At 70.2% G+C, this 56,952-nt stretch carries 51 protein-coding genes (2 of these 51 only partly in view); 22 read left to right on the forward strand and 29 right to left on the reverse strand.

Annotation, left to right across the window (positions count from 1 at the left end; translation table 11 throughout):
* Positions 1-1,106, reverse strand: the 5' portion of a protein-coding gene (gene mtrB / locus ITJ57_RS13525; protein ID WP_194670629.1) for an MtrAB system histidine kinase MtrB. Its footprint begins 586 nt before the window's first position; only the first 1,106 of its 1,692 coding nucleotides appear in the window; the start codon lies at positions 1,104-1,106; its stop codon lies off the left edge, out of view.
* Between the two features lie 6 nt (positions 1,107-1,112).
* A complete protein-coding gene (gene mtrA / locus ITJ57_RS13530) occupies positions 1,113-1,796 on the reverse strand; it encodes an MtrAB system response regulator MtrA (protein ID WP_056012662.1) in 684 nt (227 codons plus the stop codon).
* A gap of 163 nt (positions 1,797-1,959) precedes the next feature.
* Between mtrA and ITJ57_RS13535 the strand changes: the two genes are divergently transcribed.
* Genes ITJ57_RS13535 through ITJ57_RS13555 form a run of 5 tightly spaced genes read left to right on the forward strand, consistent with a single transcriptional unit; the run spans position 1,960 to position 7,569 of the window.
* Positions 1,960-3,396: a hypothetical protein gene (locus ITJ57_RS13535; RefSeq protein ID WP_194670630.1), complete on the forward strand. Its 1,437-nt coding sequence runs from the start codon at positions 1,960-1,962 to the stop codon at positions 3,394-3,396.
* Positions 3,393-4,061 carry a DUF4129 domain-containing protein gene (locus ITJ57_RS13540; protein WP_194670631.1) on the forward strand — a complete coding sequence of 223 codons (669 nt, stop codon included), beginning with the start codon at positions 3,393-3,395 and terminating at the stop codon, positions 4,059-4,061. Before ITJ57_RS13535 ends, ITJ57_RS13540 begins: the two co-directional genes overlap by 4 nt.
* On the forward strand, positions 4,058-5,275 hold the full coding sequence (locus tag ITJ57_RS13545; protein ID WP_194670632.1) for a DUF4350 domain-containing protein: 1,218 nt from the start codon (positions 4,058-4,060) through the stop codon (positions 5,273-5,275). The genes ITJ57_RS13540 and ITJ57_RS13545 overlap by 4 nt, the downstream gene beginning before the upstream one ends.
* Positions 5,272-6,261, forward strand: coding sequence for a MoxR family ATPase (locus ITJ57_RS13550; protein ID WP_056781708.1), 990 nt, complete (start codon positions 5,272-5,274; stop codon positions 6,259-6,261). Before ITJ57_RS13545 ends, ITJ57_RS13550 begins: the two co-directional genes overlap by 4 nt.
* Positions 6,262-7,569: a DUF58 domain-containing protein gene (locus tag ITJ57_RS13555; RefSeq protein ID WP_194670633.1), complete on the forward strand. Its 1,308-nt coding sequence runs from the start codon at positions 6,262-6,264 to the stop codon at positions 7,567-7,569.
* A 48-nt stretch (positions 7,570-7,617) separates the two neighbouring features.
* Here the strand turns inward: ITJ57_RS13555 and ITJ57_RS13560 are convergent, their stop codons facing one another.
* Positions 7,618-8,484 (reverse strand): LysR family substrate-binding domain-containing protein, encoded by an 867-nt coding sequence (locus ITJ57_RS13560; RefSeq protein WP_194670634.1) that lies wholly within the window; start codon positions 8,482-8,484, stop codon positions 7,618-7,620.
* 99 nt (positions 8,485-8,583) lie between these two features.
* On the opposite strand from ITJ57_RS13560, the gene ITJ57_RS13565 reads away from it, so the two are divergent.
* The gene (locus tag ITJ57_RS13565) at positions 8,584-8,979 is read left to right on the forward strand and encodes a DUF5997 family protein (protein WP_056012681.1); all 396 of its coding nucleotides are present in this window, start codon (positions 8,584-8,586) and stop codon (positions 8,977-8,979) included.
* Positions 8,980-8,982: 3 nt separating this feature from the next.
* On the opposite strand, the gene ITJ57_RS13570 is transcribed toward ITJ57_RS13565, so the two are convergent.
* Positions 8,983-9,978, reverse strand: coding sequence for a stage II sporulation protein M (locus ITJ57_RS13570; RefSeq protein WP_194670635.1), 996 nt, complete (start codon positions 9,976-9,978; stop codon positions 8,983-8,985).
* Positions 9,979-10,045: 67 nt separating this feature from the next.
* Between ITJ57_RS13570 and ITJ57_RS13575 the strand changes: the two genes are divergently transcribed.
* On the forward strand, positions 10,046-10,906 hold the full coding sequence (locus tag ITJ57_RS13575; protein ID WP_194670636.1) for an RDD family protein: 861 nt from the start codon (positions 10,046-10,048) through the stop codon (positions 10,904-10,906).
* Positions 10,907-10,928: 22 nt separating this feature from the next.
* On the opposite strand, the gene ahcY is transcribed toward ITJ57_RS13575, so the two are convergent.
* Together ahcY and ITJ57_RS13585 are read right to left on the reverse strand one after the other, a co-directional pair.
* Positions 10,929-12,419 (reverse strand): adenosylhomocysteinase, encoded by a 1,491-nt coding sequence (gene ahcY, locus ITJ57_RS13580; RefSeq protein ID WP_194670637.1) that lies wholly within the window; start codon positions 12,417-12,419, stop codon positions 10,929-10,931.
* Positions 12,420-12,478: 59 nt separating this feature from the next.
* Positions 12,479-12,688: a DUF3499 family protein gene (locus tag ITJ57_RS13585; protein WP_369796492.1), complete on the reverse strand. Its 210-nt coding sequence runs from the start codon at positions 12,686-12,688 to the stop codon at positions 12,479-12,481.
* A gap of 107 nt (positions 12,689-12,795) precedes the next feature.
* Between ITJ57_RS13585 and ITJ57_RS13590 the strand changes: the two genes are divergently transcribed.
* Entirely contained in the window at positions 12,796-13,233 is a 438-nt protein-coding gene (locus ITJ57_RS13590) for a metallopeptidase family protein (protein ID WP_194670638.1), read from the forward strand.
* A gap of 14 nt (positions 13,234-13,247) precedes the next feature.
* On the opposite strand, the gene ITJ57_RS13595 is transcribed toward ITJ57_RS13590, so the two are convergent.
* The 5 genes from ITJ57_RS13595 to ITJ57_RS13615 all read right to left on the reverse strand — a co-directional run bounded on the left by ITJ57_RS13595 (position 13,248) and on the right by ITJ57_RS13615 (position 19,774).
* Positions 13,248-14,681 (reverse strand): DUF5719 family protein, encoded by a 1,434-nt coding sequence (locus ITJ57_RS13595; protein WP_194670639.1) that lies wholly within the window; start codon positions 14,679-14,681, stop codon positions 13,248-13,250.
* Positions 14,671-17,985, reverse strand: coding sequence for a glycosyltransferase (locus ITJ57_RS13600; RefSeq protein ID WP_194670640.1), 3,315 nt, complete (start codon positions 17,983-17,985; stop codon positions 14,671-14,673). The genes ITJ57_RS13595 and ITJ57_RS13600 overlap by 11 nt, the downstream gene beginning before the upstream one ends.
* 111 nt (positions 17,986-18,096) lie before the next feature.
* Entirely contained in the window at positions 18,097-18,426 is a 330-nt protein-coding gene (locus ITJ57_RS13605; RefSeq protein WP_082456139.1) for a WhiB family transcriptional regulator, read from the reverse strand.
* A 176-nt stretch (positions 18,427-18,602) separates the two neighbouring features.
* The gene (gene galE, locus ITJ57_RS13610) at positions 18,603-19,565 is read right to left on the reverse strand and encodes a UDP-glucose 4-epimerase GalE (RefSeq protein WP_056012705.1); all 963 of its coding nucleotides are present in this window, start codon (positions 19,563-19,565) and stop codon (positions 18,603-18,605) included.
* 65 nt (positions 19,566-19,630) lie between these two features.
* Positions 19,631-19,774 carry a hypothetical protein gene (locus ITJ57_RS13615; RefSeq protein ID WP_194670641.1) on the reverse strand — a complete coding sequence of 48 codons (144 nt, stop codon included), beginning with the start codon at positions 19,772-19,774 and terminating at the stop codon, positions 19,631-19,633.
* Between the two features lie 92 nt (positions 19,775-19,866).
* Here ITJ57_RS13615 and ITJ57_RS13620 point away from each other — a divergent pair, with 92 nt between their 5' ends.
* Positions 19,867-20,847: a GlxA family transcriptional regulator gene (locus ITJ57_RS13620; RefSeq protein WP_194670642.1), complete on the forward strand. Its 981-nt coding sequence runs from the start codon at positions 19,867-19,869 to the stop codon at positions 20,845-20,847.
* Positions 20,848-20,877: 30 nt separating this feature from the next.
* Here the strand turns inward: ITJ57_RS13620 and manA are convergent, their stop codons facing one another.
* The gene (manA, locus tag ITJ57_RS13625) at positions 20,878-22,077 is read right to left on the reverse strand and encodes a mannose-6-phosphate isomerase, class I (RefSeq protein ID WP_194670643.1); all 1,200 of its coding nucleotides are present in this window, start codon (positions 22,075-22,077) and stop codon (positions 20,878-20,880) included.
* A gap of 196 nt (positions 22,078-22,273) precedes the next feature.
* Here manA and ITJ57_RS13630 point away from each other — a divergent pair, with 196 nt between their 5' ends.
* Genes ITJ57_RS13630 through ITJ57_RS13640 form a run of 3 tightly spaced genes read left to right on the forward strand, consistent with a single transcriptional unit; the run spans position 22,274 to position 26,221 of the window.
* A complete protein-coding gene (locus ITJ57_RS13630) occupies positions 22,274-23,452 on the forward strand; it encodes an acyl-CoA dehydrogenase family protein (protein WP_194670644.1) in 1,179 nt (392 codons plus the stop codon).
* 56 nt (positions 23,453-23,508) lie between these two features.
* Positions 23,509-24,936, forward strand: a complete 1,428-nt coding sequence (locus tag ITJ57_RS13635) for an O-antigen ligase (protein ID WP_194670645.1) — start codon at positions 23,509-23,511, stop codon at positions 24,934-24,936.
* Between the two features lie 7 nt (positions 24,937-24,943).
* Complete coding sequence (locus ITJ57_RS13640; RefSeq protein WP_194670646.1) at positions 24,944-26,221, forward strand: O-antigen ligase family protein; 1,278 nt, start codon at positions 24,944-24,946, stop codon at positions 26,219-26,221.
* Between the two features lie 10 nt (positions 26,222-26,231).
* Here the strand turns inward: ITJ57_RS13640 and ITJ57_RS13645 are convergent, their stop codons facing one another.
* Positions 26,232-27,677, reverse strand: coding sequence for a sugar transferase (locus ITJ57_RS13645; RefSeq protein ID WP_194670647.1), 1,446 nt, complete (start codon positions 27,675-27,677; stop codon positions 26,232-26,234).
* Between the two features lie 191 nt (positions 27,678-27,868).
* On the opposite strand from ITJ57_RS13645, the gene ITJ57_RS13650 reads away from it, so the two are divergent.
* Positions 27,869-28,789 (forward strand): polysaccharide pyruvyl transferase family protein, encoded by a 921-nt coding sequence (locus ITJ57_RS13650; protein WP_194670648.1) that lies wholly within the window; start codon positions 27,869-27,871, stop codon positions 28,787-28,789.
* Positions 28,790-28,792: 3 nt separating this feature from the next.
* On the forward strand, positions 28,793-29,929 hold the full coding sequence (locus ITJ57_RS13655) for a hypothetical protein (protein WP_194670649.1): 1,137 nt from the start codon (positions 28,793-28,795) through the stop codon (positions 29,927-29,929).
* An 87-nt stretch (positions 29,930-30,016) separates the two neighbouring features.
* On the opposite strand, the gene ITJ57_RS13660 is transcribed toward ITJ57_RS13655, so the two are convergent.
* Positions 30,017-31,120 carry a glycosyltransferase family 4 protein gene (locus tag ITJ57_RS13660; protein ID WP_194670650.1) on the reverse strand — a complete coding sequence of 368 codons (1,104 nt, stop codon included), beginning with the start codon at positions 31,118-31,120 and terminating at the stop codon, positions 30,017-30,019.
* On the reverse strand, positions 31,120-32,187 hold the full coding sequence (locus tag ITJ57_RS13665; protein ID WP_194670651.1) for a glycosyltransferase family 4 protein: 1,068 nt from the start codon (positions 32,185-32,187) through the stop codon (positions 31,120-31,122). The genes ITJ57_RS13660 and ITJ57_RS13665 overlap by 1 nt, the downstream gene beginning before the upstream one ends.
* Positions 32,188-32,310: 123 nt before the next feature.
* On the opposite strand from ITJ57_RS13665, the gene ITJ57_RS13670 reads away from it, so the two are divergent.
* On the forward strand, positions 32,311-33,156 hold the full coding sequence (locus tag ITJ57_RS13670; protein WP_194670652.1) for a glycosyltransferase: 846 nt from the start codon (positions 32,311-32,313) through the stop codon (positions 33,154-33,156).
* Positions 33,157-33,197: 41 nt separating this feature from the next.
* On the opposite strand, the gene ITJ57_RS19685 is transcribed toward ITJ57_RS13670, so the two are convergent.
* Positions 33,198-33,749 carry a DapH/DapD/GlmU-related protein gene (locus tag ITJ57_RS19685; RefSeq protein WP_194670653.1) on the reverse strand — a complete coding sequence of 184 codons (552 nt, stop codon included), beginning with the start codon at positions 33,747-33,749 and terminating at the stop codon, positions 33,198-33,200.
* A 77-nt stretch (positions 33,750-33,826) separates the two neighbouring features.
* Here ITJ57_RS19685 and ITJ57_RS13680 point away from each other — a divergent pair, with 77 nt between their 5' ends.
* Entirely contained in the window at positions 33,827-34,672 is an 846-nt protein-coding gene (locus ITJ57_RS13680; RefSeq protein WP_194670654.1) for a glycosyltransferase, read from the forward strand.
* A gap of 7 nt (positions 34,673-34,679) precedes the next feature.
* On the forward strand, positions 34,680-35,960 hold the full coding sequence (locus tag ITJ57_RS13685) for a lipopolysaccharide biosynthesis protein (RefSeq protein ID WP_194670655.1): 1,281 nt from the start codon (positions 34,680-34,682) through the stop codon (positions 35,958-35,960).
* 49 nt (positions 35,961-36,009) lie between these two features.
* Here ITJ57_RS13685 and ITJ57_RS13690 read toward each other — a convergent pair whose 3' ends face one another.
* Positions 36,010-36,999, reverse strand: coding sequence for a glycosyltransferase family 2 protein (locus ITJ57_RS13690; protein ID WP_194670656.1), 990 nt, complete (start codon positions 36,997-36,999; stop codon positions 36,010-36,012).
* 73 nt (positions 37,000-37,072) lie between these two features.
* On the opposite strand from ITJ57_RS13690, the gene ITJ57_RS13695 reads away from it, so the two are divergent.
* Positions 37,073-38,167, forward strand: coding sequence for a glycosyltransferase family 1 protein (locus tag ITJ57_RS13695; protein WP_194670657.1), 1,095 nt, complete (start codon positions 37,073-37,075; stop codon positions 38,165-38,167).
* Between the two features lie 61 nt (positions 38,168-38,228).
* Here ITJ57_RS13695 and ITJ57_RS13700 read toward each other — a convergent pair whose 3' ends face one another.
* From ITJ57_RS13700 to gmd, 5 genes are all read right to left on the reverse strand, one after another.
* The gene (locus tag ITJ57_RS13700; RefSeq protein WP_194670658.1) at positions 38,229-40,748 is read right to left on the reverse strand and encodes a glycoside hydrolase family 65 protein; all 2,520 of its coding nucleotides are present in this window, start codon (positions 40,746-40,748) and stop codon (positions 38,229-38,231) included.
* Positions 40,745-41,584: an HAD family hydrolase gene (locus ITJ57_RS13705; protein WP_370582403.1), complete on the reverse strand. Its 840-nt coding sequence runs from the start codon at positions 41,582-41,584 to the stop codon at positions 40,745-40,747. The genes ITJ57_RS13700 and ITJ57_RS13705 overlap by 4 nt, the downstream gene beginning before the upstream one ends.
* An 87-nt stretch (positions 41,585-41,671) precedes the next feature.
* Complete coding sequence (locus ITJ57_RS13710; RefSeq protein ID WP_194670659.1) at positions 41,672-42,859, reverse strand: DegT/DnrJ/EryC1/StrS aminotransferase family protein; 1,188 nt, start codon at positions 42,857-42,859, stop codon at positions 41,672-41,674.
* Positions 42,856-43,791, reverse strand: coding sequence for an NAD-dependent epimerase/dehydratase family protein (locus tag ITJ57_RS13715; RefSeq protein WP_194670660.1), 936 nt, complete (start codon positions 43,789-43,791; stop codon positions 42,856-42,858). The genes ITJ57_RS13710 and ITJ57_RS13715 overlap by 4 nt, the downstream gene beginning before the upstream one ends.
* A 5-nt stretch (positions 43,792-43,796) precedes the next feature.
* A complete protein-coding gene (gmd, locus tag ITJ57_RS13720; RefSeq protein WP_194670661.1) occupies positions 43,797-44,828 on the reverse strand; it encodes a GDP-mannose 4,6-dehydratase in 1,032 nt (343 codons plus the stop codon).
* 90 nt (positions 44,829-44,918) lie between these two features.
* Here gmd and ITJ57_RS13725 point away from each other — a divergent pair, with 90 nt between their 5' ends.
* The 3 genes from ITJ57_RS13725 to ITJ57_RS13735 are packed head-to-tail and all read left to right on the forward strand — an operon-like array spanning position 44,919 to position 46,990.
* A complete protein-coding gene (locus tag ITJ57_RS13725; RefSeq protein WP_194670662.1) occupies positions 44,919-45,806 on the forward strand; it encodes a glycosyltransferase in 888 nt (295 codons plus the stop codon).
* 51 nt (positions 45,807-45,857) lie between these two features.
* Positions 45,858-46,595 carry a glycosyltransferase family 2 protein gene (locus ITJ57_RS13730; RefSeq protein ID WP_194670663.1) on the forward strand — a complete coding sequence of 246 codons (738 nt, stop codon included), beginning with the start codon at positions 45,858-45,860 and terminating at the stop codon, positions 46,593-46,595.
* Positions 46,592-46,990, forward strand: a complete 399-nt coding sequence (locus ITJ57_RS13735; RefSeq protein ID WP_370582405.1) for a DUF2304 domain-containing protein — start codon at positions 46,592-46,594, stop codon at positions 46,988-46,990. The genes ITJ57_RS13730 and ITJ57_RS13735 overlap by 4 nt, the downstream gene beginning before the upstream one ends.
* A 24-nt stretch (positions 46,991-47,014) precedes the next feature.
* Here ITJ57_RS13735 and ITJ57_RS13740 read toward each other — a convergent pair whose 3' ends face one another.
* Genes ITJ57_RS13740 through ITJ57_RS13750 form a run of 3 tightly spaced genes read right to left on the reverse strand, consistent with a single transcriptional unit; the run spans position 47,015 to position 50,650 of the window.
* Complete coding sequence (locus tag ITJ57_RS13740; protein WP_194670664.1) at positions 47,015-48,280, reverse strand: hypothetical protein; 1,266 nt, start codon at positions 48,278-48,280, stop codon at positions 47,015-47,017.
* Between the two features lie 19 nt (positions 48,281-48,299).
* Positions 48,300-49,385 (reverse strand): NAD(P)-dependent oxidoreductase, encoded by a 1,086-nt coding sequence (locus tag ITJ57_RS13745; RefSeq protein ID WP_194670665.1) that lies wholly within the window; start codon positions 49,383-49,385, stop codon positions 48,300-48,302.
* Positions 49,382-50,650, reverse strand: coding sequence for an acyltransferase (locus ITJ57_RS13750; RefSeq protein ID WP_194670666.1), 1,269 nt, complete (start codon positions 50,648-50,650; stop codon positions 49,382-49,384). Before ITJ57_RS13750 ends, ITJ57_RS13745 begins: the two co-directional genes overlap by 4 nt.
* A gap of 208 nt (positions 50,651-50,858) precedes the next feature.
* On the opposite strand from ITJ57_RS13750, the gene ITJ57_RS13755 reads away from it, so the two are divergent.
* Entirely contained in the window at positions 50,859-52,520 is a 1,662-nt protein-coding gene (locus ITJ57_RS13755; protein ID WP_194670667.1) for a DUF2142 domain-containing protein, read from the forward strand.
* Between the two features lie 23 nt (positions 52,521-52,543).
* Here ITJ57_RS13755 and ITJ57_RS13760 read toward each other — a convergent pair whose 3' ends face one another.
* The 4 genes from ITJ57_RS13760 to ITJ57_RS13775 all read right to left on the reverse strand — a co-directional run.
* Positions 52,544-53,899, reverse strand: a complete 1,356-nt coding sequence (locus ITJ57_RS13760) for a hypothetical protein (protein ID WP_194670668.1) — start codon at positions 53,897-53,899, stop codon at positions 52,544-52,546.
* Positions 53,900-54,031: 132 nt separating this feature from the next.
* Positions 54,032-56,224 carry a hypothetical protein gene (locus ITJ57_RS13765; protein WP_194670669.1) on the reverse strand — a complete coding sequence of 731 codons (2,193 nt, stop codon included), beginning with the start codon at positions 56,222-56,224 and terminating at the stop codon, positions 54,032-54,034.
* Positions 56,221-56,694, reverse strand: a complete 474-nt coding sequence (locus ITJ57_RS13770) for a hypothetical protein (RefSeq protein ID WP_056781652.1) — start codon at positions 56,692-56,694, stop codon at positions 56,221-56,223. Before ITJ57_RS13770 ends, ITJ57_RS13765 begins: the two co-directional genes overlap by 4 nt.
* A 95-nt stretch (positions 56,695-56,789) precedes the next feature.
* A protein-coding gene (locus tag ITJ57_RS13775; protein ID WP_194670670.1) for an NAD-dependent epimerase/dehydratase family protein crosses the window boundary here: on the reverse strand, positions 56,790-56,952 show its final stretch. It continues 773 nt past the right edge of the window; 163 of the gene's 936 nt are visible here — the last part of the coding sequence; its start codon lies off the right edge, out of view; the stop codon is at positions 56,790-56,792.

A 56,952-nucleotide genomic window follows, 5' to 3' on the forward strand; every position in this document is an offset into this window, starting at 1 on the left:
CTCGTCGGCTCGAGATCGAGCTCGATGCTCCCCGCGTCGTACCGGCTGATCTCGAGCAGGTCGGCGAGCAGGATCTCGAACCGGCCCACCTGGTCGTGCAGGAGCTCCGCCGTCCGCTCCGTCGCCGGGGGGAACGAGTCCCGCTGGTCGTAGAGCACGTCGCCGGCGAGCCGGATCGTCGTGAGCGGCGTGCGCAGCTCATGGGAGACGTCCGAGACGAACCGCTGCTGCACGAGCGAGAGCTCGGCCAGTTCCTTGATCTGTTTCTGCATGCTCGCGGCCATGCCGTTGAAGGACCTGGCGAGCGTGGCGAGCTCGTCCTCGCCCTTCTCCGGCATGCGGACGTCGAGGTCACCACCGGCCAGACGTTGGCTCGTCTCGGCGGCGGAGCGGATGGGCGTCGCGACGAACCTGACGATGAACCACGCCGCGCCTCCGACGAGGATCATCAGGCCGACACCGGCCAGGAACAGGGTGCGTTGGACGAACCCGAGTGTCTGCTCCGACTCGTTCAGGTCGTACCCGAGGTAGATCTCATACGACCCCGCGGTCGGCATCGACACCTCCGAACCGACGACGATGCCGGCGGTCGACGAACCGTCAGCGGTGGTCAGAGTGACCGACTGCCACTGGAGCGTGTCCGGGTCGGCTCGGACCGCCTCGGTGAGTTCGTCCGAGATCACGCCGCCGGCGAGCCCAGGGGATTCGAAGCCTGGCGGCGTCACCTGGCTGAAGTCCTGACCCGGGGCACGGTAAGCGGCGATCAGGCTGCTGCCGGACGTGGTCTGGAGGTCGGTCCGCACCGTCCCCATCAGCTGCTGCAGGGCGACCCGCTCGCTGGCATCCGAGGCGTCGAGGATGCTCTGCGCCGAGGCGATGGCTCGACTGGACCCGGCGAGCGCCTGTTGCAGCCGGGACTGGAAGAGATCGTTCCCGATGCTGAAGGAGAGGTAGGCACCGGTGAGGAGGATGGCGAGTCCCGACAGCCCGACGGTGATGGCGACGGTCCGGAACTGCAGCGAGCGCCGCCACTGCGAGCGCAGCTGCTGCGGCCACGTCCGCCAGAGACGCCAGTCGGCCGCCCAGCCGGCGAGTCGGGAGGCCATGTCGGATCAGCCGGTGACGGCGCCGGCGCGGTACCCGACGCCGCGGACCGTCATGACGATCTTAGGGTTGTCCGGGTCTTCCTCGACCTTGGCGCGGAGCCGTTGCACGTGCACGTTCACAAGCCGGGTGTCGGCCTTGTAGTGGTACCCCCACACCTGCTCGAGCAGCATCTCGCGGGTGAACACCTGCTGCGGCTTGCTCGCGAGCGCGAGCAGGAGGTCGAACTCCAGCGGGGTGAGGCCGATGACCCCGTCGGCGCGACGGACCTCGTGGCCGGCGACGTCGACGGTGAGGTCGCCGATGCGGAGCGTCTCGGCGAGGTCGGCGGCCGGGGCGCGCAACCGCGTGCGGATCCGGGCCACGAGCTCCTTCGGGTTGAAAGGCTTGACCATGTAGTCGTCGGCTCCGGATTCGAGGCCCTTGACCACGTCCGCGGTGTCGGACTTCGCGGTCAGCATGATGACGGGGACGCCGGACTCCTGCCGGATCAGGCGACAGACCTCGATCCCGTCGATGCCGGGGAGCATGAGGTCGAGCAGGACGAGGTCGGGCTTCGTGTCGCGGAACGCCTGGAGCGCGCCGCTGCCGTCCGCGCAGAACGACGGTTCGAAACCCTCGGTGCGCAGGACGATGCCGATCATCTCGGCGAGTGCGGTGTCGTCGTCGACGACGAGGATGCGTGCGTTCATAGCTCCGTCTCGGGTGTGACCGGCCGGCCGCGCTGCCTGACCGGTGTCCTTACGTCTCGCCTCAGCGTAGTCGAACTGTCCCCAGGAACCGCCGAAGGTCCGGTCCCGGACCGGTCCGGTGTGACAACATGGAGGAGTTCGAGACGGCGAGGGGGTGCTGCTGATGGACGGTGAACAGCGAGCTGGGGGCGAGATGGGCGATCAGGGTCAGCGCCCGTGGACGAACCCCGAGGAGCCGCGGAGACCGGACGGGTCGGCAGAGGCGCCATCCCGACAGACACCGCAGCAGCCCGGGTACCCACAATCCTCCGGATACCCGCAGCAACAGCCCGGATACGGCGCGCAGCCCGCCTCCGGCCAACAGCCGGGGTACGGACAGCAGCCCGCCTCCGGCCAACAGCCGGGGTACGGACAGCAGCCCGCCTACGGACAGGCTCCTTACACCCAGTCCGCCCCCTACCAGCAGCCCGGGTACGGCACACCTCAGGCGGCTCCGAGCGCCGGCTACGACGCGAACCCCTACGCGAACGCCGCGCAGTGGGCCCCCGGTCCCCAGCAGGGCTGGGCTCCCCCGCCCAAGCCGGGACTCATCCCGCTCCGTCCGCTGTCCTTCAGCGACCTCTTCGGTGCCCCCTTCCTCGTCCTGCGCCGGAACCCGAAGGCCACGTTCGGGAGTGCGCTGCTCTTCCAGGGCCTCACCGCGGTCCTCTCCCTCGTCATCGTGGGCCTCGTCGCCTGGCTCTCGTTCAGTCGGCTGTCACAGGCGGCCCCTGGCGAGGAGGACGCCATCGGTGCCGGCGCGATCACGGCGATCATCCTCTCCTCGCTCATCCCGATCGCGGTCTCGATCGCCGGGAGCGCGATCCTGCAGGGCATCATCGCCCAGGAGGTCGCCCGCGGCACCCTCGGCGAGAAGCTGCCGCTCGGGGTCCTCTGGCGTCGCACCAAAAAACGCTTCCTCCCGCTCATCGGATACACCTTCCTCCTCATCGGCGTCGTGACCGTCTTCATCGCCGTCGCGGTCGGCCTCGGGTTCGTCCTCACCGGACTCGGCGGCAGAGCCGGCGTGGTCCTGACCGTGCTCATGGCGATCGCGGCGCTCCTGGTGCTGGTCGTCGCATCGGCCTGGTTGGGGACGAAGTTCTCCCTCACACCGAGCATCATCGTCCTGGAGAACAGTCGGGTGTTCCCCGCGCTGGCGCGGTCGTGGCGCCTGACCGACGGGTACTTCTGGCGGACGTTCGGCGTCCAGTTCCTCGTCTCCTCGGTCGTCAGCGTCGCCTCGCAGGTCGTCGCGACGCCCATCAGTCTGCTCGCGAGTTTCGTGCCCGTGATCCTCGTCGGTGTCGACTCCGAGGCGACGATGATCGTGGCGACCATCGCCGCTCAGGGCCTGTCCCTGCTCGTCTCCGTCATCATCGGCGCGATCACCGTCGTCGTCATCAGCGCCACCTCCGCCGTGATCTACATCGATCTGCGGATGCGGAAGGAGGGCCTCGACCTCGATCTGGCCCGCTTCGTGGAGGCCCGGTCCGGAGGCCGTGAGGCGGTCGACAACCCCTTCGACCTCACCGCCGCCGGGGGTAAAGCACCCCGATGAACCCGTTGGTCCTCACCTCGCGACTCGACGTCCCGCTCGTCCCGGACGCGCCGGGCGCACGTGACCTCCTGCAACGCGAGCTGTCGAAACCCGAGTACCAGACGGCGCAACCGTCTCTGTGGGACATCATCTCGAAGGCCTTCTGGGACTGGGTCAACTCCCTCCGTGTGCCAGGAGACGGGCCGTTCACCGGGCTGTTCCCGATCATCGCGATGACGGTGGTCGTCGTCGGCATCGTGATCGCGTTCATCGTGTGGGGCGTCCCGCGCATCAACCGACGGAGCACCCGGCAGCTGGACCTGTTCGGTGAGCGCGACGACCGGACCGCCGATCAGCTGCGACGCGATGCGAGGACGGCGGCCGGTGCCGGCGACTGGACCGTGGCGCTGCAGGAGCTCTACCGCGCCATCGCCCGCGGGGTCTCCGAGCGGACGATCGTGGTGGTGTCCCCCGGCACCACGGCACACGGCTTCGCGGCCCGGGCGGCGGCGGCGTTCCCCGCCGAGGGCCGCCCGCTCGAGCGGGCGGCCGACGTCTTCGACGCCGTCCGGTACCTCGATGCGACCGGCACCGAGGAGCAGTACCGCGAGCTCGAGGCCTTGGACGCCCGACTCGCCACGGCGGCACCCGCCTTCCTCGCCGAGCCGGAGGACGTCCGCCGGTGACCCTCACGACGAAACCCGCTGCGGAGCAGCAACCCGAACCCGACGTCGCCACGCCGCGGCTCCGCACGAGACTTCGACGGAACCGGTTCTGGATCATCGCGGCGGTGTTCGCGATCGGCGTCGCGCTCGTTCTCATGTTCGTGACCCGCGGCGCCTCCATCGACGCCGCCCTCCTGAGCCCCGGCAACCAGACTCCGAACGGCGGACGGGCGCTCGCCCAGGTCCTCCGCCAGGAGGGGGTCACCGTGAGTGAGACGACGACCCTCGACGCGACGCTCGAAGCGGTGGAGGACTCGGAGACCACCGTGTTGTACTTCGATCCGACGGGTCTGCTGGACGCTGAGCAGCTCGAGCGGCTGAGCGACGCCGACGCCCGACTCGTCGTGGTCACGCCGCGCGCATCGGTGCTCCGCACGCTCTTCCCCGGGGTGTCCTTCGCCGGAAGTGCCGACGCCACCGAGGTCCTCCAGGCGGACTGCGCAGACGACACCGCCGACCGGGCCGAGTCGGTCACGGGCGGGTGGACGCTGTACACGTCGACGGACGCAGACACCGAAGGGTGCTTCACCGGAGATACCGGCGGGAGTGCCGTGATCTCGCAGGACGACGGCGAACGGGTGCTGCTCGGGTCGGCTGACGCGCTCACGAACGATGTGATCGACCGAGCCGGGAACGCGGCGCTGGCCCTCGGACTGCTCGGCGGCACCGAGCAGCTGGTCTGGTACCTCCCGAGCCTCGCCGACGTGCCAGTGACGGGCCCGCCGAGCCTTGACGAACTGACCCCGGGCTGGGTCGCCGGGGTCACGGGCACCGTCGTCATCACGGCGGTCCTCGCCATGATCTGGCGCGGGCGCCGGTTCGGTCCGCTCGTCATCGAGGACCTGCCGGTGGCGGTCCGGGCGAGCGAGACGATGGAGGGTCGTGCGCGGCTCTACCAGCGCTCCGCGAACCGCCGGCGTGCCCTCGACGCACTGCGCATCGGCACCGTCTCCCGCCTAGCGGTCGCGACGGGGCTCTCCCGTCACGCCTCGGTCGTCGAGGTCGCCGACACGGTCTCCGGCGTGGCCGGTCTCGACCCCCGGCACGTCCGCGCCGTCCTCCTCGACGCCGAACCCACGAGTGATGCCGACCTCGTCGCCCTCTCCGATCACCTGCTCGATCTCGAAGCCGCCGTCGCGCGCGCCACGGACCTCACCGGAAGGAACCATCCATGACCGACGCCCCAGCGCCCGGAACCACCACCCCGAGCCCCGACGACCTCCGACGCGCTCTCGCCCAGGTGCGCGTTGAGGTCGGCAAGGCCGTCGTGGGCCAGGACGCCGCCGTCACCGGCCTCGTGATCGCCCTCCTCGCGAAGGGACACGCGCTCCTCGAGGGTGTGCCCGGCGTCGCCAAGACGCTGCTCGTCCGATCGCTCAGTCACGCCCTGAGCCTCGACACGAAGCGGGTGCAGTTCACCCCGGACCTGATGCCGGGCGACGTCACCGGATCGCTCGTCTACGACGCGAAGACCGGCGAATTCGAGTTCCGCGAGGGCCCCGTCTTCACGAACATCCTCTTGGCCGACGAGATCAACCGGACGCCTCCCAAGACCCAGTCAGCCCTGCTCGAAGCGATGGAGGAACGCCAGGTCAGCGTCGACGGCCGTTCACTGCCGCTCCCCGACCCGTTCATCGTCGCCGCGACGCAGAACCCGATCGAGTACGAGGGCACGTACACGCTCCCGGAGGCGCAGCTCGACCGATTCCTCCTGAAGCTCGTGCTCGACGTTCCGGAGCGGGACGTCGAGGTCGAGGTGCTCCGCCGCCACGCCGCCGGGTTCAGTCCCCGGGACCTGGCCGCCGCCGGCGTCACCCCGGTGATGGGCGCCGCCGAACTCCGTGCCGCACAGGTGGAGGTCGGCCGGGTCGGTGCCAGTGCCGACGTCCTCGCTTACGTCGTCGACCTCGCCCGCGCTACACGACGGAGCCCCTCCGTCCGGCTCGGCGTCAGTCCCCGCGGGACGACCGCCCTGCTGGCGTCGGCGAAGGCCTGGGCCTGGTTGAGCGGCTATCAGTCGATCACCCCGGACCACGTGCAGACCATGGTCCTGCCCGTCTGGCGCCACCGGATGCAGTTGCGCCCGGAGGCGGAGCTCGAAGGCGTCTCGGTGGACGCCATCCTGCGGTCGATCATGCAGCAGGTCCAGGTCCCCATCTAGATGGCCGTCACCGGGAGGTTCGTCGCATTCGTCGCGTTCGGCATCGTGCCGATCGTGGTGATCGGTGTGCTCACGGATGACGCGGCCTGGGCGTTCGCCGTCTGGCTCGGCCTCGTCGCCCTCCTCGGCGTCCTCGACCTCGTCCTCGCCGGGTCGCCGCGCGAGATCATCCTGCAACGGGTGCTCCCGTCGCGGATCCGGCTCGGCGAATCGGCGACGAGCACGCTCTTGCTGACCAACCGCGGTGGCCGTCGCGTGCGCGCCCTCGTCCGCGACGCCTGGCAGCCGTCGGCAGGGGCGCCGACCGCCCGCCTCCGTGTCGACCTCCCGCCCGGCGAGCGGCGGAGCGTCAGCCTCGTGCTCATGCCCTTCCGTCGCGGCGAGCGCAGGGTGTCACAGGTGACGGTGCGGTCGTTCGGGCCGCTCGGTCTCCTCGCGCGGCAGGCGACGCTCAACAGCCCGGGACACCTCCGTGTCCTCCCGGCGTTCGCGTCTCGGAAACACCTCCCGAGCCGCATCGCGCGCCTGCGCGAACTCGATGGCGCGACGAGCGTCATGGTGCGCGGTCAGGGCACCGAGTTCGACTCGCTCCGAGAATACGTGCGCGGTGACGACGTGCGATCGATCGACTGGCGGGCGACCGCCAGACGTGGCGACGTCATGATCCGCACGTGGCGGCCCGAACGCGACCGCCGGGTCGTCATCGTGACCGACACCGGACGGACGTCCGCCGCGCGCATCGTCGACGAGCCGCGCATCGACACCGCGTTCGAAGCGGCGTTGCTGCTGGCGGCGTTGGCGACGAGGGCCGGTGACCGCATCGACTACCTCGCCTACGACCGACGCGTGCGGGGTCGGGTGCAGGGCGCGACCGGGCCGGAGTTGTTGTCGCGGATGGTCGACGCGATGGCGCTCGTCGACCCCGAACTCATCGAGACCGACTGGGACGCTGTCCCCGGCCAGGTGAGGCAGATCACGAACCAGCGCGCACTCGTCGTCCTGCAGACGTCGATCGACGCTCCAGGCGCGGCGCGAGGGCTGCTCGCGGTGCTCCCCCAACTCACGCAGCGGCACACGGTGGTCGTGACGAGCGTCGTCGACCCGGCGACGATCGAAGCGACGCGGGACCGCGGCAGCCGGGAGAGCGTCTACCGCGCGGCCTCCGCCGAACGGGCGCTTCTCGACATCGAGCGGGTGTCGGCGGCCATCAGGCAGCTCGGAGCGGACGTCGTCACCGGATCACCGGAGACCTTACCCCCCGCCCTGGCGGACGCCTACATCGCGCTGAAGGCGTCGGGGCGGCTCTAGGACAGGCCCGGTCCGCGGACTGGCACGGGCGCTGCAGCGGAACGAGCCTCAGCGGCCCTTCCGCTTCTTGCGGCGCTCCCGGGCGAGGGCCTCCTGCTTGGCCTTCCGTGCAGCGAGCTGGGCGCCGCGGCTCGTCCCGGCGGCGGTTCCCGGTGTCGAGCCGGCCTTCGGCGGCTTCCGACGCTTCCCGGTCTGCTGCGGAGCGGCCGCCGCGGGGGTCTCCGCCGGAGCGCTTCGCCGTGAGCTGTTCGCCGTCCGACCTCGGACGATGCCGATGAACTCCTCGAGCGCCTCGTCCTCGCGGTCCCGAGGCCACGCGAGCAGCACCGGCACGGGCGGGAGGTCGACGATCGGGCGGTACTCCACGTCCTTCCGCTGGTGGAGCCTCGCGACCGATTGCGGGACGACAACGATGCCGACCTCGGAGGCCGCGAGCTCGATCGCCGCTTCCGGATCGGAGGTGAGCGGCGCGGCGGGTGCCGCGAACCCGAGCGTGTCCGCCTGGTCCGCCCACCCGAGCACGAGGGGTGCCATGATCAGCTGTTCCTCGGCGAGTGCGGCGGTTTCGACCGTGTCGTGCTCACCGAGCGCTGCACCCTTCGCGAACACGACGACGGGGAGCTCTTCGAACAGGGCGATCGTGTTGAGGCCCTCGGTGTCGATGGGCACGCGGACGAGCGCGACGTCCACCGCGCCGGAACGGAGGACCTCCCGCTGTTCGTCGAGGTCGACGCGGACCAGGCGGAGTTCGTCGTCGGGGCGCCGCTCGTTCCAGATGCGCGCCCACTTCCCGGGATTGACGCCCCGGGCGAACGCGACCGTCAACGCCGGTGTGGCGACTTCCTGGTCGTGATCGGCACCGTCGACCTCGACATCGATGCGGGAACCGTCGCCCTGGTCGTCCTGCCTGTCCATCGAAGCCTCCACTGCTCGGCTTGCCACACTACTGCAGGGCGGTCGGCGAGGCGGTGCGGTCGGTTGGGAGCGGGCGCTCCGGCGAGGTACGCTGAGCGGATGGGCGCGAGCGAACAGATCATGAAACCGGCAACCGCGGCGAAGAAGCTCGGGGTCTACCTGCCGGCGACGCCGGCATCGTTCCAGGAGGAGCCCATCACGCGGTCCGCCTTCCTCGAGCTGCAGGCAAACCCGGCCGACTGGTTGGTCGAACTCCGGAAGAACGGTCCGCACCCGCGGGACGTCGTCGCTCGCAAGCTGGGTGTGTCGACCTCGGGTCTCGCGCGCGCTGAGATCACCGAGGCGCTGACGACCGAGCAGATCCAGGAGCTCCTTCGCACCCTGCCAGCCTGGCTCGTGCAGGAGCGCGCGGTGCACGCCGAGGTCAACGCCGAGAACGCCCGGGTCAACGCCCGGAACGCCGAGCGCCGCGCACGGTCTGAAGCCGGCGAATAACGCTCAGCCGGCGACGATGCGTTTCGCGCCGGCTTCGAACTCGGCGAGATCGCCGCGCTCACCCGAGCGGTAGGCGATCCCGCCCAACCAGCACATGTAGAGCAGGAACGCCGCGAGCGCTCCCCCGCCGATGAGCATCTTCACGGCCCACGGCCAGGGCGCAGGGGTCACGAACCCTTCGACCAGGCCGGAGACGAACAGGACGATCACGAGCCCGATGGCGATCGTGAACAGGGCCCTGCCCTCCTCGGCGAGGGCCTGCCCCCGCGTCCTCGGTCCTGGCGCGACCCACGCCCAGAAGATCCGCAAGCCGGCCGCCGCCGCAACGAACACCGCGGTGAGTTCGAGCATGCCGTGCGGGAGGATGTACTCGAAGAACACGTCGCCCTTGCCGTAGGCGAACATGAGCCCTGCGGCCTGGCCGACACCCTGTGCGTTGGTGACGATGATGTATGGCACCCACACCCCGCTGATCCCGAAGGCCACGCATTGGGCGGCAATCCAGGCGTTGTTCGTCCACACCTGACCGGCGAAGCTGGCTGCCGGGTTGTTGGAGTAATAGGCGACGAAGTCGTCCTCGACGTACTGCTTGAGCTGCGCGTCCGTCCCGAGATTCGCGAGGACCTGCGGGTTGCCCGCGATCCACACGGCGTACAGGGTCGCGATGACGACGGTCGCGACCGCGACGGCGAGGGTCACCCAGCGGACCCGGTAGAGCGCGGCGGGCAACGCCAGGACGAAGAAACGCGGCACGCTCGACAGGACGTTGGCACTCGCCCCGGTGAACCGAAGACGCGCCCGCGACAGCGACACGGACAGGCGGTCGCCCACGAGCGTCGACCCGGCCGTCGTCTTGATGGCGGAGAGCTGCGTCGCGCCGGCCTGGTAGCGGTCGATCAGCTCGTCCGCCTCCGGTCCGCTGAAGAACCGCTGCTTGCCGAGCGCGTCGAGGCGGTCCCATTCCTGACGGTGGGCTGCGGAGTAGGCGTCGAGATCCATCGGAGCCATGCTACGCGGTGGGGACGCTCCGTGACCGGTGCTCCGGGCATCTGCTTGAATGGTCCACATGTCCGAACCGGCCCGGGTCCCCCTGCACGAGTCGTCGGTGGACGACGGTACTGAGCTGATCACCGGCGAGGCGGTCGCTCTGGACGTCCGGCCCACCGGGTTCATCCTGCGGGCCGCCGGAGCGCTCATCGACTACGCGGTGTCGATCCTCGTCTTCGTCGGCCTCATGCTGGCGATGTTCTCGTGGCTCCTCTCCGGCGTCGCCATGGACACGGCGATGTTCACCGCGATCGTGCTCGGGCTGACGGTCCTCTGCCTCGTCGTCCTGCCCGCCGCCGTCGAGATCGCCTCCCGAGGTCGTTCCCTGGGCAAGCTCGCCGTCGGCGCCCGCATCGTCCGTGACGACGGCGGAGCGCCCGGGTTCCGGCACGCGTTCATCCGTGCCCTGACCGGGTACTTCGAGATCTACCTGACCGCCGGCGGGATCGCCGCGCTCTCCGGCCTGCTCAGCGCCCGTTCGAAGCGGCTCGGCGACGTCCTCGCCGGGACGTACAGTCAACGTGAACGTCTGCCGAGGGTGGTCGAGCCGGTGGCGATGATCCCGCCGCAGCTCGCGACGTGGGCCGCGGGAGCGGACGTCGCCCGGCTGCCGGATCCCCTGGCGCGGCGGGTGTCGCAGTTCCTCAAGCAGGCGGCCGCACTGACGCCGGCGACCCGGACCCGGCTCGCGGCCGAACTCGCCGCAGAGGTGTCGCGGTACGTCTCACCGCTCCCGATCGCGCCGCCCGAGGCGTTCCTCGTCGGTGTCTCGGTCGTTCGCCGGGAGCGGGAGTACCAGGCCCAGCTCGCCGCCCGCCAGCGGCTGGCCCTGCTGCAGCCGGTGCTGAGCGGACAGCCGCACCGGTTCCCCGACCGCTGAGGCGGGGAACCGGCCGGGCCGCTCAGTAGCGGTAGTGGTCGACCTTGTAGGGGCCTTCGACGGACACTCCGATGTAGTCGGCCTGCTCACCCGTCAACGTCGTCAGCTGGACGCCGAGCGCGTCGAGGTGCAGCCGCGCCACCTTCTCGTCGAGGTGCTTCGGGAGCACGTACACGCCGATCGGGTACTCCTCGGTCCGGGTCCAGAGCTCGAGCTGCGCGAGCACCTGGTTGGTGAAGGAGTTGCTCATGACGAAGGACGGGTGACCCGTCGCGTTGCCGAGGTTCATCAGGCGACCCTCGCTGAGCACCAGGACGCTGCGTCCCGTCGGCAGACGCCACTCGTGGACCTGCGGCTTGATCTCGATCTTCTCGGCGCCCTCGAGGGCCTCGAGCGACGCCATGTCGATCTCGTTGTCGAAGTGTCCGACGTTCGAGACGATCGCGAGGTGCTTGAGCGCCAGGATGTGGTCGAGCGTCACGACGTTGAAGTTGCCCGTGCAGGTGACGATGATGTCGACCTCGGAGGCTACGCTCTCGAGCGTCGCGACCTGGTAGCCGTCCATCGCGGCCTGCAGCGCGCAGATCGGGTCGACCTCGGAGACGATGACCCGCGCGCCCTGCCCGCGGAGGGCCTCGGCAGCACCCTTGCCGACGTCGCCGTAGCCGGCGACGAAGACGACCTTGCCGCCGATGAGCACGTCGGTCGCGCGGTTCAGCCCGTCCGGCAGGGAGTGACGGATGCCGTACTTGTTGTCGAACTTGCTCTTCGTGACCGAGTCGTTGACGTTGATCGCGGGGAAGAGCAACTCCCCCTGCTTCGCCAGCTCGTACAAGCGGTGCACGCCGGTGGTGGTCTCCTCCGTCACGCCGAGGATGTCGGCAGCGACCTTCGTCCACCGATCGGTGCTTCCGGCGAGCGAGCGACGCAGGACGTCGAGCACGATGCTGTACTCGTGGCTGTCGGTCGCCGCCGTCTCAGGGACCGCACCGGCGAGCTCGAACCGGCGACCCTGGTGCACGAGCATGCTCGCGTCGCCGCCGTCGTCGAGGATGAGGTTCGGGCCGGTCCAGTCGGCTCCCACCGCTGCGGCTTCCGTCGACCAGTCGAAGATCTGCTCCGTGCACCACCAGTACTCCTCGAGGGTCTCGCCCTTCCAGGCGAACACCGGCACGCCCGACGGCGCGTCGACGGTGCCCTGCGGCCCGACCGCGACGGCCGCTGCTGCCTCGTCCTGGGTGGAGAAGATGTTGCAGCTCGCCCAACGGACCTGGGCACCGAGAGCCACGAGCGTCTCGATGAGCACCGCGGTCTGCACCGTCATGTGCAGGGAGCCGGCGATCCGGGCTCCGGCGAGGGGCTGGCTGGCGCCGAACTCCTCGCGAAGGGCCATGAGGCCGGGCATCTCGTTCTCGGCGAGGCGGAGCTGGTGGCGGCCGGCCTCGGCGAGCGACAGATCGGCCACCTTGTACGGGAGGGTGGTCGTGGGGGCGGTCAGTGCGGAAGAACTCATGCAGCCATTCTCGCAGACCGCCGGCGCTCGCGGCCCTTCATGTCGACGCTGTGGACCGGTCAGGAACCGTAGCCGACGTCGCCGAGGACGCTGTGCTTCACGACGCGCCAGCCCTGCGGCACACTCAGCCGTTCAGCATGGATGGAGCAGAGATCGTAGCTGTGTGGGCTCTTCTCGATGCTGAGCGGCCCGAGCACCGCCATCGAGTCGCGGTAGTCGTAGGTCAGCGTCGCGACGGGCTCGCGTGAGCAGCCGACCTTGGAACACATCCTGTCTACCATTTGCTCCAGCGTAACGCCCGGGTGCGGATCAGGCGCCCCGGCTCGCCGTCCATCGGGGTCGGGACGCGCCACCGCACGACGCCTAGACTGGAGCCATGGCGGAGGCTGACGAGGAGACGCGGGGTGCGCTCTCGCGGCGTCGCTCGCGTCACGGCCGCAACGGACGCTCGAGCGTCGTCGGGCCGGACGTCCCGCCGATCGACACGCGGATCGACCAGTTCGACCTGACGGTGGCGACGACGGCCGACTATCTGCGCGGCGCGTGGCCGACGGAGCTCGCCGACGTCCGCTTCGAGGTCGGCGCGATGCCCGCGCAGAACTCCGGGACGGACGGCGTGGACCGCTGGTTCGTAGACCGCGCGCGCCGTCGGGTCATCCTCTACCGGCTGCCGATCCAGCGCATGAGCAAGCTGCACCGGAACGACGAACTGCACCAGCGCATGATGGTCGAGAGTTGCGTCTTCCGGGCCGTCGCCGAACTGCTCGGTAAGGACCCCTGGGACCTCGGCCCCGACCGCTACCGCTTCCTCTGAGCGGCGGGCGCCACTCAGCGCGGGTAGACGCTGATCGGTGCCGCCAGCGGGTTCGGCGGCACGACGGGTGACGAGGTCAACCGACCCGGTGCGGCGAGGCTGATCGATGCGTGGAGTCCGTCGGCACCCTCGAGCACGTAGCTCTGGCCAGCGGCGACCCCGATCGTCGCGCCGGCACCGGCCGCGACCTTGGCCTCCGTCTTCGTTCCGTCGGCGTCCGTCAGTGTGACCGCTGCCTCCGATCCGGTCGGGTTGAAGACGTGCAGCTTCTGACCCGGGCCGGTGGGGACGGTGAAGGCCGCTGCGTCGTCGAGGACGGGCGCCGCTCCGAACCAGGCGAAGTCCTCGAGGGCGCCGCTGCGTGAGTTCGAGCGGGCCGCTGCGACGACAGGCTCGGTCGAGGTGATCTCGAGCGAGAACTCACCCGCAGGCAATCCGGCCAGGGCGATCTCGCCCGGCACACCCGGCTGGATCGTCGCGTCGACCACGATCGGCTCGTCCTTGCTGTTCTCACGGGTGGCCGTGATCACGACGTCCGCTGCCTCGGCACCCGGAGCGAAGAGTCTGAGGGCCGTGGCCCGGTCGTCGACCGACGCGATGTCGGAACTCGCCCCGGGCGCTGCCGGAGCCGAGACGACGAGGCCCGGGACGACGAGGTCGGTGGCCGGCGCCGCAGTAGGTCCCTGGACCTCGACACCACCGGGTGTCAGGACCCGGACGGTGCTCTGCTGCAGTGCTGCGGCGACCTGGCCACCCTCGCTGGTCACGCGGACGACCGGCGTCGGTTCGTTCGGTGCGAGCCCGGTGAGCGCGACGACCCGCTGCGTGCCCGAGGCCACGACGATCCCGGCCGCCCCTGGGGCGTCGATGCGTCCGGCGGCCCCGAAGACCTCGAGGGTGACGTTGGCGTCCACGGCCGAGGGATTGCCGAGGAGGATGAGGGTGGTGCGGCCGATGTCGCTCGAACCGCCGACGAGCCAGCTCTCCGCCGACGCCGGGGTGCAGGTGGCTGCGGCGAGGCCGGCCACGTCCGCCTCGGCCGCGATCTGGGACTGCGCTCCGCTGACGGGGGTCGCGCTCCCATCGGTCGCGCCGGGAACGGTGATGACGGCAGGGCCGCCGTCCGCCGCGCCGCTCGTGTTGTCGGGGGCACCGAGGTCACGCGTGGTCGGGGTGACCCCCTTCGCACCGAAGTCGACGCTCGCCGGCCCGAAGGACCCGGCAGCGGTCGCCGCGGTGGCGTCCTGCGCGAGGGCGAGCAGCGGCCCCGGGCACACCAGGGACTGGTCCCCGGCCACCGGGGTGACGCGGATGTCGCGCGGGGCGATCTCGACGGTCGGCAGGGTCAACTGTCCGGCGGCGGCGATCGTGACCGCGGCGATCCCGATCCCGACCAGCCCGGTCACGATGCGCCCTGAGGTGATGGCGACTCCGCGCTTACTGGGCATGCGGCTGCTCCGTTCCCGGGACGTCCCGGCGGGTGGTGTCTGAAGTAGAGGACGCGTCGCTCGGAGCGCTCGGCTCCGTCGTGGACTCGTCTCGCCCGTCGATGGCCTCCGAGGTGTCGACGGGCTCCCCGTCGGCGGGCTCCGCCTCGCTGGTCGGCGCATCGCTGGTCGGCGCATCGCTGGTCCGTTCCGCCGTGGGCTCCGCACCGCTCGCCACCGCCTCCGGGGCGTCGTCGGTGCGGGCGTCGGGGTCGGCGTCGGTCTCGGAGGCCGGCGCGGGAGCGGGTGTCTCGACAGAGGCGGCTCCGCGACGCCACCAGCGTGGTTTCGCCATCTCTGAAGTGCCTGCGGGCGAGCTCGGAGGAGTCTCCGGTGTCGACTCATCGTCGAGGTCGCCGGTCGGCTCCTCGTCGTCGTACGATCCCGCGGCGCCGTCGTCGAGCACGGCGACGGCGGAACCGGCGGCCGCAGCCTTCCGAGCGGAGCGACCCTTGAGCTTCGCCGGCTTCCGCGAACCCGCGCGGTACCCGTCGCGGGACGCACCGTTCGGGATGCTGAGGAGCAGGGTGATGAGGAAGACCACGCCCAGCCCGACACCGATGAGCGTGCCGAGCACGTTCGTCTCCGGTACCTCGGGGCCGGAACCGACGTCGGCGACCGTCCGCCAGAGCGTCCCGCTCGTGGTCTCGCCGACCGCGACCAGCGCGGCGTTGGCGTCGAGCGCACTCGCCGCCCGTCCGGCGGTCTGTCCGGCAACCGTCTGCTCGCCGCCCTCGACGGTCGGTGACAGGAGGACGAAGGCGATGCCGTGTTCCACGAGCGTCTTCGTCGGGTCGAGCCCGCTTTGCGACGCGAGGTTCCCCGCGAGCTCCGCGACGATCCGGTCGTCGGAGGACACTCCGGGCGAGCTCTGCACGATCGTGGATCGCCCGTCGAGCGTCTCCCCCTGGCCGCGGATGACGACCGCGGTGATGGTCCCATCGTCGCCGGGGGTGATCACGAGGGTGCCGAGACGCGGATCGGTCTGCGTCGCCGCCGTGACGTAGGCCGGCAGCTGCCGGCCCGAACTCTCACGGACGACGGACGTGCCGAGCGGCTGGGCGAGCGCGAGCGGGACGGCCACCACCACGGCTGCGAGCACCATGACGAGCGCCGGAACGGCTCTGAAGCGCGGGATCCGGTCGAGTCCGAGGGTCGCCGCGCCGACGATGCCGAGCCAGTAGAGGCTGATCGCGGCACCAGCCCAGACCGGGACCGCGGTCCCTGCCGTGGAGGTGAGGAACAAGTGCGTCGCGAACACGGCCGAGACGAGCCCGAGGAACGCGGCGATGAGGAGCGGGACCGCGCGGCGCGAACCCGGCAGGAACAGTGCGAGGAGGGCGACGATCGCGAGCGGGGCGAACAGCGCCGGGATCACGATGACCGGGGTCATACCCGGCAGGCCGAGCGCGGCGGCGACCTGACTCCAGCCACCGAGGCTGCCGCCGGGGAAGCCGAGGGACAGCTGCCAGCCGGAGGCTGCCGTCGCCGGCGTCACCACGCCCGGATCGGAGAGGAGCCCGAGCCAGTTGCCGCGGTGGAAACCCTGCTGCCATACGAGTGGGGCGAAGAGCGCAGCGGCGGGGATGGGGACGAGCGCGACCCGCGCGATGCCCCGGCCAGCGAAGACCATCGCGACGACCCAGATGACGAGGAGGGCGGGAGCCAATGACGGGGCGCTCGCGACGATCGCGGCGAACAGGAAGGCGCTCGTGCCCGCAGCGGCCCAGGAACGCGCGGCCACCACGCCGGCGTAGAAGAGCCAGGGCAGCAGGACGTGCACGATGACCGCCGCCGGACGTCCGTCCGCCAGCGCGGTCAGCAGCGTCGGCGCGAGGGTCCACAGCAGCGCGGCGACGGCACGGGGGCCTGCCCGCTCGGTGAGGCGCGTCGCCGCGAACCAGGCGCCGAGCGCCGAGAGCGGGAGGGCGAGCAGGAAGAGCAGGACGAGGGAGAACGACGGCTCCCAGAACGTGATCGACCCGAGGACCGCCAGGACGGCGTTGAACGGGTCCGCAGCACCGACGAACCCGAGTCCGACGTCACGCCAGCCGAACCCGATGTGCTGCCAGAGCTCGCCCACCGTCGACGACAGGGGCAGGAGCCCACCACCGGTGATGAAGGAGGCGCCGAGGAGCGGGGCGAGGATCGCGGCACCCAGGACGGCGGCCGCGAGGACGACCCAGGCGCCTCCTCCGGAGAAGAAGCGGAGGTCGCGCTCCTCACCGATGAACCCGATCTGCGTCGCCTCCCTGGCGAGGGCGCGTTTCCGCCGCACTTCGTCGAGTCGCATGCGCAGGCCGGCGATGCTGGACCACCCGAGGGTCCGGTTCTTCGCGAGCTGGCGGCGCGCGTTCTGGACCTTGGCTCCCGAGAAGGCGACCGCGAATGCCGCCGATAGCTCGCCGAGCACGAGCTCGGGCTGCTTCTTCACGAAGTGGCCGATGACCCGCAGGATGGCGAGCGGCACCAGGCTGAGCCAGTGCACGGGGACCATGATCCCCGGCGCGTAGACGAGTCGGCGGTGCAGCTGGGCCGCGCGGGCCTGGCGGTGTCGGCGACGGCGGGCACCCAGTCGGTTCGACCAGGAGGGTCCGGCGATGCCCTCCCCCGCCGAGGCGACGCGTGCCGTCGGCACGACCGCCACCAGGAACCCGGCGAGACGGGTCCTGATGCAGAAGTCGAGCGCGTCGTCCGCGACGAGCGCCTGGTCGAAGCCGCCCAACTGATCCCACAGCTGATGGCGCACGAGCATGCCGGCCGGGCCGACGGCCATGACGTCGTTCATCGTGTCGTGCTGAGCCTGGTCGAGTTCGTCCTCGACCACCGGGACCGCGGCGCCGAGCGAGGTGATGGTCTCGCCGTAGCGGCGGAGGAAGGAGGCGTCGTCCCAGTCGAGGATCTTCGGACCGGCCACACCGACCGACGGAGAGACCTCGAGGGCGCCGAGCAGTGCGGCGAGCGCTGTGGGCTCCGGCGCCGTGTCCTCGGAGAGCAGCCAGAGCATCTGCTCGGCGTCCTCGGGCTGGTCGGTCACCCGGACGCCGGCCGCGACGGCCTGCGCGAAGCTGAGGTCCTCGGACGAGGTCACGAGCTTCATCCCGGGGACCCGGCTGAGTTCTGCGATCGTCGCTTCGCTGCTGCGGGTGGCGACGGCGATGATCCCGTCCGCCGGACGGGTCTGGGCACTGAGGGCGTCGAGCGTGCGTGCGAGCGACGCTGAGCCGTCACGCACCACGAGGATCGCCGTTACTCGGGGAGACATCGGAATCAGACTAAGCGGGCGAGCGCGGAAGGCCGGGAACCGGACGGGCGCGCCCCGGATCAGGCAGGCTGCGCGTGGCTGACGGGCGCGTGAAGTGGGTCGTTCAACCGGTCAGACGGCGCGCTTGCGGAGCTTGCGACGCTCGCGCTCGGAGAGGCCGCCCCAGATACCGAAGCGCTCGTCGTTGGCCAGCGCGTACTCGAGGCACTGCGACTTGACGTCGCAGCTCGTGCAGATCCGCTTGGCGTCGCGCGTGGAGCCGCCCTTCTCCGGGAAGAAGGCCTCTGGGTCGGTCTGAGCGCAGAGCGCGTCGGTCTGCCAGGAGAGCTGGGTGTCGTCCTCGCCGTCGGCAGCCGGCTGACGGACGCCGGGCACTCCCAGATTGACCGGATCGACGAACCAGTCGTCGGGTACCCCGGCACGATACTCAGGAATTGCCATACCGTCTCCCCAACTGCTCGTACCCTGCGCCACGCGGCGCGATACATAATTACACCCTTGTAGTTATGGTCGAGTCAAGTCGCACATCGTAAAGCCTCAATCACGAGGTGAGGGTTCGCGACGCGCCGCGTGTCACCTGAACTGGGTGACGGGATCGATCGCGGCCCTGATCACGGTCAGGAGGCGGCGCGGCGCGCCCGCCACGCGCTCTCCACCATCTGCCGGAGGTCGTGCCGCATCCGCCAGTCCAGATCGCGAGCGGCGAGCGCTCCCGACGCGACGATCCGAGCGGGATCGCCGGCGCGACGGGGCATGATCTCGGGCGTGAAGTCGATGCCCGTGACCTCGGCCATGGCGGTCATGATCTCCCCGACGCTCGATCCGTCCCCGCTCCCGAGGTTGTAGGCGGCCTCAAGGGGCTCGCCGGCGTCGAGGCGCTTCGCCGCAGCGACATGGGCGGCGGCGAGGTCGGCCACATGCAGGTAGTCGCGGACGCAGGTGCCGTCGGGGGTCGGGTAGTCGTCCCCATTGATCCGCGGCGTGCGACCGGCGAGGAGCGCGTCGAACACGAGCGGGAACAGGTTGTGCGGACTGGTGTCGTAGACCTCGTCCGTCCCGGAGCCGACGACGTTGAAGTAGCGCAGTGAGGTGTGACGCAGCCCGGTCGCCACGCCCTGATCACTGAGCAGCCACTCCCCGATGAGCTTCGACTCCCCATACGGCGACTCCGGGGCCTTCGGCGTGTCCTCGGTGACGAGGTCGACGTCCGTGGTCCCGTACACCGCGGCGCTCGAGGAGAAGACGATGCGTTCGACGCCGTGCTCTTCCATGGCTCCGAGCAGCATCGCGGTCGCCGTGACGTTCTGGGCGTAGGTGTGCAACGGGCGCTGCACGGAGACGCCCGCGTACTTGTAGCCGGCGACGTGGACCACGCCGCTCAGCTCGAACTCCGAGAACGCGCGCTCCAGCACCGAGCCGTCGAGGAGGGTGCCGCGCACGAAGGGGACGTCCGCCGGGATGAAGCGCTCATGCCCGCTGGAGAGGTCGTCGAGGACGACCACGTCGATCCCCTCGGCCTGGAACGCCCGAACCACATGGGCGCCGATGTACCCGGCCCCGCCCGTCACCAGCCACGTCACGATGCTTCCTCCAGTCGGCCGCCCGTCGGCCGAACTGCGGCCGTCCTGCGGGCGGAGTGACCAGACTACTGGAGGCCGGCGCGGCGGGCGTCCGAGCAGGTGGGGACGGCGCGGTAGCCGTCCGTGCGGATGGCGCGGACCGTCGCGACGACGGCGAGGACCACGACGAGGACGATGACGATTCCGACGAGGAGCGCGATGATGGACATGTCTGGAACTCTACGAATGGCAAAAAACTGCCACCAGTGGCAGGATGGACGCAAAGCAGCACATTCCTGCCAAATCCCCATCCGGAGGCCCCATGCTCACCAAGGTCGCGCTCCTCGCCATCCCGGGCCTGCAGCCGTTCGAATTCAGCGTCGTCTGCGAGGTCTTCGGGATCGACCGATCCGACCAGGGCGGCCCGGCGTTCGACCTGAGGATCGTCACGAAGGACCCGGGGCCGGTCCGCATGAACCTGAGCGACGACGGCAGCCGCGGCTTCGACATGATGGTCGAGGACGATCTCTCCTTCGCCGCGGAGGCGGACCTCGTCGCCATCACCGGACGGGGCGGCTCACGCGGTGCCACGGTCGACGAGGCGTACCTCGAGGTGCTCCGCGCTGCCGAGGCACGCGGCGCCTGGGTCCTCAGCGTGTGCAGCGGCTCGTTCGTCCTCGGACACGCCGGACTGCTCGACGGGCGCCGGAGCACCACCCACTGGATGTACACGGATGAGCAGCAGAAGCTGTTCCCCGGCACCACCGTCGACCCGGACGTGCTGTTCGTCGAAGACCGGAAGGTCATCACCGGCGCAGGCACCGCAGCGGGTATCGACGCCTGCCTCCACCTGGTACGGCAGGAGTACGGCGCGGCGAGCGCCAACGTCATCGCCCGTCGGATGGTCGTCCCACCGCAGCGCGACGGCGGCCAGGCGCAGTACGTCCTCTCCCCCGTCGCGGCACAGCAGTGCGAGTCCCTCGCACCGGTCGTCGACTGGATGCTCGACCACCTCGCCGAGGATCTGCCCATCGGGCGTCTCGCGCGGCAGGCACACATGTCGGAGCGGACCTTCGCCCGCCGCTTCCGCTCGGAGCTCGGCAGCACGCCGGCCGCCTGGCTGAACCGGCAACGCCTGTTCCGAGCCCAGGAGATGCTCGAACGCACCGACCACGGTGTCGAGCGGATCGCGGCGGACACCGGGTTCGGCACCGCAGCGGTCCTCCGTCACCACTTCGACCGCGTCCTCGGCACCACGCCCGCCGCCTACCGGCGCAGTTTCGGGGTGCGGGAGAGCGCCTGAGCCGCGTGGACCGGACGACCGGCCGGGCGGTCAGCCCTGGGTGGTCGCCAGGAAGAGGGTCCCCGTCCCGGAGAAGCGCAGCTCCTCCTCGTCGGGCGTGATGAAGGCGTAGCGACCTCGACCGAGCTCGACGGACGAGGCCGCTCCGTCGATCCTCACCGAGCCGTCGGTGACGATCGCGATCCCGGGTCCGGGGAGTCGGAACGACGACTCCTGCTCGGTCGGCTCGTCGGTCAGATCCACCCGCAGCAGCTCGAAATCCGGGACGTCCGGTACGAAGAGACTGAGTCCCCCGCCCAGGTCCGTCGGAGTGAGCCACGGCACCGGCCGCGGCTCGAACTCCAGGACCTCGAGCAGTTCGGGCACGTCCACGTGCTTGGGGGTGAGCCCGCCTCGCAGGACGTTGTCGCTCGCGGCCATGAGCTCGACACCGATGCCTCGGAGGTAGGCATGGATGTTGCCCGCCGGGAGGTAGAGCGCCTCACCGGCGTCCAGCGTGACGAGATTGAGCAGCAGCGCGACCGCGACGCCGGGATCGCCCGGATACTCCTCCGCGAGCCGCCCGACCAGGGCACGCTCGGCGTCGAATTCGCCCGAACCGGGAGCCGCAGCGGCCACGACGAGGGCGTCGAGCAGCCCGCCAGGGAGCTGTTCGAGCAGGATCCGGACGGTGTCGCGGAGCCCGTCGGGGGCGGCCACCATCTCCCGGAGCAGGTTGATGCGCGCCGCTGCAGCCGGATCGGGCGCCGAGGCCACCAGCTCGCCGAGCAGCGCATCGGTCGCGTCGAGCTCGCGGAACCCGCAGAGCGCCTCGAAGCCGTCCCGGAGCGCGACGATGAGCTCTGGCTTGTGGAGGGCGTCCTTGTAGTTGCGGTGCGAGGCGTCGATCGGCACGCCTCGCGCGTTCTCGGCGGTGAACCCCGCGGCGGCCCTCGCGAGATCGGGGTGGGCCTGCAGTGAGAGTGGATGGGCCGCCGCGAGGACCTTGAGGAGGAACGGCAGCGAGCCTCTCCCGCCGAGCGCGGTGGGATCCGCGGCGAGCCAGCGCTCGAGGTCCGCGTGCCCTCCCACCGTCGACGGATCCGCGATCGGCGTCGGGGCCCCGGGGTGCGCGCCGAGCCAGAGTTCCGCCTCCGGACGCCCTGAGGGCTCGGACCCCAGCAGCTCCGCGATCGCGGTCGGCGACCCCCACGCGTAGTCACGAGGAGTGGCACGGAGCGGCACGAACATGGTGGGGCCCTTTCGACGGACGAGGGTGACGCGCCAGCCGGCCCCTGGGGCCGCTTGGCGTCGTCCTACAAGCCGTGCGACGCGGTCGCCCGGCACCATGGACCAAACTACCAAGCCGCTGCCGATGCGGAGCGCACCTGCTTAGGCTTGCGGAGACGCCGATCCGGCGCCAGCGGACGCAATGGAGCAACGGACCATGATCTTCGAACCCCTCGCCAGCGACTTCTACGGCTTCGAGAGCCTCCTGACGGCTCCCGAGCAGGAGGCCATCGCCCGACTCCGCGCTTGGGCCGAGACCGAGGCGAAGCCGATCGTGAACGAGTACTGGGAACGGGCGGAGTTCCCGAAGCACCTCATCGCCCCACTGCTCGAGCTGGACGTCGCCCGATGGGCCTGGCCCCAGACGACCCCGTTCGAGAACAGCGCGGTGTTCCGTGGCCTCGCGTCGATGGAGCTGTCGAGGATCGACGCGTCCATCTCGACCTTCGTCGGCGTGCAGGACGGCCTCACGATGGGATCGATCAGCGAATGCGGCTCGCGGGAGCAACAGGACGAGTGGTTGCCGAAGCTCGCGTCGGGCGAGGTGCTCGGGGCGTTCGGACTCACGGAACCCCAGTCCGGTTCGGACAGCGCGCAGGGGCTCAGGACCACGGCCACCCGGGACGGCGACGACTGGATCCTCTCGGGCTCGAAGCGCTGGATCGGTAACGCGACCTTCAGTGACATCACCATCATCTGGGCGAAGGACACCGCCGACGGCCAGGTGAAGGGGTTCATCGTCCCCACCGACTCCCCCGGATACTCCGCGACGAAGATCGAGGGCAAGATCAGCCTGCGCATGGTGCAGAACGCCGACATCACCCTCGACGAGGTGCGGGTACCCGAGCGCCTGCGACTCCAGCACGCGAACTCCTTCCGCGACACCGCAAAGGTCCTCCGTCTGACGCGCGCCGGTGTGGCCTGGTCGAGCGTCGGCGTCGCCGTCGGCGCCTACGAGGCGGCGGTCGCCTACGCGAAGGAGCGCGTGCAGTTCGGCAAGCCCATCGCCGGTCACCAGCTGATCCAGGACCTCCTCTCGAAGTGCCTCGGCAACATCACCGCGTCGATGGCGATGTGCGTCCGGGTCTCGCAGATGCTCGACGAGGGCACGCAGCGGGACGAGCACTCGGCCCTCGCGAAGGCCTTCTGCACGGCCCGCATGCGCGAGACCGTCGCCTGGGCTCGCGAGATCATGGGCGGCAACGGCATCGTGCTCGACTACCACGCCGCCCGGTTCTTCGCGGACGCCGAAGCGCTCTACAGCTACGAGGGCACGCGCGAGATGAACGCGCTCATCGTGGGACGGGCCATCACCGGCACCGCGGCGTTCGTCTGATCGACCGTCCGGGGCAGGGCGTCGGTCCTGGCCGCAGCCGCTACCCTGGGGGCACGATGCTGCCGACCGAACCCGCCCCGCCCCGCCCGCCGGCGACGCTGACCACGCGTGCGATCGTCGTCCGACACGTGGCCGTGTTCGCGACCTTCGCGGTGCTCGCCGGGACGTTCTGGACGAACCTGTTCACGATCTGGGGCTACACGGCGGTCGCCCTCCTGGCCGGCGGTGCGGCCCTCGCCTGCATGGTCGTCGTCCGACCTCGGTGGCAGCGCACCAGGATCCCCTGGTCGCTCGTCGGCTACGGGGCGTTGGCGGTCCTGTCCCTCGCCTGGTCGGCCTATCCGAGCGGGACCGCTGCGACGCTCCTCGGCGCGGCCCTGTGCACGGTCCTCGGGCTGACCCTCGCCACCTGCTTCACCTGGCCGGAGGTCCTCCGGGTCCTCGGGCGTGCCGTGACCTGGCTGCTCGCCCTGTCCCTCCTCTTCGAGCTGTTCGTGGCGGCGGTCCTCCGTCACCCGCTGCTCCCGAACTTCTACGCGGGCGACTCGGTCGACCCGCCGCTGCTCGACTACTGGTCGCGCGAGCTCCTGTTCTCAGGCGGGCGCATCCAGGGCATCTCCGGGAACGCCAACCTGCTCGCCGTCGTCGCCCTCCTCGGGATCATCGTGTTCGGGGTCCGGTTGGCGGCGCGTCGCGAGCAGCACGCGGCGGCTGGTGTCGCCGGCCCGGAGCGGCGATGGACGCTGATCCTCCGACTGGCCCTCGCGGTGGCCATGTTCCTGCTGAGCTTCTCGACCACGATCCTGCTCGCTGCGGTCGTCACCGCCGTCGTCCTGGCGTCCGCCCTGGTCATCCGGCGCGCGAGCGGCCCAGCAGCTCGGACGCCCGTGTACCTCGCCATCGTCGGTGTCGCCGTCGTCGGCGCCGTGGCGGCGGTCGCCTTCCGCACGCAGCTGCTCGGCCTCCTCGGGAAGAGCCCCGACCTCACCGGTCGCCTCGACATCTGGGCGACGGTCTGGCGCCTCATCGAACAACGGCCGGTGGTCGGTTGGGGGTTCTCGAGCCCCTGGGCACCCTGGGAGCCGCTCTTCACGGACCTCGTCATCAGGCGCGGCGTCCGGCAGCTACAGGCCCACAACGCCTGGCTCGACGTGTGGTTCCAGCTCGGGGTCGTCGGCCTCGTCCTCTTCGCGGCGGTCGTCCTGTCGATGCTGACCCGCACCTGGTTCCTCGCCGTCGACCGACCGCGAGTGGACCTGGACGCGCACCGACCGTACACGGCGCTCTCGCTGGCGCCCGTCCTCATCGCGGTCTCGCTCGTCGTCCAGTCCGTCGCCGAGAGCCGACTGCTCATCGAGTCAGGGTGGGTCCTCCTCGTCCTCCTCGTCGTCAAGACCAAGCAGGAACCGGCCTGGCCCGTGCCCGACACCGGTGGCTCGGCCGACGGAGCATCCGCGCCCCGACGCGACCACCTCAGCCGGTGAGCTCAGCGTGAGACCGGCCGACTTCGACGCGTTCGCCGCCGCGGCGCGCGTCCTCTCCTCCGCGCCGGTCGCTGCCGCCTTCGCGACCATCGCCATCGGGACCGCGTTCGGGGAACACCTCGTGACGAGCCTCATCGGCGGTGCCGGCTTCAGCGCCATGCTCGCTGGTCTGGCGGCGATCGGCACCGGGATCCTGTTGGCAAGACTGCCCATCATCGAGTGGCGTGGGCTGCTGCCCATCTCAGTCCTGCTCTTCCTCGCGTGGAGCGCGCTCTCGATCGCCTGGAGCGCCACGCCGCTCGCGACCTGGCCTGCGATCGGCGAACAACTCGCCTGGGCCTTCGTCGCGATCGTGATCGCCCTCACCCGGGACACGATCCAGATCGTCCGTGCGACGGGGACCGCGTTCCGAGCGCTGCTCGGGGCTTCGCTCGCGCTCGAGGTGCTGAGCGGGGTCCTCATCGACACCCCGCTCCCGTTCCTCGGGATCAGCGGCAACCTCGCCCTCGGCGGACCGCTCGAGGGCGTGTTCGGTTCGCGGAGCGCGCTCGGGATCGCGGCCCTGATCGGCCTCGTGACCTTCGTTGTCGAGTGGCGGACCCGGTCGGTGCGTCACGGGGTGACCATCGGATCGATCGCGCTCGCGGCCGGCTTGATCCTCGGGACGCGCTCACCAAGTATCGCGCTGCTCGCCGGCACCCTCGGGATCGCGACCGCCGTCCTCTACGTCTTCCGACAGCTTCGACCGGAACTCCGTCGGATGTGGCAGTTCGTCCTCCTCGCGGTACTGGCGCTGGTGGCGGTCGTCGGGTACTTCAACCGTGCCGAAGTGTTCCGACTGTTCGGACTGGGGCTCGAGATCGAGCAGCGCTACGCCCTGTGGCAAGAGACGATGCGGCGACCGGCCGCGAGTGAACTGAACGGGTGGGGCTGGACCGGTGGCTGGGTGGCGGACGCGGTCCCCTACCGACTCATCGACGCGAGCCTCGGCCGGGTGAACGACTCGGCGCTGAACGCCTACCTGGACGTGTCCCTGCAGCTCGGACTGATCGGGCTCGTCCTCTTCCTGCTCCTCGGGGGTCTCGCGCTCGTCCGGACCTGGTTCGTCGCCACCAACCGTCGCAGCGTCGTGCACGTGTGGGCCGCGCTCATCGTCGTGACCCTGCTCGCGTCCGGGGCCGCTGAGAGCAGCCTCCTCACGAGCGGCGGTTGGCTCCTCCTCGTGGTCTGCGCGGTCCTCGGCGCCGGCGGGCTCAGCTGGCGCCACAAGCTCCCGGAGCGCTGACCGGCGTCGGTCAGCGGGCGTCCACCCCCGGGGCGACGACCGCGCGGACCGTCCGGGCCAGGATCTTCATGTCTGCCGCGGCCGACCAGTTCTCCACGTAGTAGAGGTCGAGATCCACCGAGTCGTCCCAGGAGAGGCTCGACCGCCCGCTGACCTGCCACAGGCCACTCATGCCCGGCTTGACGAGGAGGCGCCGGCGGGCGAGCAGGTCGTACCGCTCGACCTCCCAGTCGCGGTGCGGCCGCGGCCCGACCAGGCTCATCGAGCCGCCGAGCACGTTCAACAACTGCGGGAGCTCGTCGAGCGAGTACTTGCGGAGGATGCGGCCGACCGGGGTCACGAGCGGGTTGTGCGCCGGCTTGGTCAGCAGCTCACCCGCGCGTTGCTGCGCCGCCAGGGCGGCGCCGGTGTCCGCGCCGGAGGCCATCGACCGGAACTTGAGGATCTGGAAGGGGCGGCCACGGAGCCCGATACGCTCCTGGCGGTAGAACACGCCTCCTCGGCTCGTCGTCATGACGGCGATGGCGACGGCGAGCAGGACGGGTGAGAGGAGGAGGAGCAGACCCGCCGAGCCGACGATGTCGAACGTCCGCTTGGCCGCCGCCTTCGCGCCGGTGATCTCGGGGTAGTCCACATGGAGCAAGGGGATTCCGTCGACCGGCTGCAGGTGCAACCGCATCGGCGCGACCCCCGTCAGCGTCGGGGCGATGATGAGCCGCACGCCCCGCTCGCTGAGTTCCCAGCCGAGACGACGCAACGCGGCGGGCGAGAGCTCCTCCGAACCGGCGAGGATCACCGTGTCGGCCTGGACGTCGACGGCGGCCTCGAGGATCGACGCCCGCCCGTCGAGGACGGGTGCGTCGGCGATCCGTTCGTCGTCGACGATGCCCGGGGTCACGACGCCGACCACCCGATGTCCGGCCCACTCACCGCGACGCATGCGTTCGGCGACATGCACCGCGTGGTCGCGATCGCCGACGAGCAGCGTGCGGTAGACGGACGCGCTGCCGCGTCGTCGTGCACGGAGGCGTCGACGCGCGGCCCAGCGGATCATCAGGAGCAGGACGACGCCGAGCGGCAGCGCGGTCAAGAGGAAACTCCGCCCGATCTCGAGCTTCAACAGGTAGGAGCTCATCGCGAACCCGCCGAAGACCGTCGTGGTCACGAGGATCACGCGCCGATACGGCGACCACCCACCTGCGAGGACGCGCGGGTGTCTCGACCGCGCATCCGTCAGCGGCAACCACCAGGCGAGTGCGAGCGCCAGGGTGATCGCGGGGTACCCGACGACGATGTGCCCGAGCGGACCGGAGACGTCGACCGCCCCGGTCCAGTAGGTGTCCCACCAGAGCAACTGCGTCGCGCCGAGCGCGATGCACACGGCGAGGAGGTCGAGGAAGAGGACGGCGCGGGAGAACCGTCGCTCCCAGGATCGACGGGCTTCGATGAACGGCATGACGGAGGTCTTCCTGACGCGCGGTCGGGTTCGCGTCGGTTGGGGTGAGGGGCGAGCAGCCTGCGGCGCTCGGCGGGATCGCCGACCTTGTCGTGGACCGATCCGTGCAGTATATTAGCATACGAGATGTGGAGTGAGGTGTTCCAGTCCTCGATCCTTCCCTCTTCCGAACCCCACCCGAACGGAGCAACATGTCCTATCTCGAGACCATGCGCAGCCGCGCCGAGGCAGCGTTCGTCCACCTGCACCGAGGCGTCACCGAGCTGCACTTCACCCAGTTCCCCGACCACAAGAACGCCGGGGACTCGGCCATCGCGTTGGCGCAGGCGAAGTTCTGGCGAGATCACGGCGTCGGCGTGCGCACCATCTCGAGCGTCGGCACCATGCCGCGGCGCGTGCGCGATTCCGCCATCCCCGTCCTCATCCAAGGCGGCGGCAACCTCGGTGGCCTGTACCCCGTCGTCAACGAGTCGCGGTACGACCTCGCGGAGCATCTCCCGAGTGAGACGCTCCTCATCCAAGCCCCCCAGTCGGTCGTCTTCCCGGAACCGTCAGACCAGGAGGCGTTCGTCCGGCGGTTCGCCTCCAGACGCCGACTCCGGGTGGCCGTGCGCGACCAGGCCTCCTTCGACCTCGTCCGCGACCACGTCGACGAGCTCACGCTCTCTCCCGACGCCGTCCACCTCCTGGGCGCCATCGTCGCCCCGGAACCGACGCAGGGCAGGATCGTGATCGCGCGGACGGACGACGAGACCGCGGGGAGACCCGTCGGTTCCAGCAGCACCGACTGGCGCGCGGACCCCGTGGACCTGCGGGCCCACGAGTGGCTCGGGTGGCGGGCGGCGAAGTACCCGATGCTGAAGCCGCTCCTGGAGAGCAGCCAGGAGGCGTGGATGCGACGGGCCGAACGCCGGTTCGCAGCGGCCGTCCGGACCATCGCCAGCGGCGAGACGGTCGTGACCGATCGCCTGCACGCCATGCTCATCGCGCTCCAGATGGGACGCCCGGTCATCGCGATCGACAACAACAACCGGAAGCTCTCGAACTACGCGGAGACATGGTTCGGTGACCTCCAACCCCCGCTCACCTTCGTGCGGTCCTTCACCGGCTGACCCATGCGCACGCCCATCGAGACACGTGCCAGCGCGGAGCCCCTCTCCCCCGACGCGACCCCCGGACCGACCGGCGAGCCCAGCCTCATCGGCGGCGGGGTGTTCGTGGTCGCCTCCCTCATCGCGCTCGCCTGGGTGCCGGCCGACCGCCCTGGGCTTCCCTCGCACTTCTCGAACGACGAGGGCACCATCATCAATGTCAACCGGGGCACCTTCACCGAAGCGGACGCGTCGTTCCAGCTCATCGCGGCGGTCTACCGATGGCTCGGACTCGCCGAGCTGCCGGCGCTCGCCGCCATGCTCGGGGTGCTGAGCTACCTGCTCGCGCTCACGCTGGCGCTTCGGAAGACCCAGGTGTCGTCAGCCGGTTGGCTGGACTGGGGGATCATCGTCAGCTGCGTCGCCCTCGCCGCGATCTATCACGGTGCCTACACGAAGGACCTCCTGACGATGGGCGTCGTGCTCGTCATCGTCCTCTGCCGTGGGAGCGGGATCCTGAGCGAGCTTGTGCCGATCCTCGCGATGCTGCTCTATGCGGAGGCCTTCCGCACCTACTGGTTCCTCGTCGCCGGCGTCTCCGTCGCCCTTCGACTCGCGCTGCGTATGCGGCGCGGCTGGGTGACCACCCTCGTGGTGATCCTCATGCTCTACGCCGTCCTCGCCGTCGTCTTCCCGCAGTTCGTCGGTGTCGACCTCGACCACTTCCGTCACACGGTGAACGAATACCGGAGCAACGCGTCCGTGAACACCCTCATCACCCAGTTCATCCCAGGCACCGGCCCGGCCTTCGGCTTCGTCAACAGCGTGCTGACGTTCGGCTCCTTCATCGTGCCGATCCCCCTGCTGTTCCGGGGTGGCGCGATCTACCTCATCGTCGCGGTCCTGCTCATCGTGATCTGGGTGTCCCTCCTCGTCGCGATCCGATCCGCCCGCCGTCGTGCGGACGCCGGCTCACAGGCACTGACGCCGTTCCAGAACCGCCTGCTCGCCTCGCTGCTCGCCTTCCTCATCGTGCAGTCGATCTTCGAGCCCGACTACGGCTCGTTCCTCCGCCACCTCACGCCGATGCTCGTCGTCGCCGTGTGCCTCCTCCTGAGCCTCAGGCCTGGAGGATCGGCGAGGCCACCGAGTCTCGGGTGACCGCACGAACGGCCCGCTCACGCGTGACGCGCGAGCGGGCCGTTCCTTCGGGTCGCCCGTCCGGCCAGGCTGCCAGCGGACCGACGCTCAGCGGCGGCTGACCACCGCGGCGGCCCGACGGACATCCGCCGCGACACGAGCCCACGACATCGGACCCGATGCCGCCGCCGTTCCGGCCTCGGAGAGTGCCCTGGCGAACTCGTCGTCGGTGAGCACCGACGCCATCGCGTCCGCGAGCGCGGTCGGCGTCACGTCGGTCGCGACGATCGCCGAACCGGAGGCGGTCGCCTGCTCGGCGAGTCCGCCGACCGGGGTCACGACGGCCGGGACGCCGAGCGCCATGGTGTACGCGAGGACGCCGGACTGGCTCGCCTCGGTGTACGGCAGGAGGGCCAGGTCGAATCCGCCGACGACGTCTTCGATCTCATCCTGCGCGACCCAGCGGTTCTGGACCTCGTCGTCCTCGTGCCGCAGCGCGGCGACCGACTCGTCGGCCCCGGATCCCACGACGCGGAACCGGACCCGGATCCCGCGCGACCGGAGTTCCTCGACGGCCCGGATGCCGAGGTCGAGACCCTTGTACGCCGAGAGTCGGCCGAAGAACCCGACGACCGGGGCCTCGGAGCACCCGACCGATCGGGCGGCGCGGCCGGGGTCGACGCGGTACGCGGCATGGACGGTCTCGTGGATCCGGTCGGCCGGGAAGGCGCCGAGCGAGGCGAGTCGTTCGGCGACGGTGTTCGAGAACACGACGGCCCCGTCCGCGACGCGGCGTTCCACGCGACGCAGCAGCTGCTCGATCCCCGAGTGGTCGCCGGGGTGCATCGTCGCATCGTGGACGCAGAGCAACGTGCGCCGTCCGCCGAGCCGGAACACCGGGGCGACCACGCCCTGCCAGAGCTGTTCCATGGCGATCACCACGATGTCGACCCGATGTCGTCGGAGGAAGCGGTCGAGCCCGACCGTCGCGGCCAGGAGACGTGGGAGACCGAGGAGCGCGCCACGTCGGTCGTGGTACGTGCGGACACCGAACGCGGGCACGCCGAGTTCAGTGAACCGGCCCGCGATCTCCGCGTCGAGCGAGTACGAGACGACGACCGAGGCGCCGTCCTCGTGCAGCGCTCGCGCGAGTTCCTGGGCGAAGAGCGGCCCCGCACCGGTGCGTCCCCATTGGACGACGGCGATCCTCATCAGGCCACCTGGGGCACCCGGTAGGCGTCGGCCAGGGCGAGCCGCTGCCGAGCCGGCGTGTGGTCGCGGAGGCGCTCGGCCCATCCGGCCGTGTTCGCGGCGGCCCAGGCGGCGAACGCCTCAGGCCCGGCGTGCCGGCTGAAGATCATCGCCTCCAGGCCGCCCTCGACGGTGAGGGCGTCGGGGAGGTCGCCGAACGCGTCGATGCGCCGGACGAGGGTCGGGACACCCGCCTGGACCGCTTCGAGGACCGCGAGCGGGAACCCCTCCCATGCTGCCGTGTGCAGGTAGACGTCGCTCTGGGCGAGGCGGGACGCCACCTCGGTGTGCGGGATCCAGCCGGTGACGTGCACGCCGGCACGTTCGAGACGGACACGGGCGTCGTCGGGCCCGCTCCCCATCCAGACCGGGGTGACGTCGATGCCACGTGCCCGGATCGACGCCGCCGCGTCGGCGAACCGCGCGGGATCCTTCTGCGGTGCGAGCCGTCCGAGGCTGGTGACGAGGAGCGGGCGGTCCACGCTCGGGCGCGGCGTCGGAGCAGAGGGTCGCGGATGGGCGACCACGTTGGGTACGTGCACGACCCTGGGCCGGAGCGGACCGCGGCGCTCGGAGGCCGCAGCCTCGCCCTCGGAGCAGGCGGCGATCGTCCCCACGTTGAAGGACAGGAGCCACTCGACGGCGCGATACAGGCGGCGTCGCGGTGCGGAGATGTCGGCGCGTTCGAAGGCGTAGCAGTGCGGCGTGTAGACGATCCGGGTTCGGCTCGAGTTGCGGAGGCCGAGCCGGGCGTACGCGCCGGCGAAGCTCGAGTGGGCGTGCACGATGTCGGCGCCCGTCCTGCGGCGTGCGCGTCTGATCGCGCGCACGGCGTCCGTCGGCCGCTGACCCAGGATGGCGACGGAGGCGAAGCGCTCGAACATGGCGTCGTCGACGGACGCTCCTGCCGGGACCTGCGCGAGGAGGTGGTGCTCGACCCCGGGTGGGGAGTTCCGGACGTAGGTCTCGATCGCGACCGGGATCCCTCCGGCATAACAATCGGTGACGTGCAGCACGGTCGTAGTCATGGGTTCCTCTGCGGGTGGGTCGGGTGTCGTCGGGGCGACAACTGTCCCGTAAATATATCACATCTTGTATTCGAGTTGAGCTGATGGAAGAGTGGACGCCTCCCCCAGTCACCCCGGAGGCCCGTGTACTCGATCGTCATCCCCTGCCGCAACGGCGCAGACACCCTCGCTCGGCAACTCGACGCCCTGCTCGGGCAGCGGTGCACCACCACCATCGAGATCGTCGTCGCCGACAACGGCTCGACCGACGACACCGCGGAGCTTGTGCGGCGATACCGGGATCGGGACGCCCGCGTCCGTCTCGTCGACGCGGGTGCCCAGCCGGGCATCAACCACGCACGCAATGTCGGCATCCGGTCGTCTCACGGTTCCGTCATCCTGCTCTGCGACGCCGACGACGTCGTCAGACCCGGCTGGCTCGACGCCCATGTCCGGGCCTTCGAGGCCGGAGCCGACTGCACCGGAGGACCACTCGCCCGAACCCTGCCGGACGGCACGATCGTCGGACGATCCGAGGCGGTCAGTACGGTGCACGGCTTCCATCCCTGGCCACCGGGAGCGAATTGCGGGTTCCGGCGGTCCGTGTTCGACCGGATCGGCGGATTCGACGAGACGCTGCGCGGAGGCGGCGACGAGACGGACTTCTTCTGGCGGGCCGCCGAGGCGGGCCATCCGACGACGGCCGCACCCGGCGCCCTCGTGGAGTACCGCCTCCGCGACGACCTCCGGAGCGTCGCACGCCAGTTCTTCGGCTACGGCAGGGGCACGGTGCGACTCTTCCTCCGGCATCGGGCGCGAGGCATGCCGCGATCGATCGGCTGGGAACTCCCGGTCGTCATCGTCGTGGCGGTCGCAGGGCTCGTCGCCTCAGGACCGCGGAGCGCTCGTCGGCGCCGCAGCGTCGAGCGCCTCGCCTCCCGCGCCGGGCGGCTCACGGAGAGCCTGCGATCGAGGACGTGGTACCTCTGACGACGGCGGATCACCATGCCGCACGGCCGACGCGCGGGTGGTCACCACCACCAGACCTTGTTCCGACGGGCCTCCAAACGATAGGCGTCGACCCGAGGGCGGTCGGCGATGGGCTTCGCCGGCACGCCGCCCACCATGGTCCATGCCGGCACGTCCTTGGTGACGACCGCACCGGCAGCGACGATCGCACCCTCGCCGATCGACACCCCGGGCAGAATGATCGACCGGGCGTTGATCCACGCGCGGTCGCCGATGCGCACCGGCGCGGACTCGTACGCGAACTCGGGCGAGCCGATGTCGTGCTGGGCGGTCCAGATCTGTGCGCCGCTGTTGATGCTGACGTGAGAACCCACGGCGAGCCCGCCCCGGGCGTCGAGCGTCACGTCCTCCGCGATGAAGCAGTCCGCACCGAGCTCGAGCCGCCGGGCGACGCGCACCTGGAGTCCGTGGTGGACCGCGCATCCCGCGCCGATCACCGCACCCCAGGACCGCAGTGCCGCCAGCCGGATGCCGTTGTTCGGAACGCCGGAGGCCAGTCGCAGGACGACGACCTCGGCGGACCCGGCGATCAGCCCGAGTTGCTTTCTCAACATTTGTGCTCCCCGCTCAAACTTGTGAATAAGACATTAGAATACTAGCATACGAGTATCCATCCCGATCGGAGCGCACCGTGTTGTCCATCGTCATCCCCTGCCGGAACGGCGCCCAGACGCTCGGCGCGCAGCTCGACGCCCTCCTCGCCCAGGAGAGCGACGAGGTGTTCGAGGTCGTCGTCGCGGACAACGGCTCGACCGACGCGACGGCCGCGCTCGTCCAGGACTACCGACGCCGCGACGCCCGCATCCGACTCGTCGACGCCGGAGCGAAGCCGGGCATCAACCACGCCAGGAACACCGGCATCTCGGCATCACACGGCTGGGCGGTGCTGCTCTGCGACGCGGACGACGTCGTCCGGCCCGGGTGGCTCGCCGCGCACGCCAGGGCCCTCGCCGCCGGCGCCGAATGCGTCGGCGGAGCCGTCGACCGGCGTCTCCCCGACGGACGACTGGTCGCGCACGAGCCGGGGGTGTACCGCGCCCTGTGGGACGTCCCCTGGCCCATCGGTGCCAATTGCGGATTCACCCGGCGGGTGTACGAGCTGGTTGGCGGCTTCGACGAGTCGTTCGCCGGTGGCGGCGACGAGACCGACTTCTTCTGGCGGGCGGCGAGGCTCGGTGCGGAGACGATCGCCGTGCCCGACGCCGTCGTCGACTACACCCTCCGCGGCCAGCTCCGCGCGGTCGCGAAGCAGTTCTTCGCATACGGCCGCGCGAATGTCCGGCTGTACGCGAGTCACCGCACTGCAGGCATGCCACGATCACCCTGGTGGTCGCTGCCCGCTGCCGTCGGCTCCGGTGTCGTCCTGCTCCTCACGAGCGCCCCGTCGAGCCTGCGACGACGACGTGCCGTCGAGCGTCTGGCCTCCCGGGCCGGCCGACTGACGGAGAGCGTGCACAGCCGGACGCTCTACCTGTGAGCCGGCGATGATCCACCTCGCCTGGTCGATCCTCGAACGCATCCTCCCCCGCGTGGCCTCCGCACTGATCATGCTCGTCCTGGCAGCGATCGTCGCGCCGTCCGTCGTCGGCATGTACGCGTGGATGGTCCTGGCGCTCACCCTGGTGCAGACCGTCGGCGACACGGCTGCGCGGCAGACCGCCGTCGTCCACGCCGGGAGCATGGGCGGGGACCGCTTCGTCCGACTCTTCCGCAGGTGGTCCGCCGGGGTCGGCGGCCTCCTCCTGGCCGCGACCGTCGCAGCCCTGTTCCTGACCCAGGCCGGTCCCGACCGATGGCAGGCGATCGCGCTGGTGCCCTTCGTCCTCGTGCCGAGCTGTTCCGCGCTCGGTCTCGACGCGTTGGTCCGGCTGCAACGGGCCGGGCGGTGGAAGCGCATCGCCTCATCCCAGGCCTGGTCGTCGACCGCCTCCCTCCTCTGCAGCGTGCCGATCCTGGTGACGACACACTCCCTGCTCGCGAGCGCACTGCAGGCGACCCTCGCCGAGGCGGGGTTCGCGCTCCTCAACCGGCGCCACGCCGCGCGCTCGGCGCCTGCCACGACCGACGACGCCCAGTCGGGCACCGCGACCGCGGCCGTGTTCGGCGACTACCTGCACACCGCGCTCTTCGCGCTCCTCGGCTGGGGGCAGGGGCAGACCGACCGCGTCTCCATCGGCGCGCTGGCCGGCGACGCCCGGCTGGGCCAGTACGCCTTCGCCATGTCCCTGTCACGCAGCGTGGGCGATGCCGCAGCCCTGGCCACGATCAACGTCCTCCGACCCGTCCTCGTCGGCGCAGCGCGCAGCGGACGCGGTTCCGAGATCGTCGGGCTCGCCGAGCGGTCGCTCCGCCGGTCCCTCGCCCTGGCGGTCCTGGCGGCAGCACTGACGACGGTCGGCGCACACCTCCTGGTCGCCCCATTCCTCACCGAGGCCTGGGATCCGGCGCTCGCGCTCGTCCCGGTCCTCGCTCTCGCGGTGGCCCCTTCCGTGGTCGCCTGGACGGTCACGGCGATCCTCCAAGCCGAGAGCCGGATGCGCTGGGCGAGTCCGATCAAGGCGATCGGAGTCCTGCTGTCACTGCCGATCGGCGTCGTCGCGGTGCACGACCTCGACCTCGCAGCGTGGCTCGTGAACGCCCGGGAACTCGTCATGATGGGCCTCCTCCTCGTCGCCGCGCGTCACCGGGCTCCCTGGCGAGGCGGTCTCCTCGCCCTCGGCGTGGTGCTCGTCGGCGCGACGCTCTGGCTCATCGTCGGCGCCTGACGACGGCGTCGCGGAGGCCTGAGCATCGACGCCGAAGGCCGCACGAGGCTCAGGCGGGCTGGAGCAGGTCCCTGGCGATGTCCAGGACGCCCTGACTCGCGTACCGCTGATACTCGCCGCGTGGCGCGCGGAGCAGCACCGACAGGATCCGTCGCCACCTGGCCGACGGCAGATCGGCACGGAAGCCTTCGAACGCGGCCTTCGCCCCGACGGCCACTGGATCGGCGAGCGGCGCTGATCTCCCTGCGGTGGCGAGCCAGGCGGCGAGTCCGACCATCCGGTCGGCGATGTCGCGGTTCCGCTGCCGCCCGGGTTCGAGGAGACGCGAGACCTTGTACCGCAGCGTCGGCTCGACGATGCCGATCTGATTCGCGCCGTGCTGGCGGTAGTCGACGAGCGGCTCGTCCAGCAGTTGGATCGGCCCGCGCGACGCGGCGACTATGGCCAACCACTCGTCGTGGACCCAGGGCGACGGGAAGGGCGCGGCGGCCTCGAAGACCGCTCGACGGAGCATCACGGTCGCGCCGGTCACGAGGTTGCGCCGGAGGAGGACGTCGAACGCGTCTCCGGATCGGATGCGCTGCCGCTCCTCGGGACCGATCGACAGCGACGCGAAGAGCGTCGTCCCGAGCGGCGACCCGTCCGCGCCGACGAGCCGGGCGTCGGAGCACACCAGCTGGAGTTCCGGGCGCGCGTCGAAGGCGGCGAGCGCCCGCTCGACCCGGTCTGCCCGCCAGACGTCGTCCTGATCGGAGAGGACCACGAGCTCGCCGACGGTCGCCCGGATGGCGCCCTCGAAGTTCCGCGTGACGCCGAGTGCTTCAGGGTTCCGAAGGAGTCTGACGGGGATCGGCGACGCTGCGGCGAACCGCTCGACGATGGCTGGTGTCCCGTCGCTCGACCCGTCGTCGCTCACCACGATCTCGCGCGGGAGGACCGTCTGCGCGGTGATGCTCGCCAGCTGCTCCGCGAGGAAGGTTGCGCCGTTGTAGGTGCAGAGCGCCACGGAGACCCGCTCGTCGACTGGTGCTTGTGGCATGGACCCGCTCCTCACCGCTCACCGGACCGCCCACCAGCCTATCCCGCTCGTCCCGCTGCTATCCTCGTGCCTTATGCCCCGCGTAGCCGTCGACCTCCTGTCCTACACCGGCACGAAGGGCGGTATGGAGACGTACGCCCGCGAGCTGTACCGCGAGATCGGTCGGCATGAGAGTGAATTCGAGTTCGTGGGGCTCATCAGCTCGGAGGGCTACCAGCTCGACCACTCCTGGTTCCCCGGCGAGATGGTCGACACGGGCATCAGCGGGGAGAACCGCTTCGTCTGGGCGTTCGGCGAACTGTTCCAGGTGGCCCGCCAGGCACGACGACACGGCGCGGACCTCATGCACTCCCCCGCGACGCTCGGCCCCGCCCGGTCGTCGATGCCGTCGGTCGTCACCATGCACGACATGCTCTACTGGAGCAATCCCGAACTCATGACCACGCCGCTGTACACCGCCCCGGTCAAGTTCATGGAACGGCTCACCTCGAGGAACGCCACGCGGGTCCTCACGATCAGCGAGGTGTCCCGCGCGGAGATCGAGAAGTACCTCCGCGTGCCCCGCGAGCGTATCGACCTGGTGCCGCTCGCCGGCACGATGCCCACCATCGACGGCGACCGCGAGCCGGACCAGGAGCGGCCCTACGTCCTCGCGACGGGGAACCGGCGCCCGCACAAGAACTGGGCAAGCCTCATCCGCGCACTGCCGCTCCTCGCCGAACACGAACGCCCGCACCTCGTGATCACGGGAAGCCATGGGGAGGACCCCTTGCAGGCCGTCGTGGAGGAGACCGGCATGCAGGACTGGGTCGAGCTGCGGGGCTGGCTCACGAGCGAGGAGCTCGGCGAGCTCTACCGGCGCGCGACGATCATGGCGATGCCGTCGTTCGTCGACGGCTTCAGTCTTCCGGCGCTGGAGTCGATGATGGTCGGCCTCCCGGTGATGATGAGCGACATCCCCGTCTACCACGAGGTCTGCGGAGACGCCGCGCTCTACCTGGACCCGACCTCGCTCGACAGCATCGCCGGCGTCATGCGGACCGCCGTGACCCGTCCCGACGAGATGCGCAGGCTGGCCGAGGCCGGCCTCGAACAGGCGAAACGGTTCTCCTGGCAGCGCACCGCCACCGAGACCCTCGAGACCTTCCGCGCAGCGCTCCGGGCCTAACGCCTCGACCCGCTCGGCGGACCGACCCGCCGGAGCGGTCGTCCACCGAGCCGGTCGTCGGCTACTCGGACTGCGGCTGGATGATCGGAATGGACTCGGTGTCCGCCGGGCCGAGCGCGATCGTCGGCATCGACACCGTGATGAGCGAGCCGTCGGCGCGACGGCTGCCCTCGATGTCGCTAGCACTCGGCTCGCCGACGAGGTGCGGACCCTGGTTGTCGAGCGGGACCGTCACCGTGGTGCCCGCCTCGACGAGCACGTCGCCACCGGCGACGACGAACGACGCCGAGTCGCCCTCCTCGACGGTGAAACGCATCTCGGTGCGCCGGACGGATATCCGCACCCGCGTCTCCTTGACGGTGAGGCGGAAGGTGATCCCCTGCCAGTCCACCGGGAGCCTCGGGGAGAACGAGATGACCCCGCCGTGGTCGCGCATTCCCGCGAAGCCCAGCACGAGCGCACTCCACACGCCGCCGGTCGACGCGACGTGCACGCCGTCCGGGGTGTTGCGGTGCAGGTTCGCGAGGTCGACGAAGAGCGCGGACCAAAAGTACTTCAGCGCGAGTCGCTGGTACCCGACCTCCGCCGCGATGATCGACTGCACGACTGCGGACAGCGTCGAGTCACCCGTCGTCAGCGGGTCGTAGTAATCGAAGTCGGCGAGCTTCTCCTCGTCGGTGAAGTGGTCGCCCTGCAGGAGCAGCGCCAGTACGACGTCGGCCTGCTTGAGCACCTGGAACCGGTAGATGACGAGCGGGTGGAAGTGCAGGAGCAGGGGCAGGTGCTCCGGCGGCGTGTGGTCGAGGTCCCACAGCTCCTTCTCGAGGAACTGCGCGTCCTGCGGGTGGATGCCGAGCCGCTTGTCGAACGGGATGTGCATGTGCTCGGCGGCGCGCTGCCACTCGGCGATCTCGGCATCGTCCAGGGACAGTCGCGAGACCAGGCGACCGAAGGACGCCGGGTCGTCGACCCGCAGGCGTTCGACGGCCTCGACCGCCGACAGCAGGTTGGACCGCGCCATCACGTTCGTGTAGAGGTTGTCGTTCACCACGGTCGTGTACTCGTCCGGGCCCGTGACCCCGTAGATGTGGAACGAGTCCTTGCCGTTCGCACGCCAGAAGCCGAGGTCGGCCCACATGCGCGCCGTCTCGACGAAGATGTCGACGGCTCCACGGGCGAGGAAGTCTTCATCCCCCGTCGCCGCGACGTACTGACGCAGCGCGTAGGAGATGTCGGCGTCGATGTGGTACTGCGCCGTGCCTGCCGCGTAGTACGCGGACGACTCAAGCCCGTTGATCGTGCGCCACGGGAACAGGGCGCCGTGCTGGTTGAGCTCGGTCGCGCGCGAGCGCGCGGCGTCGAGCATGTTCTGACGGAACCGCAGGGCGTTCCGGGCCACGAGTGGAGCGGTGTAGCTGAGGAACGGCAGGACGTAGATCTCCGTGTCCCAGAAGTAGTGACCGCCGTACCCCGAGCCGGAGACGCCCTTGGCCGCGACGCCGCCACCGTCGGTGCGCGCCGTCGCCTGAGCCAGCTGGAAGAGGTTCCACCGCGTCGCCTGCTGGACGGCCGGCTGCCCATGGACCTCGACGTCGGAGCGCGCCCAGAAGTCCTCGAGCCAGAGCTCCTGATTGCGGATGGCGGACTCGATGCCGTTCTCGCCCGAGCGGTCCAGCGTGCGCGCGCAGCGGTCGGCGAGCTCCTTCGGGGGCACGGCGTTCGAGGTGTGGTAGCTGATGATCTTGGTGAGCTTCGTCGGCACGCCCGCACGCCCGCGGATCGTGTAGACGTGCTTCGCGAGGTCGGCCTCGATGTGGGTCGAGACCTCGTACTCGTTGTCGGTGTCGATGGTGTGGTCGGCGCCCGCGACGATCGTCATGCCGGAGTTCGTCGTCTGGTAGCCGAGCATCGCGCGCGGCCCGTCGATGAGCTTGTAGCGCGGCTGCAGCACACGCTCGGTGAGCGATTCGGCCTTGCGCGGGTCGCCCATGCCCGGCTCGGGCGCGTTCGTGAGGTAGTCGTCCTGCCGGTCCTGCCGGTTGATGATCTGGCTGGAGAGCACGAGCGAGGCGTCCGCGTCGAGGAGCGTGACCTCGTAGTCGAGGACGGCGAGGTGGCGGTCCGTGAAGGAGACCATGCGCCGGGAACGGATGTGGACCCGCTTGCCGGAGGGCGTCCGCCACTCGAGTTCACGGCTGAGGACGCCCGTCTTGAAGTCGAGGCGGCGTTCGAAGCTCAAGAGGTCGGCGTCGTTCAGGATCAACGGCTCGTCGTCGACGTAGAGACGGACGACCTTCGTGTCCGGCGCGTTGACGATCGTCTGGCCGACCCGGGCGAAGCCGAACGCCTCCTCCGCGTGCCGGATCGGCCAGGTCTCGTGGAAGCCGTTGATGAACGTGCCGTGGACGTGACCGTCGCGGCCCTCCTCGACGTTGCCGCGGAAGCCGAGGTAGCCGTTGCCGAGCGCGAACAGGGTCTCGGTCGTGCCCTCGTCGTCCGCGTCGACGTGCGTCTCGACGAGCGCCCAGTCGTCGAGTGGGAACCGGTGACGGTCGAGCGGGTCGCTGGTGATGTGGTTCATGCCTGGTCCTCGGAGGAGTCGTGGGGGGCCGTGGGGGTCTGCGGTGCGGGTGAGGCCTCGATCAGCGGGGCGACGAGCTCCTCGAGGTCGTCGACCACGACGTCCGCACCGGCGTCGATCAGGGCCTGGTGTCCGATCCCGCGGTCGACCCCGAGCACGAGCCCGAAGTCGCCGCTGCGGCCGGCCTGGACACCCGAGTGCGCGTCCTCGACGACGACGCATTCTGCGGGCGAGCAACCGAGGAGACGACCGGCCTCGACGTAGGTGTCCGGTGCGGGCTTGCCGGCGATCCCCTCGTGCGCGGCGACGACGCCGTCCATGACCACGCCGAAGCGGTCGCGGAGCCCGGCCGCCCGCAGGACGACCTCCGCGTTCTTGGAACTGGACACGACGGCCACCTGCAGCCCGGCGCGCTCGACGGCGTCGAGGAAGGCGACGGACCCGGGGTACGGGGCGATGCCGTCCTCCTCGAGCACGGCGGTGAACACCGAGTTCTTCCGGTTGCCGAGGCCGCAGACGGTCTCGAGCTCCGGCGCGTCGGACGGTGATCCCTCCGGGAGGACGATGCCTCGGGAGGCGAGCATCGCGCGCACCCCGTCGTAGCGCGGCTTGCCGTCGATGTACTGGAAGTAGTCGGCGTCCGTGTACGGCTCGGTGATGCCGCGCGCGGCGAGCTCGGCGGAGAAGAGCTTCGCCCACGCGTGCATGTGGATCTCGGCGGTCGGGGTGATGACGCCGTCGAGATCGAACAGCACCGCCCGCAGACCGAGTAGCCGCGAGGCCGCCTCGGGAAGGCTCAGGGTGTCGTTCGCGGGCGCGTCGATCGGCTGGGTCACGGTGCACAGTCCTCGTCGGTCGGGGGAAGAGGTGGACGGTGGAACGGAAGCTGCTGCGGACCGGTGGGACGACCGCGCAGACCCAGCCTAGGAGAGTTTGGCCACCGTGTCGTACACGCGGTCGATACCCGCGTGGACCGGGAAGTGGTGGTTGCCGACGAACAGCCCGTCGTCGTGGATCTTGTCGGCCGCGGGGAGCTCGGCGGGCACCTTGGCGTCGAGGTACTTCATGACCGGGTTCTTCGTGAAGTTGCCGGCGACGATGGGACGCGACTCGATCCCGGCTGCCGCGAAGGCCCGCACGAGTTCCGAACGACGGCCGGCGAGCGAACCCTCGAGGACGAGGGAGAAGCCGAACCAGCTGCTCTCGCCCTGCTCCCGCTGGATGCGCACGGAGTCGAGGTCGGCGAACCGTTCCGTCCAGTAGGCGGCGTTCTCACGGCGGCCCGCGATGAGCGACGGCACCTTCTGGATCTGCTCGATCCCGATGGCACCGGACATCTCCAGTGGACGCACGTTGTACCCGGGCAGGACGAAGCGGAACAGGTCGTCCCACTCGTCACCGGACTTGTCGTGGACCGCGTTGTGCTCGGGGAGACCGCGCGTCCAGCCGTGGGCGCGGAGCGAGATGAGCATCTGCGCCGTGGCCTCGTCATCGGTCAGGATCATCCCGCCCTCCATGGTGGAGATGTGGTGGGAGAAGAAGGCGCTGAACGTGCCCATCGACCCGACGGTGCCGGCGAAACGGCCGTCGTCCTTCGCGCCGAGGGATTCGCAGTTGTCCTCGATGAGCAGCAGGCCGTGACGCTCCGCGAGTGCCGTGAGCGCTGCGAAGTCGTTGGGGTTGCCGAGCAGGTTGACCGCGAAGATCGCCTTCGTGCGCGGAGTGATCGACGCTTCGGCCAGGGCGAGGTCCATGTTGAGCGTGTCGACGTCGATGTCGACGAAGCTCGGGATGAGCCCGTACTGCTGCAGCGGGTAGTAGGTCGTGGCCCAGGACACCGCGGGGACGAGCACTTCGTCGCCCGCCTGGAGGTCGACGCGCTCGTCGAGGACGGCGGCGGCGATGGCGACGAGGTTCGCGCTCGACCCGGAGTTGACCATGACACCGAACCCGGCGCCGAAGGCACTGGCGAAGTCGCGTTCGAACTGGGCGACGAGCGGCCCCATCGTGAAACGCCCGCTGTCGACGACGCGCTGGATGGCAGCGTACTCGGCCGCGTCCCAGGAGGAGGTGGCGAGGGGGAAACCGGAGTCGAAGGTGTCGTCGGTCATGATGTCTGGGGCTCCTGAGCTGCGAGATAGGCATGGTAGCTGGCGGCGACGCCGGCCGCGAGCGGGGTGGTTGGGTTCCAGCCGAGCGCGCGGGCGGCGGCCGAGTCGAGGAGGCGCTGATGCACGCCGGAGGGCTTGGAGGCGTCGTAGCGGAACCGACCGGTGAAGCCGGCCGCGCGGCCCGCGGCCTCGTAGTACTCGGTGATGCTGTGGTCGATGCCGGGCCCGAGGTTGAGCGTGACCGGCCACGCGGCGAGTGAACCGAGCTGGCCGACGAGCCAGGCGGCGAGGTCCGGCGTGTAGGTGAACTCGCGACGGGCGGTGCCGTCGCCCCACACCTCGACCTCGTCGCTGCCGCTCGTGACGGCGGCGTGGACCTTGCCGAGGGCGGCCGCGATGAGGTGCGCCTGCCCGTGCGTGTAGTCGTCGCCCGGACCGTACAGGTTGCTCGGCACGGCGGCACGATAGGCGAAGCCGTACTGACGGCTCGCGTACTCGCACAGCTTCGTTCCGGCGATCTTCGCGAGCGCGTAGCCCTCGTTGGCGCCCTCGAGGGTGCCACGCAGGAGGGCGTCCTCGCCGATCGGCTGCGGGAGGCCCTCCGGGTAGATGGCGGCACTCGACACGTACAGCAGTTCCGGAACACCCGCGGCGATGGCGCCACCGATGACCGAGGTGTCGATCAGCAGGTTGTCGAGGAGGAAGTCGGTGGGGCGCTGGAGCTTCGCCTGGATGCCGGCGACCTTCGCCGCCGTGTGCACGATCGCGTCCGGTGCCGTCCGCTCGATGAGTGCCGCGACCGCCGCCCGGTCGGTGAGGTCGGCATCCGCGCGGGTCACCACGACGAGCTCGTCGCCCGGGCGGAGCGTCGGCCAGACCTCGGCGATGCTCGAGCCGAGCATGCCGGCGCCACCGGTGAGGAGGACGCGCACCGCGCCTAGACCTCCGCGGTGTCGATGTACGGCTTGCCGGACGCGGCGAGCTCGGCGACGTCGGAATCGACCATGATCTGGGCGAGGCGAGGCGGCAGCACCTTCGGGGTCCACCCGAGGACCGACTCCGCCTTCGCGTAGTCGCCGATCAGGGCGTCGACCTCGGTGGGGCGGAGGTAGCGCTGATCGAACTTGACGTACTTCTCCCAGTCGAGGTCGAGGCGCTCGAAGGAGAACTGCAGGAAGTCCTTGACGGTGTACGCCGTGTTCGTAGCGAGCACGAAGTCGGCCGGCTCGTCCGCCTGCAGCATGCGCCACATGCCCTCGACGTAGTCGGGCGCGTAGCCCCAGTCGCGGACGGCGTCGAGGTTGCCCATGTAGAGGAAGTCCTGCTGGCCGGCGGCGATCCGTGCGGCGGCGCGCGTGATCTTCCGGGTCACGAAGGTGCCACCACGGCGCGGCGACTCGTGGTTGAAGAGGATGCCGTTGACGGCGAACATGCCGTAGGCCTCGCGGTAGTTGCGCGTGATCCAGTACGAGTAGACCTTCGCGACACCGTAGGGCGAACGCGGGTAGAACGGCGTCTCCTCGTTCTGCGGGGGCGGCGTCGCCCCGAACATCTCCGAGCTCGACGCCTGGTAGAAGCGGCAGTGCAGGCCGACCTGCCGGATGGCCTCGAGCAGACGCACGGTGCCGATACCGGTCGTGTCGCCGGTGTACTCGGGCTCGTCGAAGCTCACGCGCACGTGCGACTGGGCGGCGAGGTTGTAGACCTCGTCCGGCTGGATCTCGGCCAGGAGGGTGGCGAGCCGCGAGCCGTCGGCCAGGTCGGCGAAGTGCAGCTGCAGGCGGGGCGAACCGTCGTGGGTCGCCTCGGGGTCGTAGATGTGGTCGATACGACCGGTGTTGAAGGTCGACGCACGGCGCACGAAGCCGTGCACCTCGTAGCCCTTCGCGAGCAGCAGCTCGGCGAGGTAGCTGCCGTCCTGGCCGGTGATACCGGTGATGACGGCTTTCTTCACGGGGGTCTCAGTCATGGGGTTCCGCTCTGGATCGATGCGTCTGTTCGGGCCGGGAGATCGTCGAAGAATTCCGCACTGCCCGAGAATCGTTGCTAGCTTACCGGAGTGACGCTCGACATCATGATGCCCTTCTACGGCCGCTTCGACCACTTCCGGTCGGCGGTGGAGAGCGTCCTCGCGCAGTCCGACCCGGACTGGACGCTGACGATCGTCGACGACGTCTACCCCGACCTCGCCCCCGGGGAATGGGCCGTCGCGCTCGGCGATCCGCGCATCACCTACCTGCGCAACGAGGTGAACCTCCGACCGTCGAAGAACTACCGCAAGTGCGTCTCGCTGATGACCGGTGAGTTCTCCGTCATCATGGGGTGCGACGACGTGATGCAGCCGAACTACGTCCGCCGCGTGCGCGAGCTCATCGAGGCCTTCCCCGACGCGTCGATCATCCAGCCCGGGGTGTCCGTCATCGACGAGCACGGCACCCCCTCCCGCCCGCTCGCGGACCGCATCAAGGCCCGCTACCGGTTCTCTGGCACCGGCGCGCGCGAATACCGGGGAGAGCAGCTCGCGACGAGTCTGCTCCGCGGCAACTGGACGTACTTCCCCTCACTCGTCTGGCGGGTCGAGGCCCTCCGGAAGCACGAGTTCCGGCTCGACCTCGACGTCGTGCAGGATCTCGCGATGCTGCTCGAGATCACGAAGGACGGCGGCAGCCTCGTCCTGGACGACGAGATCTGCTTCTCCTACCGCCGACACTCCCAGAGCGTGTCCGCCGTCACCGGCCCCGACGGGTCGAAGTTCCGGCAGGAGCGGACCCTCTTCGGCGAGGCACGACGAGACCTCTCGGCCAGGGGCTGGAACCGGGCCGCCCGAGCGGCCGCCAACCACTGGACCTCCCGCGCCAACGCGCTCAGCGAACTGCCCGCCGCCCTCCGCGCCCGCAACGCGAGTGGACGCCGCGCGCTCCTCGAGCACGTGTTCGCGCGCGTCTGACGCGGCCCCACCTCCCGGACGCCACACCCTCCGATTGCTAGGATTCCGCACATGACGATCTCCCTCGACGGCACCCTCATCGTCATGCCCGCGCTCAACGAGGAGGCCTCGGTCGCCGCCGTGGTCCGCGAGGTCCACGCGAAGCTGCCCGGTGTCGCCGTCCTGGTCGTCAACGACGGCTCGACCGACGCGACGACGGCGGAAGCGAGGGCGGCCGGCGCGATCGTCGCCGAGCTGCCCTTCAACCTCGGTGTCGGCGGTGCCATGCGCGCCGGGTTCAAATACGCCCTGGCGCACGGGTACCGGAACGTCGTCCAGGTCGACTCCGACGGCCAGCACGACCCCTCCGGCGTGGTCAGGCTGGTGGAGGAGCTTCAGAGCGCCGACCTCGTGCTCGGCGCCCGCTTCGCCGGTGAGGGCGACTACGAAGTGCGCGGCCCGCGCCGATGGGCGATGGTCGTGCTGTCCGGCGTGCTGAGCGGCGTGGCCAGGACGAAGCTCACCGACACGACGAGCGGATTCCGGGCTACCGGACCACGCGCCGTCCGGCTCTTCGCCGAGCACTACCCGGCCGAATACCTCGGCGACACCATCGAGTCCCTCGTGATCGCCGCGCGCTCGGGCTGCGTCATCCGACAGGTGCCGGTCGCGATGCGCCCGCGAGCCGGTGGAACCCCGTCGCACAATCCGTTCAAGGCCGCGCGCTATCTCGCCCGCGCCGGACTCGCGCTCGTCTTCGCCCTGATCCGACCGCCCGTCGCGCTGCACGACGGGGTGGTGACCGCGTGATCCCCCTCGGCACCTACCTCCTCGGCATCGTCGCCGCGCTCTTCACCCTCGGTCTCGTCATCGAGATGCTGCGACGACGACAGCTCCGCGAGCGGCACGCGATCTGGTGGCTGATCGCCGGCCTCCTCGCACTCATCATCGGCGTGTTCCCGCAGGTGCTCGTCTGGGCGGCCGGGGTCATCGGCGTGGAGATCCCGACGAACCTCGTCTTCTTCGTGAGCATCCTCATCCTCTTCCTCGTGAGCATCCAGCACAGCTCGGAGCTCACCACCCTCGAGAACCGCAGCAGGACGCTCGCCGAGGAGAGCGCCCTCCAGGACCTCAGGATCCGGACGCTGGAGCAGCGGCTCGCCGAGCTCCACGACGGCGACGCACCGACCGACGGTCGGGCCTGATCCCACTCGAGGTCGGTCAGCCGGTCACGAGCTCGGCGGACGCGCCGGCGACTCCGGCTGCACGACGCGCGGACGGCGACCGAGCAGTGCAGCACCCTGGACCAGCAATCCGGCCGAGGGTCCGATGGTGAGCGCCAGGATCGTGCGCTCGTGCAGGCCGAGCGGGAGGAGGAGCACCCCGACGGTCACGACCGCCGCGACGATCCACCCGCCGGCGAAGGCACCGTGCTGCGCGCGTGAGAGGGTCGCCGCTCCGGTGACGCAGAGGACGCCGACGAGCCCGGCCGTGGCGACGAGGAGCGCGATCGTGCCGCCCCCGAGGACGTCCGGTCGGCCGAACAGGACGGACAGCGCCCAGGGCCCGAGCCACCACGCGAGCAGCGCGAGGAGACCTGCCCCCACCACCACCAGGGCCGACATGCGGGCGACCCAGCCGAGGACGGCGGCGGCATGCGACCGGAAGACCACGACGAGGTAGCTCTGCAACGCCAGCACCACGATCACGACGGGCGCCCTGGTGAGCGTGATGGCATAGGTGAGGGACCCGAACGCGTCGGCGGACACCGTGTCTCCGGTCGCCTGGATCATCAGCGGCAGGCCGCTGACCATGACCCCGGTCGCGGCTGCCGCCACCACCGTGCGGAGCACGTTCCAGCCGAGCTCCCGAGGCCCCACGTCGATCCCGAAGCGGCCCACCACCCCGCGCCGGACCGCGATCCAGACCACGACCGGGGTGATGACGAACGGCGCGGCCACGCCCCAGGCCAGCACCGCGGTGTCGGAGGTCACGAGCAGCATGAGGCCGACGATCCCGAACCGCAGCAGGCCGTCGACGATGGTCATGGCGGCCGCTGCGGCCCAGAACGACAGTCCGTACAGGACGCCGGAGACGGCCGCCACGACGAGGTAGGCCGAAACGCCGACGATGAGCGGGAGGACGAGCGACCAGCCGTTCGTCGGGAAGACCGCCCCCACCCAGATCCAGGCCGACGCGGCCAGCACCACGGCGACGAGCGCGGCGGCGATCACGGTGAAGTCGCGGACGACCGGGGCACGGCGTCCGGCCGTGTCGGCGGCGGGATCGAGCGGGTGCGCGGCGCGGGCGACCTCCTGCTGCACGCCGGACAGCGCGCTCACCAACAGGTAGAGCGCCGACCAGAAGACGGCGAAGGAGGCGTAGGCCGCCGTGCCGAGCGCGACACCGGTCAGGACCTGCAGGACATAACCCGCTCCGCCGCCGATCGCGGTCGCCAGCAGGATCAGGACGGCGCCGTTCGGTCGTCGTCGCACGACCTCCTCGGGCAAGCCGTTATCCCCGGACGTCGGAGCCACGCTCGGCGGCGATCCACTCCTGGAGGGCGGCCACACCGCGCGTGACGTCCCACGCGGGAGCCCAGTCGAGGCCCGCGAGCGAGTCCTCGATGCTGCACTCCGCGTGTCGGACGTCGCCGTCGCGGTACATGCCGTTGACCACCGGGGCCGGTGCACCGTGGTACGCCGCGATCGCCTGCGCGAGTTCGAGGATGGTGGTGCCGACGCCGGAGCCGATGTCGAACCGGGACACGTCGGCGGAGGGGCCAGCGGTGATGACCGCACGGAACGACTCGGCGATGTCGTCGATGAACACGAAGTCGCGGACGATCCGGCCGTCCTCGTACACCTGGATCGTGCCGCCGTCCATCGCCAGCTGTGAGAACAACGACACGATGCCCGTGTAGGAGTTGATGAGCGACTGCCCCGGACCGTAGACGTTCTGCAGCCGGAGGATGGTGAGCTTCGCGTCGTGCGCGGCGGTCCACGCGGCGAGGATGTGCTCCTGCGCGAGCTTGGTCGCGCCGTAGACGCTCGTCGGGGCCGGCATGGTGACCGCGGCGCGGCTGGGCAGCGGGGACGCCTCAGGGAAGTCCCACTCGCCACGCTCGAACTGCGCGTGCGTCCGCTGGCCGGGCTCGAAGACCGTGCCGTCCGCCCGCTGCCACTGGCCTTCGCCGTACACGGCGCGGCTGGAGGACAGGACGAAGTGGGCCGGCACCTGCCCGGCACGCCCGAGGGCGTCGAGCATCTCGGTGGTTCCGACGACGTTCGCGTGGGCGTGGCTCGTGGCCGCGTGGAGCGACTGCGCCGTGCCGGTCTCGGCGGCGAGGTGCACGATCACGTCGGGGGCGACGTCCGCGAGCAGCGCGTCCCAGGCGGCGGCGTCGGTGACGTCGCCGACGACGAGCTCCGCCGCCTCGTGGAGGTCGGCCGGGCGCTCGGCGCTCGGGTGGACCTGCGGGTGGAGCTTGTCGATGACGACCCAGCGGTCGGCGGCCGCAGCCAGCTTGTGCGAGAGCGCGCAGCCGATGAAGCCGGCGCCTCCCGTCACCAGGACGGTTCCGAGGGTTGAAGCAGTCACGACGTGGTGTCCTTAGCTGTAGGCGATTCGACATTCGATGGTACTGGACGACCCGGGTCGGGCTCGACGGCCGCCGACCCGCCTCGTGGGGCGAGCCAACCGATCCCCCGACCGGGACCCCAGTCCTTCAGGGCCATGGCCCGCTTCTCGATCCCGTGCCAGCTCAACCAGGCGCATCCGGCGGTGACGAGGATGGTGAGGCCGACCCACGGCCAGTACCCGAGCGTGTTCCACCCGAGGAACGCCGTGAACTGCTGCACGAGGAAGCCGTAGACGTACATCCCGTAGGAGTAGTCGTTCTTGGCGCCGATCCACTGCACCCGCTTCGGGAGTCGAGCAGCGAGCCAGAGGACGAAGTAGGCGAACGCGGGATACCCGATCTGGACCCAACCGACCGTCAGCAGCGTCACGACGACCAAGACGCCGGCGGCGACGCCGAGCAGGTCGTTGAGGGGTATCCGCTTGGAGTAGACGGCGAGCGACGCCCCGATGAGGAACACGAGCGTCAGCTTGATCTTGTTCGGATCCGCGAGCGCGGGGGCGACGATCCCGACGAGCTGCGGTGCCAGGCTGTTGACGATCGACAGGACCCAGAACGCAGCGGCGAGCGCCGGCACGACCCACCTCCGGTGTCGGAGCACGCCGAGGACGAGGAGCGCGGCGACGAGCAGGTAGCAGCCCCATTCGAGCGCGAGCGTCCACAGCGACCCGTTGAAGACGCTGTATCCGACCGTCCGGCCGTAGGGGGTCGTCGTCTGGAAGACGTCGTACACGCCCCACTGGCGGATGCTGAGATCGGCGTTCTGGAAGATGTACATGATCGGACCCGAGCCGATGTAGTCGCGGAGGCCGTTGCCGGACATCCGCCACGCGATGGGTCCGACGATCAGGGCGCCGACGCAGAGGACCGCCCAGAACGCGGGGAAGATCCGCAGGGCCCGACGCCAGAGGAACTGCAGGATGTCCGCCGAGGCACCGCTCTTCGCGATGAGGTAGCCGCTGATCGCGAAGAAGCCGATGACCGCGAACCCGCCGATGGTCTCCTGCCCGTTGGTCCAGCCCTTCGACGGGTCCTCTCCCCATCCGCCGGTGGGGAACGCGTGGGAGAAGATGACCATCGACGCGAGGATCAGGCGGAGGACGCCCAGGGCGTTCCGATGCCCGTTCAGCCCTTCCGAGAGGGAGACGCGGCCGCCGCGCAGGAAGCCACGGCGGTCGCTGCGGCGCCCCGGCTGATCGAACGGGACGTTCGTCGTCGAAGTCATGCCATCCATTCGGTCGGAGCCGCCCGGGCGGGCGCGGGCGCACGATCCGCGGCCTGCAGGCCAGAATACCCCGGCCGCCCTCCTGCTGCGGCGAACGACGGCCCGTCGTCAGCAGGTCCGGGCGGCGCCCCCGGTAGGATTGCGAGCGGTCTCGACTCGGCCCGATGAGTCGCAGCATGCTCACACGCCACCGATAGGAACGACCGCAATGGCCCCGACCTTCCAGGCCCCGACCGATCTCGAGTCGACCGAGACCTCGTGGCAACGTCGGCGCTGGCTGACCTTCCTCGTCGCCTTCGTCGCCCTCCTGCTGCCGATGGCGCTGTGGGCTCTGGCCTCCCCCATCGGCTCGGTTCCGGACGAGCCCTCGCACGCCATCCGCGCCGCCGCGGTCGCCAGGGGCGAGGTCGTCGCCGTCCCGTGGTCGAAGAACCCGACCCTCACCGCTGCGACGGTGCCCGAGAACATCGCCAACGCCCACGACCTCCTGTGCTTCGCGTTCGACGCCGAGGTGACCGCGGACTGCCAGACCCCGCTCCGGGACACCGATCAGACCCTCGTGCAGACCGGGTCGTCCGCCGGCCTCAACAGTCCCGCCTTCTACGCCCTCGTGGGGTGGCCGTCGCTGTTCCTCGACGGCGACGCCGCGTTCTACGGCATGCGGATGGTGAGCGCCCTGCTCTGTGCGGCCTCGCTCGCCGTCATGTTCATGCAGCTGACCCTGCTCCCCCGCTTCCGGTGGGCGGTCGTCGGCGCGGTCGTCGGTATCACGCCGATGGTCGTGTACCTCGCCGGATCGATCAATCCGAACGGTCTCGAGGTGGCGTCGGCCGGCGCCCTCTTCGCCACGCTACTCGCCACCTTCCGGGGATCGCTGCGTGGGCGTCGACTGGTGGAGCAGGCGGGACTCGCCCTGGTCGCCGCCTCGGCACTCCTGACGACGCGGAGCATCTCCCTGCTCTGGCTGTTGGTGATCGCCGTGGTCGCCCTGCTGCTCGGTCGGCGCGAACAGGTGCTCCGGGTCCTCCGGTCTCCGACCGCCTGGGTGCTCATCGTGGCCATCGCCCTCGTCGGCGGCGTGACGGTCCTCTGGTACCTCACCCCGCCGACGCTCGCTGCACCGTCACCGGCCAGCGCCGTGAGCCCCGTCAGCCTGGCGTTCGTGTTCTTCTTCACCGAACTGCAGACGTTCGACTTCATGTTCGGGATGATCGGCTTCTTCGGGTGGGTCGACACGAGCTCACCGTCGCTCACCCTGGCCGCCTGGACGACGGGGATCGTCCTCATCCTCGCGGTCGCCTTCCTCTGGGGACGACGCAGCACGAAGTGGGCCCTGTGGGTCCTCCTCGCGGTGACCGTGCTCATCCCCGGTCTGACCCAGCTGGGCGTCTACGCCCAGTACGGGTTCATCTGGCAGGGCCGGTACACGCTCGCGATGCTGCTCTGCCTGCTCATCGTGGCCGGCCTCGCCCTCGACGACGCCGGCCTCGGGGCGGACGGACGCGTCCGTCACTTCGTGACCGGCGGATACGCCTTCCTCTTCATCGGGCACCTGTTGGCGTTCGTGATGGTGCTTCGGCGCTACATCGTCGGCGCGAACGGCAGCCTGTCGGAGATGTTCTTCAACGACGGGTGGGAGCCACCGTTCGGGTGGAAGTCGCTCGCCCTCATCTACGCGATCGGGTCCGCGCTCACCGTGCTGGTCCTGCGGCGGCTGTTCATCCGCTCCGCCGGGGCGGACATCTCCCGCGACGACCTCCTCGTCACCCCCGCCGAACGGCAGGAGACGGCGGAGATCGAACGGCTCGACGGTCTCGATCGCGCGCGACGCGGCCTCGCCCGGCCGTCACGCCTCGACCCACCCCGCTGATCGTCCACGCCCGGCGAGGCGGGTCACTGTGGGATCGTGAGGACCAGGCAGTAGCAGAGGACGGCGACCACCAGGAACGGGATCCGGAGCGCACGACGCTCCGCGAACAACAGCCCGGCACAGGCGAGCGCGAACGGCAGGAGCGACAGGCCGTAGCGCGGCACGAGCGCGATGTACTGGCCGGTCAGCACCGCTGACACCACGGCGAGGACCGGTGCGGATACCGTCGCGACGAGGATGGTCGACGCGGCGAGGTTGCTCTCCATCGAGAGCCCCCGCGACGAGCCCCAGAGGCCGATCAACCCACCGGAGACCAGGAGCGTCAGCACCCCGACCGGGATGATCGCCCCTCCCCCGGTGGAGGCCGGGTCGAGCGCGCCCTCGGCGAGGGCCGGGATGAAGCGGAACAGTTCGTCAGCCAGGGCCGAGGGCGTGAAGCTCGCCGACGCGACGAGAGCCCCGGCGTCCCCGACCGCGATCGCGGATCGGACGACCATCCAGGCGAGCTGCGCGACGACAGCCGCGAGGACACCGCCGACGGTGATGAGCACCAGACGGTCTTTGAAGAAGGTGGCCAGGGGTCGCGGACGGCCGCGCACGGCGCTCAGGCGCTGCAACATGAAGAACACGGCGACGGCCGCGAACGGCAGCAGGAGCTGCAGCTTCAACAGCGCGGCGACGACGGTGACCCCGGCGAGCCACCAGACCGCGCTCCGATGCTCCGAGGCACGGAGCGCCAGCAGCAGGGCGACGGCACCCGCCGCCATGGCCGGCGCATCGGTGCTGATGAAGGTGTTGGACCAGAACGCCGCGGAGGAGCCCACCATGAGGAGCGACAGCGAGGCGCTCAACATCATCGGGATCAGGAGCCGGCGGAGCGCGAAGAACAGCGCCACGGCCGCGAGGGCCAACCAGAACATCCCGGTGAGCCGTGCCGCGCTCACCAGGTCCACCCCCGCCATCACGAACGGCTGCGCGAGCACCCTGGTGATGGCGAAATAGGCCGGAGTGTAGATGTCCGCGCTCGTGATGCCGCGGTTGGGGAACCCGTTCGGGTCGGCGATGCTCTGCGGATTGCAGTGCGTCTCGGGCCAGCCGCCGACGTTCCGGACGTTGTGACAGGCGAGATAGGCGCGGGCGAACTCGCTGACCCCCTCACCGGTCCGGACGACACCCTGTGAGGACACCTTGGCCACGTAGTCGATGTACATGTACTCGTCGATCGGCGAGACCGCGATGTGCTTCGGGACGTGGACGCCGACGAGCACCGCGCTCGCGACCATGAGGAGGACGGCGACGGCGCGCTCCCAGAACCGGGTGTCGCGACGACGGAACAGCCGCGTTGCGCCGCCCGATCCCCCCTGCGTGTCGGTCTGCACGGACAGCCTCCCCCTCGATGTGCCAGGTCGTGGATCCCGCACCGGGCCCCTGGCAGGCGGATCCGGCGCGTCAGCAGCACGACGGCCTCGCCACCGCGATCATCTCGCGGCGGCGAGGCCGCGCACTCGCTCTCAGTAGGATACGGTCTTGCAGCCCAGTGAGGTGTTCGCCCCGACGTTGGACCATGCCGTGCCGATGGCGATCGCACACACCTGGTAGGTGCCCTTCTGGTCGAGCGTGATCTGTTCGGCGAAGCCGTGGTTGGCACCGGCCCAGGGGTAGGCACGCGCGACGTCGTTGCGCGTCTCGTCGGCGACGAAGGGGAAGCCCTTGACCGTCGCGTCAGGCCGCGTCACGTAGAAGTGGACCTGGATCGGCGTGCCCGCGAGGTCACGGTCCACCGCCCAGCCCGACACGGAGAGCGTCGCCTTGCCGTCAGTCGTCGGGGTCACCGTGGCCGAGTCGAACGCCCCGGTCGGTGGCGTGGTCCCGAAGGTCACCGTCTGGCAGGGGAACGGCGTGTTCAGTCCGACGCTCAGGGGCGAGACGGCGATCCCGTAGACGCAGACCGTGTAGGTGCCCGTCGCCTTGACCGGGAACGACTCCCGGAAGCCGTGCGCACCCGAGATGCCGAAGGCGCGGTTCACGTCGTCGCGAGCCTTGTCCGCCTTCCGCGAGTACCCCGTGGTCACCCCGCTCGGATCCGTGATGTAGACGTGTGCGCCGATGGATGCGGCGGGCGAGCCGGCGTCGTAGGTCCATCCGCTCACGGAGATGGCCGGAGCCGTCGGCGTCTGATCGGCGACGATCGCATCGACCTGGCCGTTCGGGAACGCCTTCACGTAGTTCGCCGACTGGCATTCGAGCAGGCGGTTCGCACCGATGTTCTTCCAGTACGACGGAATGGCGTAGGAGCACACCTGGTAGACGCCGGGCGTCGTGACCGGGATCGACAACTCGAATCCGTGGTTGGCACCGGCACCCGGGAAGGTGGCCCCGATGTCCGGACGGGGCTTGTTCGCCACGAGGGACGTCCCCACGACCTTGCCGCCCGGCTGCGTCACGTACACGTGGACCTGCGAGGAGACCGATGAGGCGTCGGGATCGAGCGCCCAACCGCGGACCTTGATCGCGGTCGAGCTTCCGGACCCGGTCGTGACGAACTCGTCCACCTTGCCCAGCGGCGGGTTCTGCGAGACCACCGTCGTCTGGCACTGCAGGAGACGGTTGTTGCCCGACAGCCCGATGCCGTAGACACAGGCCTGATAGGTGCCGCCCTGGGTGACCTCGATGTTGGTCGAGAAGCCGTGCGCGTTGCCGGCACCCGGGTAGGCGCCACCGACATCAGGCCGCGACTGACTCGCGACCAACGGGGTGCCCTTGACGCTGCCGTCAGGGTAGGTCACGTACACGTGCGCCTCGATCGAGCTGGACGACCGGTTCGAGTCGAGCGTCCAGCCGCGGACCGACAGCGTGGCCGACTTCGCACCGACCGACGCCGTGAACTGGTCGACGGAACCGATGGGGTTCGGGACGTCGGTCGGCGATCCGAACCAGTCCGAATACATCCGCCAGAAGTTGCGGTTGCCGTAGGCGCCGCATCCGTCGCCGGTCCCGTACAGGTTCGCGAGAGCGGAGGCGTTGGGCTGGTACGGCGTGTAGTTGTACAGTCCGGCGGTCGCCGCGTTCTGGATGTAGACCTGGCTGCTGCCGCACGCGGCGTTGGGGTTGAACCGCACGGTGTTCACCCGGCCGGGGACGTGGTTCCACCGGGTGGGGTTGGCCTGGTAGTTCTTGAATTGGAGGGCCGCGGCGTAGACCTGGTTGAAGAAGCCGTAGTAGGTCGAGTCGCAGTCGGCGGTGTCCGGGCACCCGTACCCGGTCGCGCTCCGGTACTGGCGCGCACTGGGCCAGTCGTCCGTGATGATCCCCTGCTCCTTCTCGAGCAGGACGATCATGGCCTTCTGGCTGAACCCGCAGGCCTGACCGACCTTGGCGATGATCTGCGCCGCCGATTCGTTCGCAGCACCGATGTACGCGGCACAGCGTCCGCTGACGGCAGCCCGCGTCGGCGTGGCCTGTCGGTAGTCCTTCAGGCAGGTGTACCCGGAACGACACGTCGGGACGGCGCTGTTCAGGAACGACTGCACCTCCCCCGCGGACATCGACGCACCGTCGTAGAACAGCCCGTCGGAGATGATGTTGCCGGGGTTGAAGTTCCGGGCGTCGGCCGCGCTCGCCGGTCCGGCGGTGGGGATCACCGTGAACAGCCCCGCCAGGAGCGCGATGACCGCGATCATGACGGCTGGGAATCGACGTCTCATGGGATCTCCAATGGGGAGCTGGCGGAGGCGAGCTCCGAGATGGTGGCTGAGGTGTAGCTGACCGAGGCGCTCCACGGACCGGAGGTGAACTGGTCGATGGGCACCTGGACGGTGCCGCAGCTGGTGGTCGCGCGATCGGCGAGTCCTTCGGCTTCAGCGGTGACGACCGCGTCCCCCGCGGTGAAGGTGAACGTGCAGGTTCCGCCGTTCTCGATGACGCCGGCGACGTAGGCCGACGCGGACACCGCCGCACCGTCGGCGTCGACGGTGGCGAACACGAGGACGGCCTCCGGGGGGATGGGCGTCGGGTCCTCGCCCTTGGCGGTGGACTCGTTGCCGGGTGCCAGGGTCGAGGTCGTGGGCGACGGTGACGACGTCCCCGTGGTGGGTCCCGTGCATCCGACGAGCGCGGATGAGACGATCAGGAGTATCCCGACGTATTGCCAGGTCGGCCTCGTACGGTCGCTCATTGACCTGTGTCCTCTCAGCGGGTGGTTGTACCCCGAATCAGGGTAGCGGGCCCAGCGGCCGGTCTCGGACAATCGTTACCAGATCGGCGCGTCCGTCATCGCGCGGCGTCGCGCTCCTCGAGGATGCCGTTCCAGGTCGCCCGGACGCCGTCGTCGAGGGATTCGAAGCCGGGACGCCCGAATTCGGCCGCGTACCGCCCGATGTCGAGGACCACACGATCGACGAAGGTCACGGGCACCGGGCGTACCTGTTCTTCG

Origin of the sequence: Plantibacter sp. VKM Ac-2880 (genome assembly GCF_015351235.1) — a bacterium.
Lineage (GTDB): Bacteria > Actinomycetota > Actinomycetes > Actinomycetales > Microbacteriaceae > Plantibacter.

Coding starts and splice junctions, on each gene's coding strand:
- ITJ57_RS13590 (WP_194670638.1), top strand. CDS start 12,796: ATGGCGGAGGCTGACGAGGAGACGCGGGGTGCGCTCTCGCGGCGTCGC.
- ITJ57_RS13620 (WP_194670642.1), top strand. CDS start 19,867: ATGCTCACCAAGGTCGCGCTCCTCGCCATCCCGGGCCTGCAGCCGTTC.
- ITJ57_RS13650 (WP_194670648.1), top strand. CDS start 27,869: ATGTCCTATCTCGAGACCATGCGCAGCCGCGCCGAGGCAGCGTTCGTC.
- ITJ57_RS13730 (WP_194670663.1), top strand. CDS start 45,858: ATGACGATCTCCCTCGACGGCACCCTCATCGTCATGCCCGCGCTCAAC.
- ITJ57_RS13550 (WP_056781708.1), top strand. CDS start 5,272: ATGACCGACGCCCCAGCGCCCGGAACCACCACCCCGAGCCCCGACGAC.
- ITJ57_RS13765 (WP_194670669.1), bottom strand. CDS start 56,224: ATGAGACGTCGATTCCCAGCCGTCATGATCGCGGTCATCGCGCTCCTG.
- ITJ57_RS13655 (WP_194670649.1), top strand. CDS start 28,793: ATGCGCACGCCCATCGAGACACGTGCCAGCGCGGAGCCCCTCTCCCCC.
- ITJ57_RS13560 (WP_194670634.1), bottom strand. CDS start 8,484: ATGGACAGGCAGGACGACCAGGGCGACGGTTCCCGCATCGATGTCGAG.
- ITJ57_RS13755 (WP_194670667.1), top strand. CDS start 50,859: ATGGCCCCGACCTTCCAGGCCCCGACCGATCTCGAGTCGACCGAGACC.
- ITJ57_RS13690 (WP_194670656.1), bottom strand. CDS start 36,999: ATGCCACAAGCACCAGTCGACGAGCGGGTCTCCGTGGCGCTCTGCACC.
- mtrA (WP_056012662.1), bottom strand. CDS start 1,796: ATGAACGCACGCATCCTCGTCGTCGACGACGACACCGCACTCGCCGAG.
- ITJ57_RS13600 (WP_194670640.1), bottom strand. CDS start 17,985: ATGTCTCCCCGAGTAACGGCGATCCTCGTGGTGCGTGACGGCTCAGCG.
- ITJ57_RS13770 (WP_056781652.1), bottom strand. CDS start 56,694: ATGAGCGACCGTACGAGGCCGACCTGGCAATACGTCGGGATACTCCTG.
- ITJ57_RS13695 (WP_194670657.1), top strand. CDS start 37,073: ATGCCCCGCGTAGCCGTCGACCTCCTGTCCTACACCGGCACGAAGGGC.
- ITJ57_RS13630 (WP_194670644.1), top strand. CDS start 22,274: ATGATCTTCGAACCCCTCGCCAGCGACTTCTACGGCTTCGAGAGCCTC.
- ITJ57_RS13565 (WP_056012681.1), top strand. CDS start 8,584: ATGGGCGCGAGCGAACAGATCATGAAACCGGCAACCGCGGCGAAGAAG.
- ITJ57_RS13595 (WP_194670639.1), bottom strand. CDS start 14,681: ATGCCCAGTAAGCGCGGAGTCGCCATCACCTCAGGGCGCATCGTGACC.
- ITJ57_RS13570 (WP_194670635.1), bottom strand. CDS start 9,978: ATGGATCTCGACGCCTACTCCGCAGCCCACCGTCAGGAATGGGACCGC.
- ITJ57_RS19685 (WP_194670653.1), bottom strand. CDS start 33,749: ATGTTGAGAAAGCAACTCGGGCTGATCGCCGGGTCCGCCGAGGTCGTC.
- ITJ57_RS13540 (WP_194670631.1), top strand. CDS start 3,393: ATGAACCCGTTGGTCCTCACCTCGCGACTCGACGTCCCGCTCGTCCCG.
- manA (WP_194670643.1), bottom strand. CDS start 22,077: ATGTTCGTGCCGCTCCGTGCCACTCCTCGTGACTACGCGTGGGGGTCG.
- ITJ57_RS13555 (WP_194670633.1), top strand. CDS start 6,262: ATGGCCGTCACCGGGAGGTTCGTCGCATTCGTCGCGTTCGGCATCGTG.
- ITJ57_RS13575 (WP_194670636.1), top strand. CDS start 10,046: ATGTCCGAACCGGCCCGGGTCCCCCTGCACGAGTCGTCGGTGGACGAC.
- ahcY (WP_194670637.1), bottom strand. CDS start 12,419: ATGAGTTCTTCCGCACTGACCGCCCCCACGACCACCCTCCCGTACAAG.
- ITJ57_RS13685 (WP_194670655.1), top strand. CDS start 34,680: ATGATCCACCTCGCCTGGTCGATCCTCGAACGCATCCTCCCCCGCGTG.
- ITJ57_RS13635 (WP_194670645.1), top strand. CDS start 23,509: ATGCTGCCGACCGAACCCGCCCCGCCCCGCCCGCCGGCGACGCTGACC.
- gmd (WP_194670661.1), bottom strand. CDS start 44,828: ATGACTGAGACCCCCGTGAAGAAAGCCGTCATCACCGGTATCACCGGC.
- ITJ57_RS13605 (WP_082456139.1), bottom strand. CDS start 18,426: ATGGCAATTCCTGAGTATCGTGCCGGGGTACCCGACGACTGGTTCGTC.
- ITJ57_RS13645 (WP_194670647.1), bottom strand. CDS start 27,677: ATGCCGTTCATCGAAGCCCGTCGATCCTGGGAGCGACGGTTCTCCCGC.
- ITJ57_RS13665 (WP_194670651.1), bottom strand. CDS start 32,187: ATGACTACGACCGTGCTGCACGTCACCGATTGTTATGCCGGAGGGATC.
- ITJ57_RS13615 (WP_194670641.1), bottom strand. CDS start 19,774: ATGTCCATCATCGCGCTCCTCGTCGGAATCGTCATCGTCCTCGTCGTG.
- ITJ57_RS13585 (WP_369796492.1), bottom strand. CDS start 12,688: ATGTGTTCCAAGGTCGGCTGCTCACGCGAGCCCGTCGCGACGCTGACC.
- ITJ57_RS13710 (WP_194670659.1), bottom strand. CDS start 42,859: ATGACCGACGACACCTTCGACTCCGGTTTCCCCCTCGCCACCTCCTCC.
- ITJ57_RS13750 (WP_194670666.1), bottom strand. CDS start 50,650: ATGACTTCGACGACGAACGTCCCGTTCGATCAGCCGGGGCGCCGCAGC.
- ITJ57_RS13700 (WP_194670658.1), bottom strand. CDS start 40,748: ATGAACCACATCACCAGCGACCCGCTCGACCGTCACCGGTTCCCACTC.
- ITJ57_RS13535 (WP_194670630.1), top strand. CDS start 1,960: ATGGACGGTGAACAGCGAGCTGGGGGCGAGATGGGCGATCAGGGTCAG.
- ITJ57_RS13660 (WP_194670650.1), bottom strand. CDS start 31,120: ATGAGGATCGCCGTCGTCCAATGGGGACGCACCGGTGCGGGGCCGCTC.